The sequence below is a fragment of the Chryseobacterium manosquense genome (genome assembly GCF_014623485.1).
GTDB lineage: Bacteria > Bacteroidota > Bacteroidia > Flavobacteriales > Weeksellaceae > Kaistella > Kaistella haifensis.
Window position 1 is genome coordinate 2344276 of record NZ_CP060203.1, and the last position, 57671, is coordinate 2401946.

At 37.3% G+C, this 57671-nt stretch carries 50 protein-coding genes and 1 pseudogene (1 of these 51 running past the window's edge); 19 read left to right on the top strand and 32 right to left on the bottom strand.

The genetic code is table 11. From position 1 onward, the window contains the following. Positions 1–32: 32 nt before the first annotated feature. A complete protein-coding gene (locus tag H0S70_RS11245) occupies positions 33–1574 on the bottom strand; it encodes a glycine--tRNA ligase (RefSeq protein WP_188320865.1) in 1542 nt (513 codons plus the stop codon). 187 nt (positions 1575–1761) lie between these two features. Between H0S70_RS11245 and H0S70_RS11250 the strand changes: the two genes are divergently transcribed. Then, positions 1762–2769: a quinone-dependent dihydroorotate dehydrogenase gene (locus H0S70_RS11250; RefSeq protein WP_188320866.1), complete on the top strand. Its 1008-nt coding sequence runs from the start codon at positions 1762–1764 to the stop codon at positions 2767–2769. Positions 2770–2916: 147 nt separating this feature from the next. Here H0S70_RS11250 and H0S70_RS11255 read toward each other — a convergent pair whose 3' ends face one another. Continuing rightward, positions 2917–4161 (bottom strand): DUF445 domain-containing protein, encoded by a 1245-nt coding sequence (locus H0S70_RS11255; protein WP_188320867.1) that lies wholly within the window; start codon positions 4159–4161, stop codon positions 2917–2919. A gap of 77 nt (positions 4162–4238) precedes the next feature. Between H0S70_RS11255 and msrB the strand changes: the two genes are divergently transcribed. Continuing rightward, entirely contained in the window at positions 4239–4769 is a 531-nt protein-coding gene (gene msrB / locus H0S70_RS11260; RefSeq protein ID WP_188320868.1) for a peptide-methionine (R)-S-oxide reductase MsrB, read from the top strand. A 52-nt stretch (positions 4770–4821) separates the two neighbouring features. Here msrB and H0S70_RS11265 read toward each other — a convergent pair whose 3' ends face one another. Both H0S70_RS11265 and H0S70_RS11270 read right to left on the bottom strand, forming a co-directional pair. Next, complete coding sequence (locus H0S70_RS11265) at positions 4822–5295, bottom strand: hypothetical protein (RefSeq protein WP_188320869.1); 474 nt, start codon at positions 5293–5295, stop codon at positions 4822–4824. Positions 5296–5315: 20 nt separating this feature from the next. Further along, positions 5316–7988 (bottom strand): annotated as a pseudogene (locus tag H0S70_RS11270) (TonB-dependent receptor domain-containing protein). 587 nt (positions 7989–8575) lie between these two features. On the opposite strand from H0S70_RS11270, the gene H0S70_RS11275 reads away from it, so the two are divergent. Continuing rightward, entirely contained in the window at positions 8576–9340 is a 765-nt protein-coding gene (locus tag H0S70_RS11275) for a murein L,D-transpeptidase catalytic domain family protein (RefSeq protein ID WP_188320870.1), read from the top strand. 37 nt (positions 9341–9377) lie between these two features. Here H0S70_RS11275 and H0S70_RS11280 read toward each other — a convergent pair whose 3' ends face one another. Further along, positions 9378–10217 (bottom strand): GLPGLI family protein, encoded by an 840-nt coding sequence (locus H0S70_RS11280; RefSeq protein ID WP_188320871.1) that lies wholly within the window; start codon positions 10215–10217, stop codon positions 9378–9380. Between the two features lie 147 nt (positions 10218–10364). Between H0S70_RS11280 and H0S70_RS11285 the strand changes: the two genes are divergently transcribed. The 5 genes from H0S70_RS11285 to H0S70_RS11305 all read left to right on the top strand — a co-directional run bounded on the left by H0S70_RS11285 (position 10365) and on the right by H0S70_RS11305 (position 15153). Continuing rightward, positions 10365–10694 carry a HesB/IscA family protein gene (locus H0S70_RS11285; RefSeq protein WP_088263446.1) on the top strand — a complete coding sequence of 110 codons (330 nt, stop codon included), beginning with the start codon at positions 10365–10367 and terminating at the stop codon, positions 10692–10694. 182 nt (positions 10695–10876) lie between these two features. Continuing rightward, positions 10877–12322, top strand: a complete 1446-nt coding sequence (gene sufB / locus H0S70_RS11290; protein WP_188320872.1) for a Fe-S cluster assembly protein SufB — start codon at positions 10877–10879, stop codon at positions 12320–12322. Positions 12323–12378: 56 nt separating this feature from the next. Next, entirely contained in the window at positions 12379–13122 is a 744-nt protein-coding gene (sufC, locus tag H0S70_RS11295; RefSeq protein WP_031501242.1) for a Fe-S cluster assembly ATPase SufC, read from the top strand. 46 nt (positions 13123–13168) lie between these two features. Further along, complete coding sequence (sufD, locus tag H0S70_RS11300) at positions 13169–14476, top strand: Fe-S cluster assembly protein SufD (protein ID WP_188320873.1); 1308 nt, start codon at positions 13169–13171, stop codon at positions 14474–14476. Between the two features lie 170 nt (positions 14477–14646). Further along, positions 14647–15153, top strand: a complete 507-nt coding sequence (locus tag H0S70_RS11305; protein ID WP_188320874.1) for a hypothetical protein — start codon at positions 14647–14649, stop codon at positions 15151–15153. On the opposite strand, the gene scpA is transcribed toward H0S70_RS11305, so the two are convergent. Both scpA and prfA (H0S70_RS11315) read right to left on the bottom strand, forming a co-directional pair. After that, positions 15150–17267, bottom strand: a complete 2118-nt coding sequence (gene scpA, locus H0S70_RS11310; protein ID WP_188320875.1) for a methylmalonyl-CoA mutase — start codon at positions 17265–17267, stop codon at positions 15150–15152. The two genes, H0S70_RS11305 and scpA, sit on opposite strands and share 4 nt — an antisense overlap. A 187-nt stretch (positions 17268–17454) precedes the next feature. Further along, entirely contained in the window at positions 17455–18501 is a 1047-nt protein-coding gene (prfA, locus tag H0S70_RS11315; RefSeq protein WP_228453725.1) for a peptide chain release factor 1, read from the bottom strand. A 23-nt stretch (positions 18502–18524) separates the two neighbouring features. Between prfA (H0S70_RS11315) and H0S70_RS11320 the strand changes: the two genes are divergently transcribed. Together H0S70_RS11320 and H0S70_RS11325 are read left to right on the top strand one after the other, a co-directional pair. Next, positions 18525–18773, top strand: coding sequence for a PDZ domain-containing protein (locus H0S70_RS11320; protein ID WP_123249081.1), 249 nt, complete (start codon positions 18525–18527; stop codon positions 18771–18773). 4 nt (positions 18774–18777) lie between these two features. Next, complete coding sequence (locus H0S70_RS11325; RefSeq protein WP_228453726.1) at positions 18778–19233, top strand: hypothetical protein; 456 nt, start codon at positions 18778–18780, stop codon at positions 19231–19233. Positions 19234–19295: 62 nt separating this feature from the next. On the opposite strand, the gene H0S70_RS11330 is transcribed toward H0S70_RS11325, so the two are convergent. Further along, complete coding sequence (locus H0S70_RS11330; RefSeq protein WP_184909320.1) at positions 19296–20060, bottom strand: DeoR/GlpR family DNA-binding transcription regulator; 765 nt, start codon at positions 20058–20060, stop codon at positions 19296–19298. Between the two features lie 297 nt (positions 20061–20357). Here H0S70_RS11330 and H0S70_RS11335 point away from each other — a divergent pair, with 297 nt between their 5' ends. Genes H0S70_RS11335 through H0S70_RS11350 form a run of 4 tightly spaced genes read left to right on the top strand, consistent with a single transcriptional unit; the run spans position 20358 to position 25038 of the window. Beyond that, positions 20358–21926 carry a glycerol-3-phosphate dehydrogenase/oxidase gene (locus H0S70_RS11335; RefSeq protein ID WP_188320876.1) on the top strand — a complete coding sequence of 523 codons (1569 nt, stop codon included), beginning with the start codon at positions 20358–20360 and terminating at the stop codon, positions 21924–21926. Positions 21927–21960: 34 nt separating this feature from the next. Further along, positions 21961–23457 carry a glycerol kinase GlpK gene (glpK, locus tag H0S70_RS11340; RefSeq protein WP_188320877.1) on the top strand — a complete coding sequence of 499 codons (1497 nt, stop codon included), beginning with the start codon at positions 21961–21963 and terminating at the stop codon, positions 23455–23457. Between the two features lie 33 nt (positions 23458–23490). Next, complete coding sequence (locus H0S70_RS11345; protein WP_123249077.1) at positions 23491–24222, top strand: MIP/aquaporin family protein; 732 nt, start codon at positions 23491–23493, stop codon at positions 24220–24222. A gap of 30 nt (positions 24223–24252) precedes the next feature. Then, positions 24253–25038, top strand: coding sequence for a hypothetical protein (locus H0S70_RS11350; RefSeq protein WP_188320878.1), 786 nt, complete (start codon positions 24253–24255; stop codon positions 25036–25038). Positions 25039–25199: 161 nt separating this feature from the next. Here the strand turns inward: H0S70_RS11350 and H0S70_RS14305 are convergent, their stop codons facing one another. The 10 genes from H0S70_RS14305 to H0S70_RS11390 form a co-directional block, all read right to left on the bottom strand. Next, positions 25200–25595: a hypothetical protein gene (locus H0S70_RS14305; protein WP_228453727.1), complete on the bottom strand. Its 396-nt coding sequence runs from the start codon at positions 25593–25595 to the stop codon at positions 25200–25202. Between the two features lie 145 nt (positions 25596–25740). After that, on the bottom strand, positions 25741–26598 hold the full coding sequence (locus H0S70_RS14310; RefSeq protein WP_228453728.1) for an IS5 family transposase: 858 nt from the start codon (positions 26596–26598) through the stop codon (positions 25741–25743). A gap of 195 nt (positions 26599–26793) precedes the next feature. Further along, a complete protein-coding gene (locus tag H0S70_RS11360; RefSeq protein ID WP_123249574.1) occupies positions 26794–31230 on the bottom strand; it encodes a S8 family serine peptidase in 4437 nt (1478 codons plus the stop codon). Positions 31231–31369: 139 nt separating this feature from the next. Next, positions 31370–31693, bottom strand: coding sequence for a hypothetical protein (locus H0S70_RS11365; protein WP_123249573.1), 324 nt, complete (start codon positions 31691–31693; stop codon positions 31370–31372). Positions 31694–32139: 446 nt separating this feature from the next. Continuing rightward, positions 32140–32637 carry a hypothetical protein gene (locus tag H0S70_RS14315; RefSeq protein WP_228453729.1) on the bottom strand — a complete coding sequence of 166 codons (498 nt, stop codon included), beginning with the start codon at positions 32635–32637 and terminating at the stop codon, positions 32140–32142. 43 nt (positions 32638–32680) lie between these two features. Beyond that, complete coding sequence (locus H0S70_RS14320) at positions 32681–33538, bottom strand: IS5 family transposase (protein WP_228453730.1); 858 nt, start codon at positions 33536–33538, stop codon at positions 32681–32683. Positions 33539–33924: 386 nt separating this feature from the next. After that, positions 33925–35010: a peptide chain release factor 1 gene (gene prfA, locus H0S70_RS11375; protein ID WP_188320879.1), complete on the bottom strand. Its 1086-nt coding sequence runs from the start codon at positions 35008–35010 to the stop codon at positions 33925–33927. A 282-nt stretch (positions 35011–35292) separates the two neighbouring features. Beyond that, entirely contained in the window at positions 35293–35577 is a 285-nt protein-coding gene (locus H0S70_RS11380) for a hypothetical protein (RefSeq protein ID WP_188320880.1), read from the bottom strand. Between the two features lie 96 nt (positions 35578–35673). After that, positions 35674–37281, bottom strand: coding sequence for a fumarate hydratase (locus tag H0S70_RS11385; protein WP_188320881.1), 1608 nt, complete (start codon positions 37279–37281; stop codon positions 35674–35676). Positions 37282–37886: 605 nt separating this feature from the next. After that, positions 37887–38963, bottom strand: a complete 1077-nt coding sequence (locus H0S70_RS11390) for a helix-turn-helix transcriptional regulator (protein WP_123903976.1) — start codon at positions 38961–38963, stop codon at positions 37887–37889. 116 nt (positions 38964–39079) lie between these two features. Between H0S70_RS11390 and fumC the strand changes: the two genes are divergently transcribed. Further along, on the top strand, positions 39080–40462 hold the full coding sequence (fumC, locus tag H0S70_RS11395; RefSeq protein WP_188320882.1) for a class II fumarate hydratase: 1383 nt from the start codon (positions 39080–39082) through the stop codon (positions 40460–40462). Positions 40463–40597: 135 nt separating this feature from the next. Here the strand turns inward: fumC and H0S70_RS11400 are convergent, their stop codons facing one another. From H0S70_RS11400 to H0S70_RS11425, 6 genes are all read right to left on the bottom strand, one after another. Continuing rightward, on the bottom strand, positions 40598–42247 hold the full coding sequence (locus tag H0S70_RS11400; protein WP_188320883.1) for a DNA repair protein RecN: 1650 nt from the start codon (positions 42245–42247) through the stop codon (positions 40598–40600). A 120-nt stretch (positions 42248–42367) separates the two neighbouring features. Continuing rightward, positions 42368–43273: a type IX secretion system protein PorD gene (porD, locus tag H0S70_RS11405; RefSeq protein ID WP_123903979.1), complete on the bottom strand. Its 906-nt coding sequence runs from the start codon at positions 43271–43273 to the stop codon at positions 42368–42370. Between the two features lie 36 nt (positions 43274–43309). Then, positions 43310–44515 (bottom strand): bifunctional phosphopantothenoylcysteine decarboxylase/phosphopantothenate--cysteine ligase CoaBC, encoded by a 1206-nt coding sequence (gene coaBC / locus H0S70_RS11410; RefSeq protein ID WP_123903980.1) that lies wholly within the window; start codon positions 44513–44515, stop codon positions 43310–43312. 117 nt (positions 44516–44632) lie between these two features. Continuing rightward, the gene (locus H0S70_RS11415; RefSeq protein ID WP_123249156.1) at positions 44633–44962 is read right to left on the bottom strand and encodes a DNA-directed RNA polymerase subunit omega; all 330 of its coding nucleotides are present in this window, start codon (positions 44960–44962) and stop codon (positions 44633–44635) included. A gap of 42 nt (positions 44963–45004) precedes the next feature. Next, positions 45005–45979, bottom strand: coding sequence for an outer membrane protein assembly factor BamD (locus H0S70_RS11420; RefSeq protein ID WP_188320884.1), 975 nt, complete (start codon positions 45977–45979; stop codon positions 45005–45007). A gap of 144 nt (positions 45980–46123) precedes the next feature. Then, positions 46124–46750, bottom strand: a complete 627-nt coding sequence (locus tag H0S70_RS11425) for a TetR/AcrR family transcriptional regulator (RefSeq protein ID WP_188320885.1) — start codon at positions 46748–46750, stop codon at positions 46124–46126. 91 nt (positions 46751–46841) lie between these two features. On the opposite strand from H0S70_RS11425, the gene H0S70_RS11430 reads away from it, so the two are divergent. From H0S70_RS11430 to H0S70_RS11445, 4 genes are all read left to right on the top strand, one after another. Beyond that, complete coding sequence (locus H0S70_RS11430; protein WP_188320886.1) at positions 46842–47471, top strand: TatD family hydrolase; 630 nt, start codon at positions 46842–46844, stop codon at positions 47469–47471. Position 47472: 1 nt separating this feature from the next. Further along, positions 47473–48201, top strand: coding sequence for a tRNA threonylcarbamoyladenosine dehydratase (locus H0S70_RS11435; RefSeq protein WP_188320887.1), 729 nt, complete (start codon positions 47473–47475; stop codon positions 48199–48201). A 24-nt stretch (positions 48202–48225) separates the two neighbouring features. Next, a complete protein-coding gene (rnpA, locus tag H0S70_RS11440; RefSeq protein ID WP_188320888.1) occupies positions 48226–48603 on the top strand; it encodes a ribonuclease P protein component in 378 nt (125 codons plus the stop codon). A gap of 61 nt (positions 48604–48664) precedes the next feature. Then, positions 48665–49312, top strand: coding sequence for a DUF4126 domain-containing protein (locus H0S70_RS11445; RefSeq protein WP_123249161.1), 648 nt, complete (start codon positions 48665–48667; stop codon positions 49310–49312). Positions 49313–49318: 6 nt separating this feature from the next. Here the strand turns inward: H0S70_RS11445 and H0S70_RS11450 are convergent, their stop codons facing one another. The 8 genes from H0S70_RS11450 to H0S70_RS11485 form a co-directional block, all read right to left on the bottom strand. Continuing rightward, positions 49319–50986 (bottom strand): tetratricopeptide repeat protein, encoded by a 1668-nt coding sequence (locus H0S70_RS11450; protein ID WP_188320889.1) that lies wholly within the window; start codon positions 50984–50986, stop codon positions 49319–49321. Position 50987: 1 nt separating this feature from the next. Further along, entirely contained in the window at positions 50988–51536 is a 549-nt protein-coding gene (locus H0S70_RS11455; protein WP_188320890.1) for an LptE family protein, read from the bottom strand. A gap of 1 nt (position 51537) precedes the next feature. After that, positions 51538–52821: a sigma-54 interaction domain-containing protein gene (locus tag H0S70_RS11460; RefSeq protein ID WP_123903988.1), complete on the bottom strand. Its 1284-nt coding sequence runs from the start codon at positions 52819–52821 to the stop codon at positions 51538–51540. Positions 52822–52824: 3 nt separating this feature from the next. Then, entirely contained in the window at positions 52825–53313 is a 489-nt protein-coding gene (locus tag H0S70_RS11465; protein ID WP_188320891.1) for a hypothetical protein, read from the bottom strand. Positions 53314–53335: 22 nt separating this feature from the next. Continuing rightward, positions 53336–54772: a tRNA (N6-isopentenyl adenosine(37)-C2)-methylthiotransferase MiaB gene (miaB, locus tag H0S70_RS11470; RefSeq protein WP_123249165.1), complete on the bottom strand. Its 1437-nt coding sequence runs from the start codon at positions 54770–54772 to the stop codon at positions 53336–53338. A 172-nt stretch (positions 54773–54944) separates the two neighbouring features. Beyond that, on the bottom strand, positions 54945–55427 hold the full coding sequence (locus H0S70_RS11475) for an energy transducer TonB (protein ID WP_188320892.1): 483 nt from the start codon (positions 55425–55427) through the stop codon (positions 54945–54947). Between the two features lie 30 nt (positions 55428–55457). Further along, on the bottom strand, positions 55458–56657 hold the full coding sequence (lysA, locus tag H0S70_RS11480; protein ID WP_188320893.1) for a diaminopimelate decarboxylase: 1200 nt from the start codon (positions 56655–56657) through the stop codon (positions 55458–55460). Positions 56658–56873: 216 nt separating this feature from the next. Beyond that, positions 56874–57671: the 3' portion of a 3'-5' exonuclease gene (locus H0S70_RS11485; protein WP_188320894.1), read on the bottom strand. 429 nt of this gene lie beyond the right edge of the window; 798 of the gene's 1227 nt are visible here — the last part of the coding sequence; its start codon lies beyond the right edge, outside the window; its stop codon occupies positions 56874–56876.

A 57671-nucleotide genomic window follows, 5' to 3' on the forward strand; every position in this document is an offset into this window, starting at 1 on the left:
TTCGGAACTTCAGTTTGATATTTTTAGTACGATTAAATCTTGGAAAGCAAGTTTCTGAAATTCGTTTTCTCGTCGATGATTCTGCGCAAATCGGCTACCGGAACTCTTTCCTGTTTCATCGTGTCGCGGTCTCTTAAAGTAACGGTGTTATCCACCAAAGAATCGTGATCGATGGTGATACAGAAAGGCGTTCCAATCGCATCCTGACGTCTGTAACGTTTCCCGATGCTGTCTTTATCTTCATAAATCACGTTGAAGTCAAATTTCAGATCGTTGAAGATTTTCTCCCCGTATTCGCCTAAACCGTCTTTTTTCATCAACGGTAAAATCGCTGCTTTTACCGGAGCCAAAGCTGGCGGAAGAGAAAGAACTGTTCTTTCTGAACCGTCTTCCAGAACTTCCTCTTTCAGTGAATTGGAGAAAATAGCGAGGAAAAGTCGGTCCAAACCAACGGAAGTTTCCACCACATAAGGAATGTAATTTTCGTTTCTTTCGGCATCGAAATACTGTAATTTTCTGCCGGAGAATTTCTCATGAGCACTTAAATCGAAATCAGTTCTGGAGTGAATTCCTTCCAGTTCCTTGAATCCGAACGGGAATTTAAATTCGATATCTGCAGCTGCATTGGCGTAATGCGCCAGTTTTTCGTGATCGTGGAATTTATAATTTTCAGCACCTAAACCTAAAGCCAAATGCCAGTTCAACCGTTTTTGTTTCCATTCTTCATAAAAGCTAAGTTCTGTTCCAGGTGGAACGAAAAACTGCATTTCCATCTGTTCGAATTCCCGCATTCTGAAGATAAATTGTCTCGCAACAATCTCATTTCTAAAAGCTTTACCGATTTGAGCAATTCCGAATGGTAATTTATGACGCGAAGTTTTCTGAACATTCAGGAAATTCACAAAAATTCCTTGTGCAGTTTCCGGTCTAAGATATAAATCGGTTGCCGAATCTGCAGAAGCGCCGAGTTTCGTTCCAAACATTAAGTTGAACTGACGAACATCGGTCCAGTTTTTAGAACCGGTGTCAGGATCAGCGATTTCCAGCTCTTCGATTAAAGCTTTTACATCCGCCAAATCTTCATTTTCCAAAGATTTCGCCATTCTGGATAGGATGGTTTTCTGTTTTTCGCGATATTCTAAAACTCGTGGATTGGTGGTTTCAAATTCGTTTTTATCAAAGGCGTCACCAAATCTTTTCGCTGCTTTATCGATTTCTTTTTGTGCTTTTTCTTCCAGTTTCGCGCAGTAATCTTCCAGCAAAACATCGGCTCTGAAACGTTTTTTCGAATCTTTATTATCAATCAAAGGATCGTTGAAAGCGTCAACGTGGCCGGAAGCTTTCCAAATCGTTGGATGCATGAAAATCGCAGAATCAATTCCCACAATATTTTCATTCATCTGCACCATTGCTTTCCACCAATATTGCTTAATGTTGTTTTTCAGTTCCGCACCGTTCTGTCCGTAATCGTAAATTGCTGATAGTCCGTCGTATATCTCACTCGAAGGAAAAATAAAACCATATTCTTTTGCATGAGAAATAAGTTTCTTGAAAACATCTTCTTGTTTAGCCATTTTAGTTGAATTTGTGCAAAAATAGGGAAATTTATTCTAATTTTAAGGAGCCGGGAACCTGCTCTCCGCTATATCTTTTGCTGCGCTTCGCTCCGCAAAAGGATGCCGCTGCGATCAGGGCTAGTTACGAGCAGATTTCATTAGAAAGTTTAGTTGTAAATCATTAAATTTGCTAAACTTTTCTTGCATGTACAAATCCTTTATTCGCCCAATTCTATTCAAATTCGATCCCGAAGAAGTACATTATTTCACTTTTTCATTATTAAAGAATTTCCCTTTTTTTGCCAAAATTTTTCTTCCGAAACCTATTGAAGACAAAAAATTGGAACGTGAAGTTTTCGGTCTGAAATTTAAAAATCCCGTAGGTCTAGCCGCGGGATTTGATAAGGATGCAAAAATGTTCAGTGAACTTTCGGATCTGGGATTCGGTTTTATTGAAATTGGAACTTTAACACCAAAGCCACAAGACGGAAATCCCAAGAAAAGACTGTTCCGTCTGAAAGAGGATTCTGCAATCATCAACCGAATGGGTTTCAACAACGGTGGAATAGATGCGGCGGTGGAACGGCTGAAGAACAATAAAAACGTGCTGATTGGCGGAAATATTGGAAAAAATAAAATCACGGCCAACGAAGATGCGGTGAATGATTACATCATCTGTTTCGAAAAATTATTTCCTGTTGTCGATTATTTCGTGGTGAATGTAAGTTCGCCTAATACACCAAATCTCCGCGCTTTACAGGAAAAAGAGCCTTTAACGAAACTTTTAAGTGAACTGCAGAAACGCAATGCTGAAAAAGAAAAGCAAAAACCAATTCTTCTGAAAATCGCGCCGGATTTGACGGATGAACAGCTTTTAGATATCATCGATATTGTAAACGAGACCAAAATTGCCGGAGTTATCGCAACAAACACGACACTTTCCCGTGAAGGTTTGGTTTCGAGTAACAAAGACGAAACGGGTGGACTTTCCGGAAAACCATTAACAAAACGTTCCACGGAAGTCATCCGATTTCTCTCAGAAAAAAGTGGAAAAGCTTTCCCAATTATCGGTGTTGGCGGAATTCACTCAGCTGATGATGCGATCGAAAAATTTGATGCAGGCGCAAGTTTAATCCAACTTTACACCGGATTTATCTACGAAGGCCCACAATTGATTCATGATATTAATAAGAAGCTTTTGGAAAAATATTGATTATTGAACCACAAAAGCCACAAAAGAAATGTTTGAAAAAAGCATTACAGAAGGTAGCAAAATCTGTTTTTCAAATTTTGCTATCTTTTAAAATCTTAAATAAAAATGATTGAGAAAAAGCTTTTGTGCCTTTTGTGGTTTAAAAAGTTAAATGAAGAAATTCGCAATCGTATAGATTACCAATCCAACCAAACCGCCGACCAAAGTCCCGTTTACGCGGATAAACTGAAGATCTTTGCCAACTTCAAGCTCCAGTTTTTCGCTGAGCTCTTTTCCTTGCCAGTTTCCTACGGTAGAACTGATTAAATCCCCGAACTGATGAGTGTTTCGGAGAATATATTTGTAAGCCGTAACCCGAACCCAATGGTCGATTTTATACTGAAGTTTTTCATCGGATTTTAGATTTTCCGCAAGTTCTGAAAGGTTTTTTTGCAAATATTTCTTTAATGCTGAATCTTCATCTTCCAATTCCTTCGATAAAGATTTTTTGATGGATTCCCAAATGTCTTTTGAATATTGGTTGATTTTTTCCTCTTTTAGAAAATCATTTTTAATCCCGCGAAATTCTTCTGCCCATTTTTCTTCGGTTTGAATTTCATGAGAGAAAGCATAGAGTTTTTGAGTGATCTCAGTACGCAGAGAATGGTTTTGATCATTTTCAACTTCTTCGAAAAATGCCGAAAGGCCGTTGGTTATTTTTTCGGCGATCGTATCATCTACAAATTTCGGAATCAGGAAGAAACTTTCCTTTTTTACACGGTTTTTTACGATTTCCTGATTTTGCAGAACGTAATCTTTTATCTGTTTTGAAAGGCTTGTAATCATCCTTTGATGATCGTTTTTATCGAGAACATACTCGATTCCGTTGCCTAAAATATGATTGATTTTTATGTCATCGGACATTTCTTTTGCTTTGTTTCCAATAAAATTTACCACCGCAGAATCATCTAATTTGTTCAAAATATCTAAAACAATATTCGACATTTCTTTCACCAAATTCTGCTGGTTGCGTTCTTTTGAAAGCCATTCACCCACAAATTGAGAAATTTTAAGCTTTTGAATGTACGGACGAATATTCGAAGGCGAAAGAAAATTAGAAACCACGAAATTCCCGAGATTATCGCCAATTCGGTCTTTGCTGTTTTCAATAAGATTCGTGTGTGGAATTTTCAGTCCTAAAGGATAGTTAAAAAGGGCTGTCACTGCAAACCAATCCGCTAATGCACCCACCATCGCCGCCTCCGAAAAAGCGCGGATGTAACCAATCCAATGCGCGGGATTTCTTTTCTCTAAAATGGTGGTCGCCACAAAAATCACCGCCATCAAAACGAAAAGTCCTGTTGCAAATAATTTGTATTTTCTAAGCTGTATTTTTTTTTCTGCGTCGTTCATTAGGTTCAAATTTACTACTTTTGAAGAGCAAAATTCATTCTAAATACGATTTATCTTAAAAATCTGTTTTTAAAAAGATGAAAACAATCCTAATTATTCTGATGAGCATTTCCCTACAAATGTGTTCTCAGGTAAATAAACCCGAAAAAGAAAAACAAATGGAAAATATTACCACCAAAAACAATCCTTATTACTCAAGGACAGATCGTTCTAAATTAACCGTTAGCAACGAAGAATGGAAAAAAATCCTATCTCCGGATCTTTATGCAATTGCTCGCGAAGCTGCAACAGAAAGACCGTTCACGGGAAAATACAATCAGTTTGATGAGCTCGGCGAATATTACTGCGCGGTTTGTGGGAACCATCTTTTCCGGTCAGATTCGAAGTTTTCTTCCACTTGCGGATGGCCGAGTTTTTTTGAAGCTGATAAGGAAGGAACAGCGTATAAACGCGACTCGTCCCACGGAATGGAAAGGATAGAGGTGCTTTGTAAACGTTGCGATTCGCATTTAGGACACGTTTTTAATGACGGACCGCCGCCAACAGGAATCAGATATTGTATGAATTCTGTTAGTTTGGAGTTCGTAGGAGATTCAGAAAAGAAATAAAAAAATTGCGGAACATGAAATTCCGCAATTTATATCTAAATAAAACTTTCATTTAAGTTAAAGGTGCTCCAACTTGTAAATCGCAACGGTGATGCGGTTGGCCATGAGGCGGATTCAGCGCTGGTTTTGGTCCCAACGATGAAGTTGAAGAAACCGATGGTGCCGGTGCCGCTGAAGGTGCAATAGGATTTGTATTGAAATTATTACTTACAGGAGCCTGTTGCGGAATAACCTGCGGAGCTGCAGGCTGAACCGGAGCAGGGCTGTCGAGCGGCGCGCCTACCTGAATATCGCATCGGTGATAAGGTTCACCATGAGCAGGATTCAATGCTGGTCTGTTTCCGTCTGTGGAAGTGGTTACGGTTGCAGAATTCTGGGCCGTAGCATCAGTTGCAGCAGTATTTTCTCTCGCTGGAGCCGCAGTTGCTTCTGACGTGGCTTTTGTTTGAGATTCTGTTGCTTTTGTGTTTTTGCACGAAACTGTAAAAGCTGCGGCTGAAAAGAGCAATAGTGATATTTTTTTCATAGGAATTAATTTAAGTTTTTTCAAAATGAAACATCCAGACCAAGATACACATTTGCCGGCATAATCGGTGCATAAACCATTCCTCCGTCGAAATAATCACCAAAAGGATTCTTCGAATCAATAATCGGTTGGTCCTGAGTGTAGCTTGTCAGGTTTTCTCCGCCCAAATATACACGAATATTTTTATTGAAGTTTCTGGAAATCTGCGCATTCAAAGTTGCAAATGAATCGGAATATTCAGGAAGTCTGAATTCTGCCGGGTTTGCATTTAAATTGGGTAATTTCTGTTTTCCAACCAACTGTAGTGTCGTATCGAAACTCCAGAAAGCACCTTTGTCATTTTTATCCGTAGCATATGATGCATTAAAGAATCCACGGTTTTTTGCCATAAACGGGATCTCTCTTTTTCCTCCTGAAAAATCGGCCTGAACATCATAATATTTGTAGGCAAGGCGCAGTTCCAGATTTTTTGCGGGAACAAAATCCAATTGAGTTTGGAAACTGTTTGCATAAGAATTTCCGTCAAGATTATAGAATACAATTTTGTTCGGCGAAATGTCCAAATCTGCCAACACCTGATCTTGGAAATCGGTTCGGAAAAAATCAGCAACTAAGGTAGCTTTTCGGTTAAAAAGTTTGAATTCCTGCTGAAGACTTGCTCCGTAATTCCAGGCGATTTCCGGTTTTAAATCATAAATTTCTCCGCCGTTTCCTAAGATTTCAATCTGGCGGTTTGAAGCGAAATACTGCTGATTTTCAGCAAAAATATTGGCTGTTCTGAAGCCTTTTCCGGCAGAAAGTCTCAAGATTGTCTTCGGAGAAATGTCGTATTTAAAGTTAAGTCTTGGCGTAAACTGTGTTCCGGCAAGGTTGTGAAAATCGGTTCTTGCACCCGCAACCAAGGTGTACTTTAAACCTGTTAATGTATATTCAAAGAATAGTCCGGGCACCGTTTCGGTTCTTTTGAAGTTTTGAGTCAGATAATTTTCATCGAAATCATCATACAGAAAACTTGCTCCGGTTTTGTATTTATGATTTGTATTCCCGAAAATACTTTCGAAAATTAAGTTTGAGTAAAAGGTTTTCTGGTTACCGAGGTAATTTCTCTGTCCGAAAAAGCTGTCCTGCTGATGATAGGTGAACTGATTCATCCAGCCGATACTTTGATAAGGTTTTCCCTTAAAAACGTATCCTGTTTTATTCCAAATGTCGAATTTGGTAATATCAATTCCCACTCCGTAAAAGCTTTGCTGTGAACGGTCTGTATTTTTATCGAAATCTTTTTGCCCGCCGAATCTTTCATCTTTAACGAAACTTATTCCAAAATGCGTACCCATACCTGAGTGTTCCAAATCATTGTAATTCAGTAATTAAGCTGCATTAATCTGGTTTCCTGTCGGTTGGTCTAAGAAACCGTCGTCATTCGTGTCCATCTTTGCTAAAGTGGCATTTCCGTGGAGAAGTACCGACTGGTTCCATTTGTCAGAAATTTTACTGATGGAAGTGATATTGGATTCCAATCTCCCATTGATGTCTCAGAAAAAATTGATGGCAGTTTCGGGTTCTTCCTGCATTTTTAAAAGCTCGGTATTAATCTGTCCGGTGATGCTTTCATATCCGTTAGTCACAGTGCTGCCACCTTTTGTAAGCTGAATTCCGCCGATCCATCTTCCGGGAATTAAATTCATTCCGTAAGGTGACGCCAAACCGCGGATGGAAGGCAAAAGTTCTTTTGTCAATGAAGTATATTTTTGGTCTAACCCTAACATTTTCAGTTGTTTGGTTCCGGTAACCGCATTGCTGAATGCGACATCAACAGTTGCGTTGGTTTCGAAACTTTCGGAAAGATTACAGCAAGCGGCTTTCAATAATTCTTTAGAACTGATATTGAAGGTAAGGCCGGTTTCCTTTTTACTGAGCGCTGTAGCTTCCCCCATTTTAATGAGTTTTACTTCTTCAATACTCTTGTCGACATGATCAGCATGTTGGGTGAAATCCTTTTTTGGAGCGGGGCTTTCTTCCATGTGAACCAAATCACTTTTTACGCCCAAAGGCAAGGTGCGGTCGTAAAGACAACAGTCGGGAAGGTTTTTATATACCGAATCGCTCGCGGTATACTTTTCATTATCGTGACCTACATCGGCGATCATTTTCAAAATTGCATCGGCTGAAGTTTTTGCAGGATTAAAATTAAGTGTTACTGTTTGGGTTTCAGGATCCCAATTCGCTGAATCGGCGCCGGCAGTTTTAGCAGCTTTTTCAATTCTTGTCTTACACGAAACACAGTTTCCGCGCACAAAAAACTGATTTTCCCCTTTTGTAGGTTTGCTCGGTTCTGCATTTGTTACTGGTAGAAAAGAAGGTTCTCTTGGGTAAAGACAACATCCGGGAAGGTTTCTGTAAACTTCATCCGTAGCCGAATATTTTTCGTTATCGTGGCCTACGTCCGCGATTTTTTTTAGAATTTCATCAGGACTTACTTTTCCCGCATCATATTCTACTATGAGCTGCTGAGAATCTGAGTTCCAGTTTGCGTAGGTGGCACCGCTCTTTTTGGCGGTTGTTTCGATTCTTTCTTTACACATTCCGCACTCGCCTTTTACTTTAAAGGTAGATTTGGTGATGGTTTGTGCGAATAAAAAGTTGGTGAATAGGAGTGAGAAAGCCAGAAGACTTTTCAATAATGTTTTCATTTTTTAAAATATGTTAATTTAATAAAAGGGAGACGGAAGAACATACTTCAGGCTGTCAGTCAATAAATTAAGCTATTTTAGGCGGCTGCCAGATGTTATGAAAACTTGATGAAAAAAAAGAAATTTCGTAAATAAATTTCAGCTGATGGACGAAGAATGTTTTTTGCAAAGACTGATATTCTTCGGAATGATAGTAATTAAGGACAAAATTTATAGAACACGTATGACAGTTTGAGCAATCATTACCACAATTGTTCTTTCCAGATTTTTCTGAAGGACTATCAGAATGGCAGGACTTTTTTTCTTCGCTTTTGCAGCAGTCATCTTTCTTTGATTTTTTTTCACAGCATTCCACCGTTGGATCCTGCGCGAAAAGTGTCTGCGTTGGAAGTATGAAAACTCCCAAGCCCAAAATAATCAGAAAGATTTTTAATGTCCTTAACATCTGAACGCAAAATTACAAAATAATTTTGAACTGTATATGAGTTAAAGTTTCATAAAAAACAGTTAAAAAAAATTGATTTAACCACTTGATATTTAATTATTTGTAGTTTTGCAGTCCTAAAATCAATTTAACATAATGTTTTATGAGGAAAGTTCTTTTAACACTGTTTTTGGTATTTATTGTCGCAACCTCTTTTTATAAAAGGGATGTAGCGACAGTTTCAGACACCAAAACTTCACTTAAAGCTCACACCAAAATTTTATCAGCCGGAAAAATGGCCAATTCCATAAAAATAAAGGGCGAAGAAATTTTTTCCTCCCTTAGTTTTGAAGGAATAAATGTTTTAAATCCTGATGTTTTTTCAAAAGCTTATTTAGGGTTCAATAAGCTTAAAAAAGCCGGTAAACTTCCAGAAACTTCAAATTTAATCAGTATCGTCGATTTTTCACTTTCATCAACACAAAAGCGCCTTTGGGTAATTGATTTGGAGAAGAAAGTTGTAGTTTTCAATTCCTTGGTTGCGCACGGAAAAAATACGGGTGAAGAATTTGCACAGAAATTTTCGAACACCGAAAGTTCTTACCAAAGCAGCCTTGGTTTTTACATTACCGAAAGTACGTACAACGGCAGCAACGGATATTCGCTCAAGCTTTTAGGGATGGATCCGGGTTATAATGATGCGGCTCTGCAAAGAGCGATCGTGATGCATGGAGCAGATTACGTGAGTGAAGATTTCATTAGATCTCAGAAGAGAATCGGCAGAAGCTGGGGCTGCCCGGCGGTTCCCAGAGCTTTGGCAGAACCAATCATCAATACCATAAAAGGTAAAAACGTATTGTTTATTTATTATCCTGATGAGCAATACCTTTCAAAATCGGAATGGCTGAAAAGCGGGGAAACGATCTAAATCAAAATCCCGAATCTCAATAGATCGGGATTTTTTTTTAATTCAATTCAATCGGGTTGTTATTTTTCTTCAACTCCTCCGCCATTCTTGTTTCCATCTGCCTGCGCTGATTTGGATCAGGAGTCCGCATTGAACCTCTGCTCTGTGGAGCGCTGATTCCGCCACCACCTCTTGTCCCCATAGCGGCCTGCATAAATGATAAGGGATCTTTGCGGAAGAGTGCTTCTTGTTTTACAAAATCTTTTCTCTTTACTTTAACGACATTTCCAGATTGATTAAAGTTCTGTATTTCGGCAATTTTCTTTGTCTCTTTCAGGTCGAAAGAATAGTCGCCTTTAGAATCCTCCACTTTTACAATCAGTCCCGGAAGTCCCGAGAATTTATAAGGTCCATCCTGAAAAGGAACATCAGTGGTAAACCACGCTGCCCATTTTCTGCCGGCGAAATCCGTTTCAGCCTTTTGGGTTTTATATTCGCCAATCTTTGCGGTCTCCGGAAGAATTTTCCATTCCATTGGCCGGTCTTCTTCATAAGAATACTGGTCACGTGCAATTCTGGAATTAAAAGTGTTTTTTCCGGTTTTAAAATCTTTTTCTACTGTATAGTCAATATTTGAGCGCAGGTTCTGTATTTGCGACCGGTCGAAACTAGCGCCATTTGTCTGTCTCATTCTTGTAAACAACGAATCACGCTGCAATCTTTTTTCCCCGTAGAAAATAGATTTTTCGGGTGTTGCATCGAGATAAGCGGTTTCGGTTTTAATGTCGTTTCGGTTGGTGGAATCCGTTTTCATCGTTACCTGATAGATAAAACGGTTTGCCTGCGCAAAAAAGATTTGGGTAGATAATCCCAAAAATATCAGTGCAATTTTTTTCATGAGTAAATATTTCGATTTGGATAGGGTTACGGTTAAAATGTTAAATTTTTTCTTCTATAATTCAGATAGACAAATATACCGTCACAAATTTGATTTTCATTATATTATTAGTAATTTTGCAATCTAAAATCATTCTAAATAAAAACAATGATAAAAGTAAGCGATCATGCGAAAGAAAAGGCCATCCAGCTGATGACAGAAGATGGTTTTAAGCCTTTCGAAGATTTCATAAGAGTCGGCGTGAAAAGCGGTGGATGCTCAGGTTTAGAGTACGTTTTGAAATTCGATAATGAGAAATCGGATGCCGATCAAATTTTCGAAGACAACGGAATTAAAATAATTGTAGATAAAAAATCTATTCTTTATTTAGCTGGAACCACTTTGGAATATTCGGGAGGATTGAACGGAAAAGGTTTTGTTTTTAATAATCCCAATGCAAGCAGAACCTGCGGTTGTGGGGAATCTTTTTCCCTTTAGTTAAAAGATTAAATGTTTTTTTGTAAAATATTATAAAAAATGTTATTAATCTTGAAATTTAATTAATGATTGCTAAATATTTTCCATAAAGTTGTCGAAATTTGTTGATAATCAATCGTAAATCGATAATAAAAAAAGAAACTATTTTTATTAATCATCTAATTTTTTAATCATTTAATTAAATGAAATATACAGAAGACGACTTACGGGTCGATTTAGAAAACCAAAAATACGAATTCGGCTTCGAAACAGATATTGAGTATGAAGATTTTCCTACAGGTCTGAACGAAGAAATCGTAAAGATGATTTCGGCCAAAAAAAATGAGCCGGAATGGATGACCGAGTGGAGACTCGAAGCTTTTCGAATTTGGCAGAAAATGGAAGAGCCAAATTGGGCCAATGTGAAATATGAAAAACCTGATTTTCAAGCTATTAAATATTACGCAGCTCCAAAGAAAAAACCGGAATTGGCAAGTTTAGATGAAGTAGATCCGGAACTTTTAAAAACATTCGAAAAATTAGGAATCAACATCGAAGAGCAGAAAAGACTTTCCGGTGTTGCGGTAGATATCGTGATGGATTCCGTTTCGGTGAAAACGACCTTTCAGGATACTTTGATGGAGAAAGGAATTATTTTCTGTGCGATCTCCGAAGCTATTCAAAATCACCCAGACTTGGTGAAAAAATACATCGGAAAAGTAGTTCCTAGAGGCGATAATTTCTATGCAGCACTCAATTCTGCAGTGTTTTCCGACGGAAGTTTTTGCTACATTCCGAAAGGAGTAAAATGTCCGATGGAACTTTCAACTTATTTCAGAATCAACCAATCTGGAAGTGGACAATTTGAAAGAACACTTTTGATTGCCGATGAAGGCAGTTATGTATCTTATTTGGAAGGTTGTACCGCGCCATCAAGAGACGAAAACCAATTGCACGCAGCAGTTGTGGAATTGATCGCTTTGGATGATGCTGAAATCAAATATTCAACCGTTCAAAACTGGTATCCCGGAAACGAAGAAGGAAAAGGTGGCGTTTTCAATTTCGTAACCAAAAGAGGAATTTGTGAGAAAAATGCAAAAATCTCTTGGACCCAAGTGGAAACCGGTTCTGCAGTTACTTGGAAATATCCGTCATGCATTTTGAAAGGCGACAATTCGATCGGAGAGTTTTATTCCATCGCGGTGACCAACAATCACCAATATGCCGATACAGGAACGAAAATGATCCACATCGGAAGAAATACGAAATCAACCATTATTTCTAAAGGAATTTCTGCAGGAAAATCCAATAATTCTTACCGCGGTTTGGTGAAAGTTATGCCTTCCGCGAAAGGAGCAAGAAATTTCTCACAATGTGATTCGCTTTTGATGGGTAATGAATGTGGAGCACACACTTTCCCTTATATCGAAATCAAAGATCCTACAGCGCAATTGGAACACGAAGCTACGACTTCCAAAATCGGTGAAGATCAAATATTTTACTGTAACCAAAGAGGAATCAGTACCGAAAAAGCCATCGCATTGATTGTAAATGGTTTCGGGAAAGAAGTTTTGAACAAATTACCAATGGAATTTGCAATCGAAGCACAAAAATTACTGGAAATTTCTCTCGAAGGATCAGTTGGCTAAAACAGTTTAATCGAAGTATTATTTTCATTAAACAAAACTCAAGAAACGAAAACATTATGCTAAATATCAATAATTTACACGCGAAAATTGAAGACGGTGTAGAAATCTTAAAAGGAATCAACTTACAAATTAATCCGGGTGAAGTTCACGCGATTATGGGACCCAACGGAGCAGGAAAATCTACCCTTTCATCGGTTATTGCTGGGAAAGAAGATTACGAAGTAACAGAAGGAGAAATCCTTTTCGAAGGGGAAAATATTAGCGAAGATGCACCGGAAGAACGCGCTCACAAAGGAATTTTCCTTTCTTTTCAATATCCGGTAGAAATTCCGGGAGTTTCGGTAACCAACTTTATTAAAGCTGCATTAAACGAAACCAGAAAGGCAAACGGTTTGGAAGAAATGCCTGCTAAAGAAATGTTGGCTTTAATCCGTGAAAACTCTGAAAAATTGGGTATTAAAAGAGATTTCCTTTCAAGATCTTTGAACGAAGGATTCTCCGGAGGTGAGAAAAAAAGAAACGAAATTTTCCAAATGATGATGCTGAATCCGAAATTGGCGATTCTTGATGAAACAGATTCCGGTTTGGATATCGACGCACTCAGAATTGTTGCCGATGGAGTAAATTCTTTCAGAAACGAAGGCAATGCAGTTTTGCTTATCACTCACTACCAAAGACTTTTAGATTATATTCAGCCCGATTTTGTGCATGTTTTGGCAGACGGAAAAATCATTAAAACCGGCGACAAAAACTTAGCGCTCGAACTCGAAGAAAAAGGCTACGACTGGCTTTTAAATTAATTATTTCGATTTTTTTACAACGCCTTTGCGTTAAAACAAGTACAAAATGGCTTTATTAGAAAATATAAAAAATAATCACCCGGCTTTTTTAGAAACCCTTAAACACCGTTTCCTTGATAATCAGCGCCATGCAGCGTTGAATAAATTCTTAGAACTGGGAATTCCTACCAAAAAAGACGAAGAATACAGATACACCAATTTGCGCGAAATTACGGAGAAAGACTATAATTTTTTCCCTACAGAAACGCATACCATCAGTAAAGAGCAAATTGCCGAGCTTCACCTTGGGGAAGAAAATTTCGACTGGATTGTCTTTATTAATGGGCAATTGCACAAAGAGCTCTCCAAAATTTCAATTGAAAATGTAGAGTTTCTGTCTTTCAATTTTGCTCTTAATGATGAAAAACACCGCGAGGTTTTCGATAATTATTTCAATACCATTGCAGCGAAGGATTTGGCTTTCACCAATTTGAATGAAGCATTCTGCAAGCACGGTTTTTTCTTGAAAGTTCCGAAAAACATGGTGATCGAGAAACCAATTCATGTATTCTATATTTCTCAAAATCAGCAAGACAACACCTTTTATAACACCCGAAATTTGCTCATCGCAGAAGAGGGCTCCAAAGTTGAAATCATCGAAAGTCACCACAATTTCGACGATACTTACGTTTTCACCAACTCGGTAACCGAAATTTTCACTTACCAAAACGCAAAAGCAGATTGGCATAAAGTGCAAAATGACAGCGATACTTCATATTTGATGGATCACACTTTCGCAAAACAGGAACGCGATAGTTTAACCACCGTAAACACCTTTAGTTTCGGCGGAAAACTCGTGAGAAATAACCTTAGTTTCATTCATAACGGCGAAAATATCAACTCGTTTATGAACGGAATTACGATTATCGGTGGCGAGCAAACTGTGGATCACCACACCGCGGTTCACCACAAAACCCCGAATTGCGAAAGTTACCAGAACTACAAAGGAATTTTCAAGGACAAATCGCACGGCGTTTTCAACGGGAAAGTTTTCGTAGATAAAATTGCTCAAAAAACCAATGCTTATCAACAAAATAACAATGTTTTGCTTAGCGAAGGTGCGTCAATCGATACCAAACCGCAGCTCGAAATTTTCGCTGATGATGTGAAATGTTCGCACGGCTGTACCGTAGGTCAGCTTAATGAGGATGCGCTTTTCTACCTTCGAGCGCGCGGAATTTCCAAGAAAGAGGCACAGGCACTACTGCTCTACGCTTTTGCTAATGACGCAATGGAAAACATCGATATCGAACCACTTAAAGTGAAAATTTCTAAACTACTCGCCGAAAAACTCGAAGTGGAATTAGAATTTTAGAAAAATAGAAAACGTGTTTAGGCACGTTTTTTTTATTATTTTTGGGCGGACAATTCGCGCTATCCGCTACTACTCCTCAGTCGGCGGCTCCGCTTCGCTCCGCCGCCTCCTTGTGGGGTAACCGCTACTATCGCGGCCGCAGATTCGTCATCTAAATAACAACCCGAACCATGAATTTAGAAAACATCAACGATCACCTCGAAGCTTATAAAAACCACGATCAAATCATCGACGCAGCAGAATTTATCATCAGTACTTTTGGTCTGGAACATGAGAATTTCGCAGGATTTGGTTTTCGACCGGAATTGGAACCCGACAGAATGTTGCTCACCGCAGAAGGCGAAATTGGTGACCGACAAATGGTGATGATTCCTAAAAACCTTTTCGATTTTGACCTCAATTTAGTCGTGAATATGTTGGCGCATGAGATGTTGCACGTTCGCCAAAAAGCGCCTGAAAATGTAGTGGAAGATAAAAATGAAAGAGAATTCCAGGCTTATTACGAAATGCTTTTCCACAAAGTTTTCCCGAATGTTCCCGACGTTTCGGATTTTCACAAGAAATTTTTCGGAGGGAAAGCTCTTGAATACTACAAAAGAATGGGAGAGGGTTCCGAATTGCAAACTAAATACGCCGAACAAAAATTGGAGGTGGAGGGTTTAATTAATGCTCTTTAATCCAGCATTTTTTCCAGAATTTCACACGCCGATTTCGGTAAATTGGTTCCCGGTCCGAAAATGTGATCGGCTCCGTTTTGGTATAGGAAATCGTAATCCTGTTGTGGAATTACACCGCCCACAACGATGGTAATATCGTCTGCACCCAATTTTTTCAATTCTTCAACAACTTGAGGAACCAAAGTTTTATGACCCGCCGCAAGCGAAGAAACGCCCAGAATGTGAATATCATTTTCTACCGCCTGTTTGGCGACTTCTTCCGGAGTTTGGAAAAGCGGAGCAACATCCACATCAAATCCCATGTCGGCAAATGCAGTGGCTACTACTTTTGCGCCGCGATCGTGTCCGTCCTGACCCATTTTTGCCACCATAATTCTTGGTCGGCGACCTTCCTCATCCTCAAATTTTTGGGTTAAAGCAACTGCTTTTTCAAAGTATTCATTTTTGCTTGCGTTCATGGCGTAAACTCCTTGTATGGTTCTGATATTAGCTTTGTAGCGTCCGAAACTTTCTTCCATCGCATCGCTCATTTCTCCCAAAGTCACTCTTCTTCTCGCTGCTTCGATACAGATTTCCAGTAGGTTTCCTATTCCTGTTTTGGCAGATTCTTTTAGTTTTTCAATGATTTCAGCCACTTTTTCGGTATTTCTTTCCGCTTTTATCTGGTTGAGTCTTTCGATTTGTTTTCGGCGAACTTCGGAATTATCGATATCTAAAATGTCGAGTTCCATCTGTTTTTGGGTAGATTTAAATGAATTAACGCCAATAATAAACTCCTCACCACTATCTATTTTTGCTTGTTTTTTAGCAGCAGCTTCCTCGATTCTCATTTTCGGAATTCCTGCTTCGATGGCTTTGGTCATTCCGCCTTCTTTTTCCACTTCGTCGATGTATTTCATTGCTTCATCAATCATTTGCTGCGTTAAACTTTCCACCAAATGGCTTCCACCCATTGGATCTACCACATCGCAGATTCCGCTTTCTTGTTGAAGGATAATCTGGGTATTTCTCGCGATTTTCGCAGAGTAATCTGTTGGCAAAGCAATCGCTTCGTCTAGTGCATTGGTGTGTAAAGATTGTGTTCCGCCCAAAGCAGCAGAAAGCGCTTCGATTGCCGTTCTCGTAATATTATTGAAAGGTTCCTGCTCGGTTAAACTCCAACCGGATGTTTGTGAATGGGTTCTTAAAGCTAAAGATTTTTGGTTTTGAGGATTGAATTGGGTTAATAAATTAGCCCAGATAAAGCGAGCCGCCCTCATCTTAGCGATTTCCATAAAATGATTCATCCCGATTGCCCAGAAAAACGATAATCTCGGAGCGAAATCGTCAATTTTCATGCCTGCTTTGATGCCTGTTCTAATGTATTCTAAACCGTCGGCTAAGGTGTATGCCATTTCCAAAACCGGTGTCGCACCAGCTTCTTGCATGTGATAACCTGAAATTGAAATGGAATTAAACTTTGGGATATTTTTAGAAGTGTATTCAAAAATATCGGCGATGATTTTCATCGATGGGGTTGGTGGATAAATGTAGGTATTTCGCACCATAAATTCCTTCAAAATATCATTCTGAATGGTGCCGGAAAGTAATTCTTGAGAAACGCCCTGCTCTTCCGCAGCAACAATATAAAATGCTAAAACGGGCAAAACCGCACCGTTCATCGTCATCGAAACCGAAATTTCATCCAAAGGAATTTCATTGAATAATATCTTCATGTCTTCCACAGAATCAATAGCCACGCCGGCCTTTCCAACGTCGCCCACCACTCTCGGATGATCTGAATCGTAACCGCGGTGCGTTGCCAAATCAAATGCAACGGATAATCCTTTCTGTCCGGCAGCAAGATTTCTTCTGTAAAAAGCATTGGATTCTTCTGCGGTTGAAAATCCTGCGTATTGCCGAATGGTCCAAGGTTTTTGAACATACATCGTTGAATATGGTCCGCGCAAATATGGAGCAATTCCCGCCGAATATTTCTTATCAGTTAAAGATTTCGAGTCGGCTTCGGTGTAAGCAGATTTCATTTCCAAACCGTCTTTTTCAAAAAAGTAAGGAACTTGATCTTTGGAATCAACTGAAAAATCGGGGTTTTGAATTTGTATTTTTTTGCGCATTACCGTGGGCTTTGTAAAAAAGTAAAGTTACGCATTTTCGCGAAAATTTCTTAATGAAAAGTTCATTTAGAAAAAGGTCTTATTATAATGATGACATGAAAGCTTTGTATTTATTCAAATTGATTTTTAGACATTAAAAAACTCCCATTTTGCAATGAGAGTTTTACTATTATTTTTTAGTTGAGGTTTAATAATTATCCTCTTCGCCTTTCATTTTCTCGGCATTTTCTGCCATGATTACCGCGTCGATCATTTCTTGCATATCCCCGTTCATGTAGGCATCCAAATTATAAATCGATTTGTTCACTCGGTGATCGGTAACCCTTCCTTGCGGATAATTGTAGGTTTTAATTTTTGCGGAACGGTCGCCAGTTGAAACCATGGTTTTTCTCTGTGCAGCGATATCTCCCTGAACTTTTTGCAATTCAATATCGTACAACTTCGTTCTAAGCATTTCCATCGCCAATTCCCGGTTAGCCAACTGCGATCTTGCCTGCTGACAAACCACCACCAGACCGGAAGGCTTGTGCGTCAACTGCACTTTTGTTTCTACTTTGTTTACGTTTTGTCCACCTGCACCTCCGGAACGCGAGGTCTGCATTTCGATGTCGGCAGGATTTAACTCAAAATCAACTTCTTCCGCTTCAGGCAGAACCGCAACGGTGATCGCTGAGGTGTGAACCCTTCCTTGGGATTCGGTTTCGGGAACACGCTGAACACGGTGAACTCCGGATTCGAATTTCATAATTCCGTAAACGCCTTCTCCTTCCACTTTCATCACCAATTCTTTATAACCTTTTGAAGCTTCGCTGGAATCGGTTATTTCATGCTTCCAGCCTTTTGTCTTGAAATACATTGCGTAAGCTCTGTAGACATCTTCCACAAAAATAGCTGCTTCGTCACCACCGGTTCCAGCGCGCAATTCGATGATGACGTTTTTATCATCTGCTGGGTCTTTTGGAATTAAAAGAACTTTCAGCTGTTCCTCGAAACCCGGAATTTTCTGAATGGCTTCATTTTTTTCCATTTTGGCCATTTCTACGAATTCTTTATCTGAGCCATCTGCGATGATTTCATCAGATTCTTCGATGGTTTTCAAAGCTTGTTTATACTGATCGAAAACCGCAACGATTTTTCCCAAATCGCTGTATTCTTTATTCAGCGAGGAGTATTTTTTCTGGTCGGAAATTATATCGGGCTGAATAATGAGGTCAGCAACTTCATTATACGGCACAAAGTGATTTTCAATACAAATTTGTGCTAAAACCCGAATATTCTATTGTTGGTGTAAGAGAAAACTCACCTGCTTTTTTAGTTGACATCAAAAAAGGAGATAAATTGATAGAAATTAATGGAAAAAGAACCTCAGATATGAGTTTGCAACAAATTAATGAGTTGTTTTCATCAGAAGAAAATAGAAAAATAAAAGTTACTCTAATTAGAAATTCTATGACTTTATCTAAAGAATTTGTTCTAAAAGATCCTATTCCTTACCAAGAAAATTAAATAAATGCCAGAAAAACTAAATCCCATAAGAACGAGACCTCGATTCAAAATTTTCACTGATTTAGAAGCAGAAACTTGTGCCAAACAGCTAAAATCTCAACTAAAAATTGAGAACCAGATTTTCCAAGGAAACATCAATAAAGAGGTTGCGAATATCTGGGTAAAAACGCAACACAATGAATTCTGGAAACCTTATCTCTCACTAAGAATTGAAAAAGAAGAATACCAAACTGTAATAAGAGGAATCTTGGGCCCTAGTTCTGCGGTATGGACTTTTTTTATGTTTCTATATTTTATTTTCAGTATTACTTTTATGGTTTTTATTACAATTTGGTTTGTCACCAAACAAATAAAAAGTACAGATTTTCCTTGGGCAATTCATGTTGCAATATTATCTATAATACTTTTACTTATTTCTTTTTTTTGCTACAAAAATTGGACAAATAAAGGCAAAATCTGAAATGGAACAACTAAGAGATTTTGCAGAAAAAACAATTGAAGATTTATAAAAAATTGGATTTATTAATCTGTAACAATAATATTAACTCCAAATTTTTTCAAAACACTTTCAAAACTTTCTTCAACTTTTTGATTGGTAATAAGACAATCTACATCTTTCAGACTGCAAATTCTACCTAAACCCTTTTTCCCAAATTTGGAATCATCCGAAAGCAAAAATGTTTTGGTAGTATTTTTAATCATTATTTGATTTAGATACGCTTCTTCAATATTAGAAGTAGAAACACCAAAATCTTCATCAATCCCGTCAACTCCTAAGAACAATTTATTTGCAGAAAATTGCAACATCATTTCTTGTGCATTTGGTCCCACTGTAGATTGCGAAGAATATCTTACACTTCCGCCCAATTGTATAATCGTAACATTATGAAACTCGCATAATCTTGCAGCAATTAACAAAGATGAAGTAATAACAGTGATATTTTTTTCTTTAGAAATATAGTTCACCATATTATAGATGGTAGTTCCAGAGCCTAAAATCACCACATCATTATCTTCTATAAACTCCACAGCTTTCTCAGCAATTCGTTTCTTTTCTTCAATCTTAATGTTTTGTTTTTGACTTACAGGCAAATCTACCACATAAGGATTATTGAGGCTAGCTCCACCGTGATGTCTATATATTAAATTTTTCTCTTCCAGATAATTAAAATCCTTTCGAATGGTAACTTCTGATACACCAAGTAGCTTAGATATTTCGGATACTGTAATATATTTCTCATGTTTTATTACAGCTAGAATTTCCTGATGTCTTTGTGTGATATTCATAGCTAAAATAATATTCATTCAAATATAGCAAACTTAACAAAGCAAAACAAATTAAATAGTTTCTCAATCGAAACATTACATATTATTATGACTTTTATCAACTTTCGTTTCGTTTCAAAGATTAAAATAAAACAAATCAACCATTTAAAAGTCTACAAGTCAAGCATTTAAATAAAATTTTTATAATTTTAACAAAAACAAACCAAAAGAATTTTCAAATAAAATCAAAATATAACGAAAATCATATTGTTTCGTATTATTTCTTTTTTATAGATTTGTAAAAGAAAATTTAATAAAATGTTACGAACAGAAATTTTAAAGAACTTCGAAGACCAAAACCAAACAACATGGGACTTCGTAATAATAGGAGGAGGAGCCACAGGCTTAGGAACAGCAATTGAAGCTGCGACAAGAGGATATAAAACTTTGCTTTTAGAACAAAGTGATTTTGCAAAATCTACATCTAGTAAAAGTACAAAACTTGTACACGGAGGTGTAAGATATTTAGCTCAAGGATATGTAGACCTAGTAAGAGAAGCATGTAAAGAAAGAGGATTATTACTTCAAAACGCACCGCATCTTACCAAAAATCTTTCTTTCGTAATCCCAATTTACACTTGGTGGGACAAACTATTATACACAGTTGGTTTAAAATTTTACGATCTTTTAGCTGGTAAACTCAGCTTAGGAAAATCTGTTCCGATTAGCAAATCAGAAACGATAAAAAGATTACCAACCATCAAAAAAGAAGGATTAAAAGGAGGAATTCTTTATCACGACGGACAATTCGACGATTCTAGACTTGCCCTAAACATGGCTCAAACCGCTATTGAAAACGGTGCTACAGTTTTAAATTATGCTAAAGTTATTAAACTTAAAAAAGACGCCAACGGAAAATTGAACGGGGTAATCTTTCAAGACACCGAAACAGGCAAAGAATTTGAAACAAAAACGAAAGCAATCGTAAACGCAACTGGAGTTTTTGCAGACGATATTAATAAAATGGATCACGGAACTGACGACAAAACCATTAGCCCAAGTCAAGGTGTGCATATTGTGATTGATAAAAAATTCTGTCCAACAGATTCTGCAATCATGATTCCAAAAACATCAGACGGAAGAGTTCTTTTTGCAGTTCCTTGGCACAATAAAATTATTTTAGGAACTACAGACACTCCTATAAAACAAGAATCTCTAGAGCCAAAACCAACAGAGCAAGAGATTAATTTCATTTTAGAAACAGCAAGAGGATATATGAATCCTGCACCAACAAGAAAAGACATTTTGAGCGTTTTCGCAGGTTTAAGACCTTTAGCGGCAACCAAAGAAGGCGCTAAAACCAAAGAAGTATCTAGAAGCCACAAAATAATCACTTCAAAATCTGGATTGGTAAGTATTATTGGTGGAAAATGGACAACTTACCGTAAAATGGGCGAAGATGTAGTAGAAAAAGCCGAAGAAATTATGAAAGTTCCTCATAAAAAAAGCAATACAGAACATCTTAAAATTCATGGATACAGAAAAGACATAGATTACAAAGATCCAATGTATTACTATGGTACAGACAAAGAAAAAATATTAGAATTATCAAAAGAAATTGAAAACGGAAATGAGATAATTAGCAAAGAACAAAACATTATTAAAGCGCAAATTGTTTGGGCTGTAAAAAAAGAAATGGCAATTAACATTGAAGATTTTTTATCTAGAAGAACAAGATTATTACTTCTAAACCAAAAAGAGGCTGTAAGGATTGCTCCAATTGTTGCCGAAGTAATGGCTAAAGAACTTGGAAAGGATGAAGTTTGGCAAAAAAACCAAATAGAAAGTTTCAAAAATATTGCAGAAATATACCATACACATATTTAGAAATATTGTAACACTTCTAAAATAAATAAACATCATGCAAGACAAATTAATCCTAGCTTTAGACCAAGGAACCACATCTTCTAGAGCTATCGTTTTCGACCACAGCGGTCAAATTGTAGAAGTATCTCAAAAACCTTTCGAACAAATCTTTCCTCAACCAGGATGGGTAGAACACGACCCTAACGAAATTTGGTCTTCTCAAATCTCCGTTGCCGCAGAAGTAATCGCCAAAACTGGTGTTTCTGGAAAAGAAATTGCAGCTATTGGAATTACCAACCAAAGAGAAACTACCGTAGTTTGGAACAGAGAAACCAGCGAACCTATATACAACGCAATCGTTTGGCAAGATAGACGTACTGCAAAATATTGCGACCAATTAAAAAGTGAAGGTAAAGCTCAATTAATTAAAGAAAAAACAGGTTTAATTTTAGATGCTTATTTTTCTGGCACAAAACTGAAATGGATTTTAGACAACGTAGAAGGAGCTAGAATATTAGCTGAAGAAGGAAAACTTTGCTTCGGAACAATAGATACTTGGCTTGTCTGGAAACTTACCAGAGGAAAAATGTTTATTACAGACGTTTCTAACGCAAGTAGAACCATGCTTTTCAATATTCATAAAATGGAATGGGACGAAGAATTATTACAACTTTTAGACATCCCAAGAGCTATTTTACCAGAAGTAAAACAAAGTAGCGAAATCTACGGAGAAACCTCTACTACTCTATTTTCAACAAAAATTCCGATTTCTGGTATCGCAGGAGACCAACAAGCAGCATTATTTGGGCAAATGTGTACAAAACCAGGAATGGTAAAAAACACTTACGGAACAGGTTGTTTCTTATTAATGAACACAGGAAACAAAGCAGTTTACTCAGAAAACAATTTACTTACAACTGTAGCTTGGAAAATTAACGGAGAAACTACTTACGCATTAGAAGGAAGTGTTTTTGTAGGAGGAGCAGCAGTTCAATGGTTAAGAGACGGAGCAAGAGTAGTAAAAACAGCTCCAGGAGTTAACTCTTTAGCAGATACCGTAAAAGATAACGGAGGCGTATATTTTGTACCAGCTCTTACAGGACTTGGAGCTCCATATTGGGATCAATATGCCAGAGGTGCAATTTTCGGTATCACCAGAGGAACTACAGATGCACACATCGCAAGAGCAACATTAGAAGGTATTGCTTTCCAAGTATATGATGTAGTGAAAGCTATGGAAGCAGATGCAAAAGAAGAAAGTGTAGAATTAAGAGTTGATGGTGGAGCTTCTGCAAGTAATCTTTTAATGCAAATTCAATCAGATTTATTCGGATTTAAAATTATTAGACCTCAAATATTAGAAACTACAGCATTGGGAGCAGCTTATCTTGCTGGTTTAGCAGTAGGTTTCTGGAAAAACATAGAAGAAATTCAAAATCAATGGATTGTAGATAAAGAATTCTATCCAAAAAGAGATAAAGAACAAGTAGAAAAAGAATTGCACTATTGGCATAAAGCAGTGGAAAGAACAAGAAATTGGATTGAAGAATAATCAATAAAATAACTAATTTAATACCCTATATTTATGACACCATTTATAGCCGAAATCATCGGCACAGCAATTCTTATTCTTTTAGGAAACGGCGTTGTAGCAAACGTAGTACTTAAAGATACAAAAGGAAACAATTCTGGTTGGATTGTAATTACCACAGCTTGGGCATTTGCAGTTTTTGCAGGCGTTACCATCGCAGGCCCAATTAGCGGAGCACACCTTAACCCAGCAGTAACCATAGGCTTAGCAACAGCAGGTTTATTTCCTTGGGAAAGCGTTCCTACTTATTTAGCCGGTGAAATGATTGGAGCAATGATAGGAGCATTTTTGGTATGGCTTTTCTACAAAGACCATTTCAAAATTACAGAAGATGAAGGAGGAAAACTAGCTTGTTTCAGTACAGGTCCTGCCATCAGAAATACTTTTTCTAATTTTATTTCAGAACTTATAGGAACCTTTGTATTGGTATTTGCCGTATTTTATATTACAGGTCCATCTTTTTCAACAGAAGTAACAGGAGACGCAAAAATAGGATTAGGCTCTATAGGAGCATTACCTGTTTCTATTATCGTTTGGGTAATTGGTTTAGCATTAGGTGGAACTACTGGATACGCAATAAACCCTGCAAGAGATTTAGGCCCAAGAATTATGCACTCTATTCTTCCTGTAAAAGGCAGCAGCGATTGGGGATATGCATGGATTCCTGTTATTGCACCATTAACAGGCGCAGTATTAGCAGCACTACTTTACCTTGCATTGCAATAGTTTTATTCAACTTTATTAAATCAAAAATGAATGAAAAAATTTATAAAAATTGGATTACTCGTACTTCCATTTATATCTTACGCTCAGACAGATAGTTTAAAACAAAGCCCTTTAGAATTTACGGCTGGCATACAAACCAATCACCTTTGGAGAGGTTTAATCATCTCAGACAAACCAATGGTTTCTGCAGAGGCAAGTTTATCTCTTAACAAAGAAAAATCTTTGAAACTTGGTGTATGGGGTGGAACTTCTATCTCTAATGAAGCAGACGGAACCCACTATAAAGAGATTGACTATTTCTTAAAATATGAAAAGAATAATTTGTCTATCGGCGTTTGGGATTTATACAACTCTAGAAGAGAAGCATATCTAGGTGCAAACGATATTTATGAATACGCTAAAAGTAGAACCAAACACATTATAGACCTTAGAACATCTTATCAACTCCCCGAAAAATTTCCATTAAAAATTGAAGCCGACGTTTTTTTGTATGGTAGTGCAGATGCTCTTTATAATGACAATGGAGACTATGATAAAAACAAATACTCTACTTACGTAGAACTTTCTTATCCATTCATTAAAAATTCAACTGTTAATTTAAATGGTTTCGTTGGAAGCGCATTTGTCTTCAACGGAAAAGAAGGAAACTACTCTCTATACGGAAACGGAGAAAACAATTTCCAAGTAGTAAATGTAGGGGTTACCGCTAGCAAAAACATCACGGTATTTAATAAAAAACTACCTGTTTCTATGACTACTATGTGGAATCCTACAAGCAAATTTGCAAGAATTCAAATAGCTACTACTCTATTTTAGAGATATTTCAACATACCCATTATTCATTCTTCCTGATTTGTATTAAATCAGGAAGATTTTTTTACAAAGAATCTCTTTTGCTTTGCAAATAGTCTTTTCTAATATCTTGTTGCTTTATAATTTCTTCTAAAAAAGGTTTTATTTCATTATTTAGTCGTTCCTTAACAAAACCCACTATTTAATTTATTTTTAAAAACAGGATTAGGAAACAGCATAATTTGTATCTTATAAAATAAGAAAAAGATTTTCTCTTTGAGAATCTCCATCATTTTCTTCATGTTCCACGCCGTTGCAGATAGTAATGCGTTGATTTGCGGTCCTGTTTCTCCTAAGAAATAGTTCTGAGCCAGTCTGAAATCGGTTTTTAAATGTCCGATGATGGGCTCTATTGCCGCCCTGGTTCTAAATTTTTTGCGCTTTGTCTGCTTTTGATAAGCAGTGTCTTTTTTTCTTGGAGTGCTTGGAATGGAGATTTTCACCCCTTTTATTTCCGATTTCCCTTTTCCGCCACGATCGTAAACGAGTTCTTTTGGGAGCTTCTGACCATTGTTTTCCATTTGTTCTAAAAGTGGTTCAATGGTATGTCCATCGTAAGGTGTCTGTAAAAATGCCTTAATCCCAAGAATGATTTTCTTGCCTTTGTTGGAAGTGGTTACCAGACCGACCTTGTTCCCAAATTGTTCATTGCTTTATTATTGTTTTTTAATGGTATTCACGAATGCTTCGCATTTCATACTGGCTATGCGCTTTTCCTTTGGCAATACATCGGGTAAAAGGCTTGTGAATGCTGTAAATTTTATCGGCATCGTTTCTTTTTTGTGTGACAACCTTGGTGTACAATGTCATTAAATCTTTATAAAATTCTTGCTGTTCTTCATTGAAATTCCGTTGCAACTCACGAATCAGTCTCATGGCGATGGTTTTGAGCTGTCTTTGAGATTTCCTTGCCAGTTTTGCACGTTTGGGATGTTTGCCGTTGTAGGTGTTGCGCACCAGCTGCTTGCTGACTTTTGTGTAGCGTTGTCTTTGTTTTATGCCTTCATTTCCGGCTATTTTGTTGCAATAATCGATCACTTTTTTGCACAATTTTGCATCGGTAGGAAAAGAGGTATTATTCTCCTGAACGGTAGTATCGGACAAAACAAAATTTGAGGTGTTCGTCTTGGCATCGTGCATTCTTACGCTGTAGGCAAAGATTTTTTCGATACCTTTTTCGCCAATTCTTTTTCGGAAATGAACAAAATTACTCGGGTCACAAGGAAATTCGTGTTCAAAGAAAACCCTGCCACAAAAATGCTGCATATAAGGATTCATGATCCAGGCTTTTTCCAACGTCTCATCGCCCAAATTATACAAATGTTTCAGTAGCAAACAACCCACCATAAACCGAATCGGATGGCTCGGATTGCCCGTCTTGGAATATAGCGGGGAAAATTCTTTCTCAAAATAATCCCAATCTATCTTCTCGGAAAGTAGAACAAGTTCGTGTTTGTCATCAATAAAATCCACCAACATCGGGCGGAATAATTCTGGCTGCTTTTTTGGATTTTTCCCCAACATATTTGCAAGGTTTTAATGCTCCAAGATACGAAATCCTGCAAAGAAAAACAAGAAAAATTACAATTAATTTACTGATTGTCAGTCTGTTGATGCTATTTTAAGGAGCGACTAAGTATTGATGTAGTTTTTAAAAATACATAAAAAAGCAGCTGCTTCAAAGAAACAGCTGCTATAAAAGCGACTGAAATTTTAATACTATTTAACGATTAATTTCACAGAAACGCGCTTTCCATTTTGATCAACAGTATTCAATATATAAACTCCTTTTCCAAAACGGGTAAGATCAAGATCGAGTTTTCTTTCTTTGGATTTTTTGTCCAAGATCAATTTTCCACCCATATCGTAAACTTTAGCGTCTAACGCTGTAACACTTGCACCTCCATCAATAATAAATAATCCGGAAGACGGGTTTGGATATACTACAAGGCCCGCTTTATCAACTTTAATATCATCGGCTGCAAGTGTGGTTAAATCCACTATAACGGTTTGTGGCACAGATGTTTTTCCATCGGAATATACCGCATAAACATCATATTTCACTTGCCCCTGCGCTCCATTAATATTATCAGTTGCAACTGTAGTGCTGATATCACGAATTTCTTGTACAGTAACGTCGTTTTTCTTCACATCATATCCAAGAAGTTCAGGATACTTGGTGGCTGCGAAGGTTACTGGCTGGCTATTCTGGCTATTTTGAACAAATTTTTCGTCGGCCGACAGTGTAATTCCTTCTTTCACCTTTTTCATTTCAGCTTTCGTTTCATTCAACTGTTCCACAACTTTTTTTGCGTTTTTAGAAGCCCCACCAGTTGCCGGAAGAGAATTATCATAGCCTAGTGTAATATCATCCACCGCCAAATACCAAGCGTCTGCCTCCTTTTTGGTTTTATGGTAGAAGGCTAGGAAGAAATCTGAACTCGTCTTCGATTTGATATTAACCGTTACATCTTCAAAATTCTCATTTTCAAATCTCTGATCCAATACTTTATGTCCCGCCTTTACCTCGTCCAGCGTTGGGGCGCTGCCAGAAGCCGGTGCTGGCACCACGTAAACTTCTACGTCTTCAGGAAACGGAGCATAAGCACTGAATTTCAATATCTCTGAACCCTTTTTCAATTTATCTGTTATCATCCAGTTATCTGCATCAATGCCTCCTCCTCCGGAGTAAGAATAAGACACCATCCCGTAGGTTCCTGTTTTCGAGTAAATAAAGGATAGGCCCCCACTTACAGTATTTGCTCTGACCACCCAGTTTTTACCGTCTTTATTTTCATCGTAGAAAGTATAGCCCGGCGTGAACGCTCCTGCATTTTCAAAGCTTTCAAAGTAATTATTCAACATTTCCGGTCTTACCCAGGTTAGTTTTACATCTTTTGTAGATGAATCAAATACGTGCGACAGGTTTCTCACCGGGCTATTATAAGAATCTACGGTGATATAGTCTTTTTTCTCCACGGTGTCTTCGTTCATTAAGGATTTTGCAGTAAGACTCACTGTATAAACACCTTTTTTATTGAACACTACGGTTGGGTTTTTAGACGTAGAAGATGAGCCCGTAGCATAAGTAAATCCTGTGGAAGGAGTAATATTCCAAACGTATGACGTAGGTGCAGGATTTCCCGCGGAGCTGTTGCTGAAGGCTACTTGCTCTCCTTCAAACAGATAAGTTTTGTTGGCAGAAAAACCAGCCGTGGTCGCCGTATTTTTTACCGTTATATAGGATGTTTTGGTTAACTCATCGCTTCCAAATGAATTAGTTGCCTTTAGTGTAACAGCATAAACCCCTTCGGCGTTGAATTTTATCGTTGGCGATGCTGTATTTGCATTACCAGTGATATATTCGAAAGTGGCAGGTGCAACCGTCCAGCTATAGCTTGTTGCCAACGAAGGCGATACTACAGTTTCATTATTCAAAATGATATTTTCGAATGACGTTGGATTTGTTTTGCTTGCAGTAAAGGCGGCGGTAGGCCTATCTTCAGCTCTTTTAACCACTACATCATCTACAAAAACAGCATAAGACTGTACATTTGGATCTACTTTCTGCTGGAATCCGAAGTGGTAAACCCCGTCTTCCGTAGGCGTAACCTCATAAATGTATTGTTTATAGGTTGATTGTGCCTGAATAACCGGACTTACCGCCGTAAGCATTGCGGCGCTTTTCGCTTCTTTACCGAAGAAAACCTGAAGCGGTTCCGCCACATCCCTCAACTTACTTGTGTGGAAAGAAATCAAGTATTTAGTATTAGCTTTCAATCTCAATGGATTAGAGAACAACCAGTCGTTGCTGCCTTTGGCTAGATTGGCAAAATTTATTGCAAAACTGCTTCCATTTTTAGCAAATGAAGCTCCATTGTACTTATACCATGTTCTTCCGTTTCCATCGATATCTTCCGAAGTCCATCCATTCAGAACAAAATCATCTTCAAAACCGAAAGTGTGCATTGTGCCTTGAGGAACTAAATCTACTACTGTGGTATATGCGGACGTATTTGCGTAATTATTCACCTCCACTTCATCATTTGCAAACTCTGCTTTTACCTGAATTTCATAGGCGATGAACGGCTTTGAAAGATCCAGCTCTATCGTTAAAGTTTGTTTTTCGCCAGCAGCCAAATTAGCGACTGGTGAAGTGATGGTTGCCAAAACCTCACCACTTGCTTTATTTTTTAGAGTTGTAACAATGTTTGCCTCCTGTACAGGCAATGCGCCAATATTAGCGTACGAAATTTGAACCGGCGTTTTAGTAGAATACTCAGTACTTTCTGCTAACACTTTCACTTCGCTTACTGCCAAATCCTTCTGGACATCTTTTTTAATTCCGGATGCTACTAAAGAAAAATCTTGCGAAGCTGCATCTACTAATTTCACAGTGTTTAGTGTGCCTAACTCGTTTTTCTTTAATATCCCTTTATGAGAAACCACCAGTTTATAAGTTGCTCCCGGCGTAGGATTATTAATGACGATTTGCTCCACATTGTCTCTTACGTTATCACCCGTTGTTGCTGGTGCAGCAGGATTGGCGGGATCCAGAACCCAAGGCCTGTACTCATTGGTTCCATCGGTAATCTTTATATCTAAATCATTTACCAACATTTTAGCAGGGTCATCCAAAACACTTGGATTAGATAATACTGCAGGTCTTGGATCCGTCCAAGCAATCGTCACCTTTAATGGTTCATTTCCGGAAGCCACTAAATCTATTTCTTTCAAGCTTCCGTTTTCCAATGTTTCTTCTCTTACTAATGAATATTTGTTTCTTACAGAGATAACTTCTGCAGCTTTTTTAGAATCTAATAAACCCCAACCATGTTTATAATCTGGCCCCGGGGCATCTCCCGCTTCTTTTGCCGTATGAATTACCAAAGCTCTTGTGGTTGCACTCTTCATAAACGAAGCATTTAGTCTGTTGAAGTGCTGTTGTAACAAAGCGATATTACCTGTAACATTTGGAGATGCCATAGACGTGCCGCTAATCGAAAAATAATCTGCATTTCCGGTGGAATTGGTGGAATATAGATCAACACCAATACCTGTAATATCCGGTTTTATACGTCCGTCATCTGTGGGCCCAAATGCACTGAAAGAGGCAATTTTCACATCTTGCGGATTTCTGTAGCCGTAGGGAAGCTTTTCTGCAGCTGCTACAATTAAGGTGTTTTTAGAAGTTGCTCCTTGGTTTACTGTATCAAATCCATCTACACCACCGTTTACCTGTCTTACTTTAGTAGAGGTTTTCCATACGTATTTACCGTTCTCTAAAATCCTTACATAATGCAGACCTCCTGGTGCGGGGCCATCTCCTCTTGGGTTTCCGGCTGCTTTTACAGGTAGATAATAAGGATTCTGGGTAAGTAGAAAATCCCAATCCCCGTCGGTAGTCCGGTATTGTCCGAAGCCAATAAATTCAGTTTCGGAATCATCTCCCATCCAATGCCAACCTGTATTCCCAGAACTAGAACCGTAAGAAAACCCTCCGGTAAATCCATAGGAGTGGTTAGACATTAACATAGCGTTGTTTGCCGCTGCTGCCGCCATTTCCGTTAAATCAGAAGTCCAGTCATAAGCCTTTAAGTTAGCTTTGTAAGCCATTCCTTTTGCTTTTTTGTCCACACCGGCTGCTATAAGGGTTCCCGCAACGTGTGTAGCATGGTCACTTGTGCTTAAGGGAGAATCCATCTGTTTGGCGCGGCCTCCAAATTCCTGGTGGGCTACGCGCACTCCGCCGCCATCCCACTCAAAGACATTTACTCCTTCCCCATCCAATTTATAGGGTCCCGAAAGATCATTAAGTACATCGGCTCCAGTACCGGCGGCCGCACCGGCATTTGTGGTTTCATAATAAAGCGGCATTCCTTTTTCATCAAACCCAACCAGCTGAAACATTTTCCCATTATATTCATCAGAATATTTAATGTTCATTTGTTTAGCTTTTGCCATCAGCTGTTGTGGTGATGGTGTTTCTTTTTCCTTAATTTTCTGAAAATTAACCGTTTCCGCGGTATTACTAAGGCTCCTTATTTTCCTTGCCTCGGTTTCAGTTTGCGCATACATCACTACAGAAAGAAGAGAGCTTGCAAGCAGCAATCCTCTTTTTTTTACCTTGATGATACCCAGAGTAGAGTTTGTCATAAAATTTAATTTTTAATGGTTAATAAAAATTCTTTTAAATTATTTAATGATTAGTTGCCTTCATGTATTTCACTTAAATAAAATAAGAAGGCAGAAAAATAGAATGGTAATTGCTACAAAGTAATTATTGAGCTGAAAATTATTTCCGCTCTTCTACAGACACTTTCTGAGATTGACCCTGAATATCTTTTGTTGTGTAATAGATAGGCATCCCCGTATGCTCATCGAAGCTGTGGAGCTCATAGATCACCCCGTTCTCTTCTTTTCTGAAGGGAATATTCCTTTTTTTGGCTTCAGTCATCAGCTGTTCCTTGGTAGGCTGGCGAGATTTGAAGTAATCCAAGACTTTATCAGATTTATTATCAGGCTCTGATTGGGATGCCTCTTCTTTCTTGGGAGGCTGCTGGCAGGCAGCAGTGAGAACTAGTAGTAAAAATAAAAAAATAGATTTTTTCAATGTCATAAAAACGGTTATTATTATTACAGTCTTAAAAAATTATTTAACTTTCCGTAAATATAATAATAAATAAACCTATTAACCAAATTTTTCTTATACAAAACAGAAAATTACCACTATATTCGCAATAAATATTATTACAACTTATTAATTTAAAACAGCGGTACACAGTAAAAACTTAAAGATTGACACCAATTTAACAAATTTTTTACAAAAATAATAGTCAATATTGGATAATTAATAAAAGCAATTAAGTGGAATTTTCTTTGTTTTTGCCAAAGGTTTTTAAGAGAAAACACGCTAAAATTCAGTAGAAAACGCAAAAAAAACAGTGTCAATTTTCCCTTTTATTCAAGTAAACTGTACTGATTCCTATCAATATTTGAGTAAAAACCAATACTGTCCTAAATAAAAAAACAGATATATTTTATGCACATATAGATAGTCACTCCTTAACAAGCCGCCATTTTCAGTTTTTCGTTAAGAATATTCCGATTAAAGAGCAGGCGGATAAGGTTTAAAAAATAGAAAAAGATTTTCTCTTTGAGAATCTCCATCATTTTCTTCATGTTCCACGCCGTTGCAGATAGTAATGCGTTGATTTGCGGTCCTGTTTCTCCTAAGAAATAGTTCTGAGCCAGCCTAAAATCGGTTTTTAAATGTCCGATGATAGGTTCTATTGCCGCTCTGGTTCTAAATTTTTTGCGCTTTGTCTGCTTTTGATAAGCAGTGTCTTTTTTTCTTGGAGTGCTTGGGATGGAGATTTTCACGCCCTTTATTTCTGATTTTCCTCTGCCACCTCTATCGTAAACGAGTTCTTTTGGGAGCTTTTGACCACCGGTTTCCATCTGTTCCAAAAGTGGTTCTATGGTGTGACCATCGTAAGGAGTTTGCAAAAATGCTTTAATCCCGAGAATGATTTTCTTGCCTTTGTTGGCGGTGGTTATCAAACCTACCTTATTCCCAAATTGTTCATTGCTTTATTATTGTTTTTTAATGGTATTCACGAATGCTTCGCATTTCATACTGGCTATGCGCTTTTCCTTTGGCAATACATCGGGTAAAAGGCTTGTGAATGCTGTAAATTTTATCGGCATCGTTTCTTTTTTGTGTGACAACCTTGGTGTACAATGTCATTAAATCTTTATAAAATTCTTGCTGTTCTTCATTGAAATTCCGTTGCAACTCACGAATCAGCCTCATGGCGACGGTTTTGAGCTGTCTTTGAGATTTTTTTGCCGCTTTTGCTCGCTTGGGATGTTTTCCGTTGTAAGTATTGCGGACCATTTGTTTACTGACTTTCGTGTAGCGTTGTCTCTGTTTTATCCCTTCTTTTTCGGCTATTTTGTTGCAATAATCGATCACTTTTTTGCACAATTTTGCATCGGTAGGAAAAGAGGTATTATTCTCCTGAACGGTAGTATCGGACAAAACAAAATTTGAGGTGTTCGTCTTGGCATCGTGCATTCTTACGCTGTAGGCAAAGATTTTTTCGATGCCTTTTTCTCCAATTCTTTTTCTGAAATGAACAAAATTACTCGGGTCACAAGGAAACTCGTGTTCAAAGAAAACTCTTCCACAAAAATACTGCATGTAAGGGTTCATGATCCAGGCTTTTTCCAACGTCTCATCGCCCAAATTATACAAATGTTTCAGTAGCAAACAACCCACCATAAACCGAATCGGATGGCTCGGATTGCCCACTTTGGAATACAAGGGCGAAAATTCTTTCTCAAAATAATTCCAATCTATTTTTTCTGAAAGTAGAACAAGTTCATGCTCGTGGTCAATAAAATCCACCAACATTGGGCGGAATAATTCTGGCTTCTTTTCTGGATTTTTCCCCAACATATTTGCAAGGTTTTAAAGCTCTAAGATACAAATTCTTGCAATAAAAAACAAGCTATTTTGAACCCAAAATACTAATAATCAGTAAATTATAGGTGGTTTAAGGAGAGACTCTTTAATGGCATGACCGGTTTTATCAATAGCACTTCTGCTGGATCATCCAGAGAGTTCACAGTAGCATCGGTTGTTACAGGTACAGAATCATTATCCACGATTACTGCGGTAGCCGTGGAATCTACATTGTTAGTTTCAACCGTCTCCGCTTTTTTACAAGATGCCAGGCATACGGCAGCAACTGCCCCAATAAAAAAAATTGATTTTTTCTTAAAAATAAAGTTAAGTGATTAAAATGTTCGTGACAAATGTAGTATTTTATAGGAATCAAATGTTTAATAATTATCCTCTTCGCCTTTCATTTTCTCGGCATTTTCTGCCATGATTACCGCGTCGATCATTTCTTGCATATCCCCGTTCATGTAGGCATCCAAATTATAAATCGATTTGTTCACTCGGTGATCGGTAACCCTTCCTTGCGGATAATTGTAGGTTTTAATTTTTGCGGAACGGTCGCCAGTTGAAACCATGGTTTTTCTTTGTGCTGCGATGTCTCCCTGAACTTTTTGTAATTCAATATCGTACAACTTCGTTCTAAGCATTTCCATCGCCAACTCTCGGTTTGCCAACTGAGAACGTGCTTGTTGACAAACTACTACCAGACCGGAAGGTTTGTGTGTAAGCTGTACCTTGGTTTCTACCTTGTTTACGTTTTGTCCACCCGCTCCTCCGGAACGCGAGGTCTGCATTTCGATATCGGCAGGATTCAGTTCAAAATCCACTTCTTCCGCTTCAGGCAGAACCGCAACGGTGATCGCTGAGGTGTGAACCCTTCCTTGGGATTCGGTTTCGGGAACACGCTGAACACGGTGAACTCCGGATTCGAATTTCATAATTCCGTAAACGCCTTCACCTTCTACCTTCATAATGAGTTCCTTGTACCCCTTGGAAGCTTCGTTGGAATCGGTAATTTCGTGTCTCCATCCTTTTGTTTTAAAATACATGGAGTAAGCTCTGTATACATCCTCGACAAAAATTGCAGCTTCATCGCCGCCGGTACCTGCGCGCAATTCGATGATGACGTTTTTATCATCTGCTGGGTCTTTTGGAATTAAAAGAACTTTCAGATGTTCCTCGAAACCCGGAATTTTCTGAATGGCTTCATTTTTTTCCATTTTGGCCATTTCTACGAATTCTTTATCTGAGCCATCTGCGATGATTTCATCAGATTCTTCGATGGTTTTCAAAGCTTGTTTGTACTGATCGAAAACCGCAACGATTTTTCCGAGGTCGCTGTATTCTTTGTTCAGCGAGGAGTATTTTTTCTGGTCGGAAATTACGTCGGGTTGAATAATCAAATCTGCTACTTCATTGTAGCGCTGCTTTATGGCTTCTAATTTTGGAATCAGTGACTTTGACATTTGTAGAAATTTGTGGGTGCAAAGATAGGAAAAAAGCAGAAAACAATATTTCTTCCCTGAGAACAACGGTACTTAATTATAGCCCGGATTGAAACGGCATCCTTTTGCGGAGCGCAGCGGAGCAAAAGATAGAGTGGAAAGCCGGTGTTTATATGGAAAGGAAAACGTAAAGAGTTGCTCCAAAAAAAATCAGCCTCTAAAAAATTAGAGACTGACTGTATATATGATTTTGCTTTGTGACTGCTTTTCCCGGAAATTAAAGTGGGAGAGCAGTGACATCAACTAGTGATGACCGTGGCTGTCGTGGCTGTGCAAGAATGGACCGTGTCCTTTTGGATTGCTGTAAACCAATTCTACCCCTTCTTGTTCTGTCAGGTTTTTTCTTCTAATATCTTCAGGATCGAAAGGTTCGGTTTTGCCGAAATATTCCATCAAACCGGAAGTTAACCAAATTGGGATTACATATCCGAAGAACATGAAAATACACCAAAATCCTACAAGGAACATACATACGAAATATACGGTCCAAAGGAACTGATAGAACGGGAAAAATGCTGATAACATCATTGTTGTAATAGATTTTAGGCAAAAGTAGGATATTTTTTGTTTTCAGACAAAAGATTTCTACTGATTTTTGCGTTGAAATATTGTTTTTAAAGATTATTAATGAGAAATTGATGCAAAGAAATCGTTTCCTTTATCATCTGAAATAATGAATGCCGGGAAATTTTCAATCTCGATTTTTCTTACTGCTTCCATTCCGAGTTCTTCAAAATCCACGATTTCTACTGATTTAATATTCTCTTTTGCTAAAATCGCCGCCGGTCCACCGATAGAACCAAGATAAAAACCACCGTGTTTAGCACAAGCATCGGTTACTTCTTTGCTCCTGTTGCCTTTTGCAAGCATAATCATACTTCCGCCATGGCTTTGGAATTCGTCTACATAAACATCCATTCTACCTGCCGTTGTAGGACCGAAACTTCCTGAAGCCATTCCTTCCGGCGTTTTCGCAGGACCCGCGTAGTAAATCGGGTGGTTTTTGAAATATTCAGGCATTGGTTTTCCGCTGTCGAGAAGTTCTTTAATTTTTGCGTGTGCGATATCCCGTGCAACGATTAAAGTTCCGTTCAGACTTAAGCGGGTTTTAATCGGATATTTAGAAAGTTCGGCTAAAATTTCCGGCATTGGCTTATTCAGGTCGATTGAAACTGCTTCTTCCAAATGCGGCGGAGTTTCCGGAAGATATTGTTTCGGATTGGTTTCCAATTGTTCTAGGAAAATCCCGTCACGGGTGATCTTTCCCTTGATATTTCGGTCGGCTGAACAAGAAACTCCCATTCCGACAGGGCAAGAAGCCGCGTGACGTGGCAAACGGATAACTCGAACATCGTGCGTTAAATATTTCCCACCAAACTGCGCTCCGATGGAACTTTCCTGGCAAATTTGCTGAACTCGTTTTTCCCACTCCAAATCGCGGAATGCTTGTCCGCCCATGTTTCCTTCAGTTGGAAGATGGTCATAATAACCCGCGCTGGCTTTTTTCACAGCTGCTAAGTTGGCTTCAGCCGATGTTCCCCCGATTACTAATGCTAAGTGATATGGTGGGCAAGCCGCAGTTCCCAAATCCATGATTCTCTCGCGAACAAATGCTTCCAAAGCCGCATCGTTCAATAGAGATTTTGTTTTTTGGTAAAGGAAAGTTTTGTTGGCAGAACCACCACCTTTTGCCAAGAAAAGAAATTTATATTCTTCCCCTTTTGTGGCATAAATATCAATTTGAGCTGGAAGATTCGATCCGGAGTTTTTCTCTTCAAACATCGTCAAAGGAACGACTTGGGAATATCTTAAATTCCTGTTTTGGTAAGTATTGTAAATCCCTCGGGAAATCCATTCGGCATCCACAGCACCGGTGTACACGTTTTCCCCTTTTTGGGCAACACAAATTGCAGTTCCGGTATCCTGACAACTCGGCAACGCGCCTTCAACAGCTACTGCAGCATTTTGCAACAAATTATAGGCAACAAAACGATCGTTGTCCGTTGCTTCAGGATCATCGATAATATTTCTGAGTTTCTGCAAATGCGAAGATCGAAGCATAAAAGAAACATCAGCCAAAGCATGTTCAGCGAGAAGTTCCAGCGCTCTTGGATCCACGGTAAGAATTTCTCTACCGCCGAGGTATTCTATTTTTAAATATTCAGAACTGAGTTTTTTGTATTGGGTATCGTCTTTTAGAATAGGAAAAGGTTCCTGGTATTGAAATTCCATTTTTTATTAAACTTTTTTGAGAGTGTAAAAATAATGAATTTCAAGAGGATAATAAAACGTTAGCAATATTTTATCTTTTGTGATGCACATTTAAAACTTGTTCTTATCAATTTTTGTAAAGTTCCTTCAATCGAAGAACAAAACTCTTATTTCTTAACTGAAAAAATAATCTGTTATTACCATTTCTCTTTTTAATAAGATAGACCTCTTTCAAAACATGCCAAGATTTATCACTTATCATTAGCCGAAGTTCCGGCTAATCAAATAGGAGTCAAGTTCGAGGTATATCTAATAAAAATTCATTATAAATCTATTATTTCTCTAATAATCTATTGGACTTATATTGGAGTTATATTGGACTTATAATGGAGTTACTCCGAACCAAACCCCTAGTTGAGATGAAGATGATATGAATAAAAGGATCCTCTATTAACTAAATAGATTTGGCTAATCTTGTTGGTGAATTCTGATAAATGTTTTTGAAAATTGTATTAGGATAAGAAAAAAATCCTTGGGACATCATAGAAAAAAAGCGCAGAAAAATAATTTCCTGCACCTTTTCTCATCATTTGTGATTGGTGACGCAAATATAAAACCTTTGTTTGTCAAATTTTGTCAACCACCTCACCCGGAAGAAATGTATTATTGGAAATAATGGGTGAATCTGATTCATAAGATGCCAATATTTCGTGGTGTTTTTCGATGACTAGTTCTTTTAATATACTTGGTTTCAGTACTTTAGCGTTGCTCATCCATTGAAAAATCCAGCCAACCAATTCGCGGTTGATTCCGCAACGAAGCTTCATCAGATAATCCCCGTTTTCCTGCTGAGTAATGCTTTGTGAATGATGCCAAAAGTGATGGGTAATGAATTCTCCCGTGAATTCCGAAAATTCTATTTCGATATCATAGATTTCATGATCCATATTTGCGGTGATCCCGAAGCGGTTCTGCATCTCGTTTTCCAGCGTTGCCAACAGTTTTTTGTTGTCGAACATATTGTTGGTGAGGTGGTATTTTTTAATTTGGTTCAGCGCAATAATCATCATTTTGCCTTTTTCTTTCATAAAACCCGAAAGATGAATCACCCCACGATGATAAAGGACTTGCAAAGGCAAAAACACCAACGGATATTGTATGGATTTTGGAATCGAAGTATAATCGTAATCCACCTCCAGAATTTCCATTTCTCTTTTATTTTGAATGCTCCAGATGGTGTCATTCAAGGTTTTTTGAAAATCATCCAAAGTCAGAAGTTCATAGAAATAGGTATTGGAAATCTGTTGTTCGGCGAAAATGGAGAAGTCTTCGAAATTGCTTTTGCTGTAATTTTTGTAAAAAAGATTCTCGATGCGGTCAAACGTAGCTTCGCGGGATTTCACCAAAGGTAGCGGCATCAAATTTTTAAAAAGCAAATAGCTGTGAAGGTCGAATTCACTGAGTTTTGTGGTGCTTTCATCATATTCGATTTTCCATGTTTTCTTGTTTTTTTCGCCTTCCGTGATGATGAGTTTTTCATCGGGCATCATCATGTGTTCAAGATCGTCTAAATATCGGTACAAGGTTCTCTCAGAAATGGAAAGTTCGTTGGCTTTGATCCATTTTTTCATAATATCGATATTTACCGGACCGCGCTTCAAACGACTGTAAACTCTCAATAGGTTTTCTGATTTCTTTGGCATAAAATTCTTTTCTCACTCAAATTTAATTAATATTTTACAATCAATGAAATCTTATTTTGCTTTTTCTTTCTCATCAAAAATGAAAATCGTAACTTTAGTTGATCAATTTAATTACAATGAAATTTAGAACAGAACACGATACAATGGGCGATGTACAGGTGCCCGCAGAGAAATTTTGGGGAGCGCAAACCGAGCGTTCAAGAAATAATTTCAAAATAGGTCCGGAAGCTTCTATGCCGCATGAAATCATCGAAGCTTTTGCCATTTTGAAAAAAGCAGCTGCTTTTGCGAATTGCGAATTGGGAGTGCTTTCCGAAGAAAAAAGGGATATGATTGCCAACGTTTGCGATGAAATTTTAGAAGGAAAACTCAATGATCAATTTCCGCTGGTGATTTGGCAAACCGGTTCTGGAACGCAGAGTAATATGAATGTGAACGAAGTAATTTCCAACAAAGCTCATGTGAATAATGGCGGCGTTTTAGGTGAGAAATCAATAATTCACCCGAATGATGATGTGAATAAATCCCAAAGTTCCAACGATACTTTTCCAACGGCAATGCACATTGCTGCTTATAAAAAAGTGGTTGAACATACGTTGCCGGCTGTTAAAAAACTCAGAGATACGCTTCACGCTAAATCTGAAGAATTTAAAAATATCGTGAAAATCGGAAGAACTCATTTGATGGATGCTACACCATTAACGCTGGGTCAAGAATTTTCCGGTTATGTGGCTCAACTCGATTACGCGATGAAGGCCATTACCAATACGCTCGATCATTTACAGGAAATTGCACTTGGCGGAACTGCTGTTGGGACCGGACTCAATACTCCGAAAGATTATGATGTTACCGTAGCAAAATACATTTCAGAATTCACAGATTTACCTTTTGTAACGGCTCCTAATAAGTTTGAAGCGCTCGCTGCACACGATGCAATTGTGGAATCTCACGGAGCATTGAAGCAGCTTGCAGTGTCATTATACAAAATCGCGCAGGATATTCGTTTGCTGGCTTCCGGACCGAGATGTGGTATCGGTGAGATCTTGATTCCTGAAAACGAACCCGGCTCTTCGATCATGCCCGGAAAAGTAAATCCGACACAAAATGAAGCAATGACGATGGTTTGCGCACAAGTTTTGGGAAATGATACCACGATTTCTTTCGCAGGAACTCAGGGAAATTATGAATTAAATGTTTTCAAACCAGTGATGGCGTACAATTTCTTGCAATCTGCTCAACTTTTGGGCGATGCTTGTATTTCTTTTAATGATCATTGTGCGGTAGGAATTGAACCCAATTTGTCAAGAATTAAAGAGTTAGTAGATCAATCATTGATGTTGGTTACTGCCCTAAATCCGCATATTGGTTACGAAAATGCGGCAAAAATTGCCAAAGCTGCACATAAAAACGGAACTACTTTGAAGCAAGAAGCGGTGAATCTCGGTTTGCTCACCGCGGAACAGTTTGATGAATGGGTGAAACCTGAAGACATGGTGTAAAAAACTGAAAATTATTCGGAAATATTAAGAAAAATAAATCACCGCGGTGTTAATAAAAATAATCGTGGCAACAGGAAAAATACCGCAGTGATTTTAAATTTTGTTGAGGTAAAATATTCTTTTTTGGAAGAAAAGTTATTTCATTAATTCTTTCGCCTGAGAAATTGCCGCGTCTGTGATCTTGCTTCCAGAAAGCAATTGCGCAATTTCTTGAAGTTTTTGGTCATCGCTTAGCGGCAAAATCGTCGATTGTGTTTTTCCGGAAACATCATCTTTCATTACTTTGTAATTGTTGTTGCCTTTTGCTGCGACTTGCGCAAGGTGAGTAATGACGATTAATTGCATATTTTCGGACATTTCGCGCATTACATTTCCCATTTCTTCAGCGACTTTTCCGGAAACTCCCGTATCGATTTCATCTAAAATCAAGGTTGGAAGTTCAGCGTTTTCTGCCATAATTTTTTTCACAGAAAGCATTACACGAGATCTTTCACCGCCGGAAATTGCCGACTGAATTGGCTTTAGTGGAAACCCGGAATTGGCCTGAAACATCAGCTGAATTTGTTCTTTCCCGAATGGATTGAAATTCTGGCTGTCTTTCAGTTCGACTTCGATTTTTGCTTTTTCTAAACCGAGCTGTTTCAGTAACGCTTCAATTTTTTTCACAAAATCCGGAGCAGATTTTTTTCGGTTGGCAGATAATTCTTTCGCTAACTTTTCTAAATGTTCAGAAGAAGCGTAAATTTTCTTTTCAACTTCGGAAATTCGGAATTCTAAGTCCACGAAAGTACCTTGCTCATTGGAAATTTCATCGCGAATCGCTTTCAGTTCATCGATAGAATTCGCATTGTGTTTCAGCAATAAAAGGTTAACCGTATTTAATTTTTGGTTCAATTCCGCAAGAATTTCAGGGCTGGTTTCCATTTTCTCAGCCTCATCCTGTAATTCAAAAAGGATGTCCTTAAATTCCACAAAATTTTCTTGAAATCTTTCGTTCAGCAATGTGAATTCGTGAGAAAGATCGGCAACTTTCGAAAGTTTTCCTTTCACATCGTTCAAAGAATCCAAAATCCCGATTTCTTCCGCATCGAGCTTGCTGAAGATTTGCGAGAGATTTTCGGTGATGGTTTCAGCGTTTTCGTGGCGTTTCACTTGGCTTTGAAGGTCTTCCAAATCGATGAGATCCAAATTAGCCTCCAACAATTCATTTAACAAAAATGATTTGTAATCGCTTTCTTTATTGCCTTCGGAAAGTTGTTTTTTTAAGTTATCGAACTCATTTACCAATTTTTTATGCTCAGTAAATTCTTTTTGGTAAACGGAAATCAAGGTTTTATTCTTAGAAAGTCCGTCGATAATTCGGAATTGGTAATCTTCATCAAACAAATTGGAGGTTTCAAACTGCGAATGAATATCGATTAGTTTGGAAGAAAGCAGTTTCAGTGTTTCCAAAGTTACCGGAACATCGTTAATGAACGCACGGGACTTTCCGTTCGGTAACAGTTCGCGCCGGATCACGGTTTGGTTTTCGAAATCGAGGTCGTTTTCATCAAAAAAATTTCTGAAATTTTCGTTGATTAAAAATTCGGCTTCAACAATGCTTTTCGCTTCGGAATTTTGAAGGGATTTCGTGTCGGCTCTTTCTCCCAAAATCAGACGTAAAGCTCCGAGAATAATTGATTTCCCAGCACCTGTTTCACCTGTAATTACCTGTAAACCTTTGTTTAAAGTAATTTCGAGGGAATCGATTAACGCGAAATTTTGAATGAAAATTCTTGAAAGCATGTTGATAAAAGCCGTTTACGAAATTATATTTACGAACTTGAAGCTGTAAATTTAAGGATTTTAAAGGGTATTAAAAAAAGAAGGACCGAAATAGCAGAACGAAATTTCGGAATGGTGGGTTTATTTCCACTTATTCCATTTGCTGTCGATTTCTCTCGGAGCCATTGTTACGAAAAGAGCTTTCAATTCGGTCATGTTCACGGTCGCATTGTTTCCGTTGCTGAAAATATCAAAAATTTCCTGTTTTTTGGTGTCGATGAAAAGATTCACCGGATAATTCATCTGGAAATTGTTTTCATAAGTTTTCAGTTGCAATAGCGCGTCAGCGATGATTTTCTTCGCTGATGATTGATCTTGCTTTCCGAGATTGTCCAAACCGGCGCGGTGATAGGTGTAGAAAAGGTTTCTGAGCGTGTTTTGCTCTGGTTTTAGGATATTGTCGATCAATGCAGCTCTGGTTTTATTACCTTCGATGAGCGACCAACCCGCAAAATTTTGGTTTTGCGAATTATTGGATATTTTCTGCGCTTTTTCAAACCATTCTTGACCGCCACGAACTCTGTAACTATCCCCGTCGTAACCTAAAATTGTGTAAACATAAAAACTGACTGCGTCGATGAGGTTTTTACCTGAAAATTGTCTCTCGTTGAAAACCAGATTCTCGTTCTCAGTATATTCAAAACCGAAATTGGTATCGTTGATGTTCAGTAAAGGAGATTCATAAGTAGTGTTAAAAACCGGTCGAACGGCTTGTACGATGATGTTTCCACGGAAATTGTTGCTTCCTGTTCTTTCCGTAATTACGATGGCGAAATTGCATTTAATTTTCTCGAAATTCTGCAGTTTTTTTCCGGTCCAACTGGTGTTGTTAATGAAATCCCGAAGGTTTTTCTCTAAAGTTCTGTAAACTTGATTGTTACTTCCTCCCAATTGCTGCGCGTTTACTTGCACGGTCGCCAAAAGTTCTTGGGAAAAACTTAGATTAAAGGAAAAAATGAGAATGAATATCGTAAAAAGTTTCTTCATGTTTTGGTAAAATTAAAGAACGGAAATTTAGGAATATTATTTCAAAATCTGTTCTTCTATACAATTTAATATATCGGTTGCTACTTCATCTTTTGATTTCAAGGTGAATTCTTTCATTTCTGTTTTGGTGAAAATCTTGATTTTGTTGGTATCGTTTTTGAAACCTGCGCCCTCTTCACGAAGCGAATTGAGAACGATCATATCGAGATTTTTTTTCTGAAGTTTTCCTTTCGCATTTTCTTCTTCATTTTGAGTTTCCAGTGCAAAACCTACTAAAAATTGTTTATCTTTTTTATCGCCCATCGTTTTCAAAATATCCGGATTTTTCACCAATTCAATCGTCAATGAATCATCGTTTTTCTTAATTTTTTCTTTGGCAATTTCCTTCGGAGCATAATCAGCAACGGCCGCACTTGCAATCGCAATATCTACATTTTCATAATAATTGAAAACTTGCTCGTACATTTCTTTTGCGGAAGTAACTCGGTGAATTTCAATGTTTTGATGATGAATTTGCTGAGAACTCGGCCCGGAAATCAGAATCACTTTCGCACCTCGATTTGCAGCTTCTTGGGCAATGGAAAATCCCATTTTCCCCGATGAATGATTTCCGATAAAACGCACAGGATCAATTGCTTCATAAGTGGGTCCAGCGGTGATAAGTACGGTTTTTCCGGTTAAATTTTTTGTTTTTTGACTGGAATTAAAAAAAGATTCAATGGTGTTTGCAATGGTTTCTGGTTCCGCCATTCTTCCTTGTCCAATCAATCCACTGGCTAATTCGCCACTTTCTGCGGGAATAATAATATGCCCGAAATCTTCAGCCAATTCCAAGTTTTGTTTTGTAGAAGGGTGCTGATACATATCCAAATCCATCGCAGGAGCAATAAAAACCGGACATTTCGCCGACATATAAGTCGCAATAACCAAATTGTCGCAAATCCCATGAACCATTTTACCCAAAGTATTCGCTGTACACGGAGCGATAAGCATTAAATCTGCCCAAAGCGCGAACTCAACATGATTATTCCAAGTTCCATCTTTGGAATAAAAATCGGAGTAAACGGGCTTTTTGGAAAGGGTAGAAAGGGTGAGTTTTGATACGAAATTTTCCGCTGAAGGAGTCATCAAAACCTGAACTTCAGCGCCTTTTTTGATAAGGTCGCGGATGAGGTAATTGATTTTGTAAGCGGCAATTCCGCCGGATATACCAATGAGAATTTTTTTACCTTCTAGGATCATTAGTTTGAGATTTAGCTTGCACGAATTTAGTTAAAAATTTAAAAAGGTAGAAGAATAAAAAAATCGCAAAAGTAAAAACTTCTGCGATTCTTATTTTCTGGAGGAGAAAAACTTGGGTTAATTTTGGTTTTTCTCGTCAGTGTATCTAAAATAAATTTCTCCGTCAAGCCACTCCTGAATTGCGATAGAAGTAGGTTTTGGTAGTTTTTCGTAGTGTTTAGAGATTTCAATTTGCTCTCTGTTTTCGAAAACTTCTTCCAAAGTAGAGTTGTGAACCGCAAATTCGTCTAATTTATTATGAAGTTCAGAGCGAATTTCAGCATTGATTTGTTCTGCTCTTTTTCCCATAATTACGATGGCTTCGTAGATAGAACCAACTTTTTCTTCGATTTTATCTTTGTCGTAAGTTATTGTACTTAGTTCGGCTTTAGAATCTTTTGCGCTCATTTTCAGTGGTGTTATTATATTTAAAGTGTGCAAATATACAGTTTATTTTTGGATTTGGAAAGTTGCAGCAGGTGCGGGTGTAGAAAGTGCGGCGCTGTCTCTTTTAATCTTTTCAGCTTTCTTTTCAGCTTCTTTTTGGTCTTTTTCCTGATGTTGTTTTAGTTCTTCAGCTCTAATCTTTTCTTGAAGTTCTTTTTTTCGGGTTTCTACTTTCTTTTCAACTTCAGCGAAATTTTCTTTTTCCTTCAAAAGTTTAGCTCTCAAGTCAATTGCTAGTTTTGCATTTGCAGTATTTGGCATATCTCTTTCAACTTGTTTTGTGAAAGCCAAAGCATTTTCGATTCTCTCTTTTTTCAAGTCATAAACCGAATTTACAGCGAGTTCATACTTCGATTTTAAGATATATTCGTAGATTTTATCAATCAATTTTGTACTCGGAAAATCGTTAAGAACATTCTCGAAAGCCACGTTTGCTGCTTTATAATCAGCCATTTTGTAGTATTGTCTTGCGTTTTCGTAAGCTTTAAATTCTAATTTATAGCTCAATTCGTCAATCAATTCATTGATGTTTTTCGATTTCTCGGAATTTGGATAATTGTTCAAGAAACTTTGAAGTTCATTGATGGCCAATTCAGTGCTAGTTTGGTCCAAATTATAATCCATGGAACCTTCGTAATAGCACAAAGCAGACATGTATGAGGCGTCTTCCGCACGTTTGTCTTGAGGGAAAGTTACTGCAAAATTCTTAAACTGATGACCTGCAAGTTTGTAATTTTTGTCGTAATAATTTGCGTAAGCTGAGTTGTACACCACGTTTGGAGCGTCATCGGTACCCGCAACAAGATTCGAAAGTCTTTCGTACAGCGCCAATGCATCTGCCCATTTTTTGTTTTCAAATTTTTCGTTGGCAACTTTTAGGATATAATCTTTATCTGCGCTTTTCATTGCGAGTTCTTGCTGTCTGTTACAAGCCGACAATGTGAAAATTGCGAGGAGTACTATCAAATATTTTTTCATAAATCTTTTATGGCAGAAATAGTTAAGAGGGTTTCTGCGGTTCAGTTTGCAAAAATATAATTTTTTTGCCAATAGTTTTTTTTTTATGATAATTTAACTTATAATTTAACGCAATTGCCTTTTTTAAGACGATTTAGCTCCGATTTAGCTCGCAGAATAACCAACTAATGAGAAAATAGTGACCAGTAAATTCGCCAGAATTTTCTTTTCCGCATCTTGCAAATACGTTTCCTCTTTTCCGGTAACATACAATTCGTAGAAGTTTTTGTTTCGAATGACAAAAAGTGACGAACCCACAATCAGTGTCAAAATATCTTCAGGTTTCGGTGTATTTTGGAAAACTCCCGACGCAACCCCTTTTTTAATCACATCATCGATTTTCGAAGTAAAAGTGGTGTAAAACTCCAAAAGATCGGTTTTCAAATGTTCTGTATGGCGAAGTTCTTGTGTTACAAATCCGTGGAAGTAATTGAATTTAAATAATTGATTTACAACATATTTTATGAGTTCTTTTAATTGCATTTCAGGTTTTCCATCTTTGACGATTTCTGCAAATTCCGCGAAACTTTCCCTGGTTTTTTGAACCCGATATCGATAAAGATAAGACATCATTTTTTCCTTCGAACCGAAATAATAGGAAATCATCGCAACATTGATGTTCGCCTGCGAAGAAATATCACGAATCGAAGTACCTTCAAAACCTTTTTTTGCAATCAATTTTTCCGCGACATCTAAAATATGAATTTGTTTTTCCGAGAATTCCTTCTTCATGGTGAGTTAATTTGAGTAAAGTTAAGGATTTTTTTTGCTCATTTAAAACAAATGTTTAAATTTTTTTACCCGAATTTTCTTACATTTGATTATGGAGTTTTTTGATTTTCACCATCATGATTTTAATAAAAAAAATGGAATTTATAATTTAAAGTTAAATGAAATTCCACCGGCAAATTATTTTTCAGCCGGAATTCATCCCCAAGATATTTCGGATAGGTTTGAGGAAGATTTTTTGTGGTTAAAAACGATTGTAAAGTTGGAAAACTGCGTAGCAATAGGAGAATGCGGTTTGGATGGTTTGGTAGAAATTGATGAAAACCTACAGCATGAAATCTTTCAAAAACAAATCGAACTCGCCAATGAAATTCGAAAACCTATCATCATTCATTGCGTTAAAAGATTTTCCCAACTTATTCAATTCAAAAAAAAATCGAAAGTTCCGATGATTGTTCACGGTTTCAATAAAAGAAAAACCATCGGCGATGAAATGCTGAAAAATGAGTTTTGTTTAAGTTTTGGAAAGTCGGCGCTGTATAACGTAAATTTGCAGGATTTTCTGAAAGAAATTCCGATCGATCAACTTTTTCTGGAAACAGACTCTGCAGATTTTGAAATTAAAGATTTATACTACAAAATTGCAGAATTGAAAAGTTGTAGAATTGAAGATTTCCAACAAAAAATTAAAAAAAACCTCAAAAATTTACAAATTTCTATATAAAATGGAGAAAAATTGGCTAGAAAGAACCGAACTGCTCATTAAAGAAAATGGGATTGAAAAACTTCAAAACGCAAATGTTTTGGTTGTGGGTTTAGGTGGAGTTGGTTCGTTCGCAGCTGAATTTCTCGCAAGAGCCGGAATTGGAAAAATTACTATTGTAGACGGCGATGTAGTGGATATTACTAATGTGAATAGGCAACTTCCGGCGCTTCATTCCACTGTTGGAAAACCGAAAGTTGAAATTGTTGGCGATAGAATGATGGACATCAATCCGAAGTTGGAATTGACGAAAACTAATGAATTTCTAGTTGCTGAACGGATTGAGGAGATTGTTGATTCACAGTCATTTAGCTATATTTTGGACTGTATTGATAGCGTTACTCCGAAAATCACTTTAATTAGAATCGCAAAACGTAAAAAAATAAAAATAGTAAGCTGTATGGGAGCGGGCGGAAAAACTGATCCATCTAAGGTGATGGTGCGCGATATCAGTAAAACCTATAATTGCTATCTTGCGAAAAATGTAAGAAAACGTCTAAAAAAAGAAAAAATTAATAAAGGAATTCGCTGTGTATTTTCAAATGAAATTCAGGATGAAGATAGTCTGAAAATGACAGATGGAACTAATTTTAAACGTTCTTTTTATGGAACCATCAGTTTTATGCCTGCGATTTTTGGGTTATATGCTGCAGCTGAGGTTATTAATTATTTAACAAAAGAATCTAAATAAAACCAATTTATCAAATTATTTACTTTGAATCAAAAATATCCTACCAAGGAAAAACTTAAACAAAAAAGAGAAATTGATTTGCTTTTCGGAAAAGGTAAATGGTTGACTTGTGGGAATTTGCGAGTGATTTCAATTGATTTAGATAAAAAACCGCAAGAGGGTTTAATTGTTGAAAATCAGAAGGTTGGAGTGTCTGTTTCAAAGCGTTATTTTAAAAAAGCTGTTCATAGAAACCGAATCAAACGGCAACTTCGGGAAGTTTATCGATTGAATAAATCTGTTTTTACTACTGTTTTTGGAGCACATTCTTTATCCATGATTTTTTGGGTAAGTTCGGAAATGCCAAAAGATTTTAAATCTTTGGAACAAAATTTTATAAGTCTCTGTAAATCAAAAAAATAATTTTATCGTATTAGCATAGTTTTTGTAAATTTGATTCAATAATACAATAAAATTAAATGAAATGCTCGAAAATATTCCCTTTTTACCTTACGCAATAAGTGCATTTATAGGAATTGGACTTGCTGCGGCAACCGGTTTCAGAGTCTTTCTTCCGATGTTTGCGGTGAGTTTGGCTTCTTATATGGGTTGGATTCCCATGAATGAAAATTTCGAATGGCTCGCTGGTTTACCGACGCTTATTACCACGGGGATTGCAACGGTTGTCGAGATTTTGGCTTATTATATTCCTTATGTTGATCATCTGCTGGATACTTTATCGGTTCCGTTGGCAACAGTCGCCGGATCTGTTATGTTTGCAAGCCAGTTTGCAGACATTGGCACGTTTCCGCAGTGGGCATTAGCATTGATAGCTGGAGGAGGAACCGCAGCTGCGATCAGTTCGGGATTTGCGGGAACACGGGCGGCTTCTACTGCTACAACGGGTGGTTTGGGGAATTCGGTCGTCGCAACTACAGAAACTGCGGGAGCCGGAATTATGTCGATTTTGGCAATGACAGCACCTTTTATTGCTTTCCTTGTGGCAGTTGTTTTAATAATTGTCGTAATTGTTATGGGAAGAAAATTATGGCGTAAATTCCGAAGTTTTAATTCTTCTGGTCATGCTAAAATTATCGATGTGGAAGCGGTCGAAACGAAGAATTTAGAGTAGAAAAAATTATTTATTTTGACGTAATTCTTTGATTTGATCGATTTTTTCAGCGAAATATGTTTCTTTATCCGGATGTTTTTCGATCAAAATTTCAAACGCTTTAATTGCTTTGGAATACAATCTTTGTTCAAGGTATAAATTCGCCAAAGTCTCGGTCATCAAGTGCGAAATATTGTCGTTTTTTTCTTTCACTACAAAATCGGAATCTTCTTTTAATTTAGAAATTTTTGGTTCTTTCACAATAAATTCCTCAATCAGTTTTTCTTTAGAATTTGTAGGAATTTCCGTTGTTTCTTCTTTGTTTTGGCCAATTTTTAGCCAATTTTGCCAAGTATTGATGAAATTTGGAATATTGCTTTCCGGAGCTTCTGAAGTTTCAATGGTTTGTTCTTCTGATATTTTTTCCGTTACTTCTATTTTTTGTTTATCTTGAATTGGAGAAACATTTTCAGAAAAAAATGAAACATTGAAGACAGGTCTCGCCTCGCTTTTTTCAACCGAATTTGTTGATGTTTCTTCAATGATTTTAGTTTCAGGGATTTCAACTATTTCCAGTTTTTCTTCTGATTTCTTATCAATTAAAGAATCAGGAGTGTTGCTGTTAAAACTCATGGGTTTCCATGGTTTTTTCTCTATAACGATATCGGCTTTGGAGTTTTCTGGTTCAAGTTGAGCAGATTTAATTGTTTTTTTGGCGTTTTCAACAACTTCAATTTTTTTGGAAATTTCTGGTTCTACTTCATTTTTTTTATCAATAATTTTTTCTTCTGAAATTTCATTTTTAATTTCGGTTGGTATAAAATCTTGAGTTTCAGCAAAATTTACTTCCGCGTTTGAATGTGGAGTTTCTTCAGTTTTTACCTTTTCTTTTTTCGAATTTTTCATTTTTGCTTCGACTTCGGCAATAAGTCGTTGCATTTCTTCTTCGTGTCTGCTCAAAGTCGGTTTAGGAACTTGATATACAACAGGCTCAGAGTTTTTGCTAACGATTTTTACTTCTGGTAAAAATTCTTCCATTCCGTGAAAACTAACTTCCGCAATGTTTTCTTCTTGCTTTTCAGTAGCTATATTTTTGGCTTTTTCAAGAACGATTTTTTCTTGAATAGTTTCTTCTTTTGGTAGAATTTCCACTTCGATTTTCGGGATTTCCGTTTCTGTTTTTTCTTCTTTTTGAATTGCCTGCGTTACAATTATTCCAGATTCTCGTGTAGATTCGATGTCGATTTTCACAGATTCATTTTCAAGGAAATTTTCTTCTCCATCAAATAAAATTCTGTTCAGAACTCCATCAACATACACTGGTTTTGGAGCTTCAATTGGTGTGGGAAGGATAGTTTTACTCTTTTCTAATGCAACAGGAACCTCAGTTAGTTGTTCCTTAATTTCTTGAATTAGAGGTTCTTCCCTGCTAATAGTTTCGGTAATTGTAGCTTTTTCTGCGATTTCTTTTTTATTGATAAATTGATAAAGGATTTTTTTATCCGTAGTGTAAGCTGCGGTAGTGGAGAGTTCTTTTGGGTAATTTTCTGGTTGATGCTTGGAAATTCCGTACAGGTATAATGCTCTGATATTCTGTATGTAAGTTTGTTTTTTTATTTCATAATTTAAGATTTCTAAATCTTCTTTCTGAAACAATTCCGGATTTTTTATTAATTCTAAAACTCTTGGATTCATCTTACCAATTGGCTACAATATCGTTAAAAATTTTATTGATGATTCTTTCGTTGACAATCTTTACCTGAGAAGCCTCAATGGTATTGATGTCCAAATCACTACTGAAAGCGGCTTCATCGGAATAAGTTCTATCGAAGCTTTTATCCGGCTCGATTTTGTTTTCATAATGAACTTTTACGGTGATGGTAAGCTTGTTTTGCGCAGCTTGAATGGTTCCTCCCGGAGCGTTTACCGCACTGGAAATGGTCGTTGGTGTGATCGAATAATCGGTGATTTCACCTTCTATCAAAATATCCGGATTCTCGGATGTACCTTTCAGTGTAGTTCTTTGCAGAAATCTGTTTTGTATGTCTGTCGAAAATTGTTGGGCAAGATTCGCATTCATTAGCGCTGCATTATTCGGGAATTCTTTAATTTGAATTGTTTTTGTTTCGGGACTTAGTGATGAGCCTGTGAACGAGTAACAACTTTGGAGAAAGAACAAAATGCAAAGAAAAAAGACCTTTGTCAAACCGAAATTTCGAATTTTAAATTTTGAATTTTGAATCATTTTAGTCTTCTAAATTATACTGTTTTATCTTTCTATAAAGCGTTCTTTGCGAAATTCCGAGCTCATCTGCAGCTTTATTTCTTCGGCCTTTATGCTTTTCGAGGGCTTTTACAATCAGTTCTCTTTCATTGTTTTGCAAGGAGAGCGAATCGGGTTTTGTTTCTTCGATCTCAATGTCTTCTACTTCGTCAAAATTTTCGTTGCCATCAGAAATAATCGTGGAATTCGGAAATTGATTGGCGTTCGGACTCTCAAAATACAGTAACGAATTCGCGTTCTGAACTTGTGTTTCCGGTGTGAAAACGCGGTTGATGAGATTTTTCTCCTGATTGCTGAAGTCGCTATTTCCACGGTTTTTTATGAGTTCCGAAGTTAAGGATTTTAAATCATTTAAGTCGTTGCGCATATCAAACAGAATTTTATACATGATTTCCCGCTCCGAATTGAAATCCGAGTTGGAAACGCCATTTCCTGCTTTTTGAACCAACGCCGGTAAGTTCGCTTGCATCGGGATATATTCAGCAAGTTTAACAGAATTAATAGTTCTATTTTTTTCAACTACCGTCATCTGTTCCACTAAATTTCTTAATTGACGAACATTTCCAGGGAAAGGATAATTTTCCAGATAATTTACTGCATCATCCGTTAACACCAATTCCGGCATTCTGTATTTCTCAGCAAAATCTATCGCAAACTTTCTGAATAACAATTGGATGTCTCCCTTTCTTTCTCGCAAAGCCGGCATATCAATCTGAACGGTATTTAGACGATAATATAAATCCTCACGAAAACGTCCATCTTGAATGGCTTTCATCATATTGACATTGGTCGCCGCGACGATTCTCACGTTGGTTTTTTGAACTTGGGAAGAACCAACTTTCATAAACTCGCCGCTTTCCAAAACTCTCAAAAGACGAACCTGTGTCTGCAAAGGCAATTCACCAACTTCATCCAAGAAAATTGTTCCGCCATCTGCGACTTCAAAATAGCCTTTTCTTGTAGAAGTTGCGCCGGTGAAAGCGCCTTTTTCGTGACCGAAAAGTTCGGAATCTATCGTTCCTTCTGGGATTGCGCCACAGTTTACGACGATGTAAGGCTGATGTTTTCTTCGTGATTCTGAGTGGATGATTTTCGGAATAAATTCTTTCCCAACACCACTTTCCCCAATTACGAGAACCGAAATATCTGTAGGAGCCACCTGAATAGATTTTTCCAAAGCACGATTAAGTGCCGGAAAATTTCCGATAATTCCGAAGCGTGTTTTTATAGATTGTAAGTCTGCCATTGTTTAGATTTGATTAAAAGTAAAATCTTTTAAATTTAGAAAATCAATTCTATTATTTATTAAAAATTCGCCCTTATATTCAAGGTTGTTATTTGTAATAATTTCAAAATAATTTCCTTTTCCAATAAGATACTGTGGTTTATAAAAATCATTAATACCTATATTTTGTAATTCGCTGAAATAATGATTAATATCTAAGTTGATAGAATGAATGGTTTCAAAATTGATTCTTTGATTATTAATCAAGATACAATTCTGGTCAATTATTAGATCACCGATAACTATTGAATTTAGCTTTTCATAATCCATATATCGATATGCAATTATTCCTAAGAGTGTGAAAAGAAAAAATAGCATTACAAAATCTATATATTGATTTTCTATAAATTTTAATACTAAGAAAAGAAATAAGAATAAAGCAATTAATGCCCATTGAGAATTTGTTATTAATCCCAAATAATTTTTCTTTCTTTCTATAATTTCAAATCTCATTCAATTAGCTAGTCAACATTAATTACGAAATTGTTTCCCCCAAAAGCGTTCCCTGCGTATTCCCGTGAACAAAAACAGACACAATGTCGCCTAATTTTTGTCCTTCCAGTTTATCGAAAACGCAAACTGCGTTTTGGGAATTTCTGCCTTTCCATTGGTTTTCGTTCTTTTTAGAAATCCCTTCGATCAAGATTTCGTGGACTTTTCCTACATAACTCGCCATTCTTTTTCGGGAAAGTTCGCCTTGTAACGCAATAACTTCCGCTAAACGTCTTTGTTTTACATCCGCAGGAACATCATCCTCCATTTTCTTGTGAGCTGGAGTTCCCGGTCTTTCAGAATAAGCGAACATATAACCATAATCGTATTCCACTTCTTTCATTAATGATAAAGTAAGTTGATGATCTTCTTCTGTTTCGCCACAAAATCCAATAATCATGTCTTGCGAAAAAGAAATGTCGGGAACAATTTCTTTTCCTTTTTTGATTAAATCCAGGTATTCCTGTCGCGTGTGTTGGCGATTCATTTTTTCTAAAATTCGGTCGCTTCCACTTTGTACAGGAAGGTGAACGTATTTGCAAATATTTTCGTGTTTTGCAATAACTTTGAAAACTTCCTCGGTCATTTCGTGCGGATTGGAAGTTGAAAATCTAATTCTCATTTTTGGAACTGCAACCGCAACCATATCAAGGAGTTGTGAAAAATTAATCGCGGTTAATTTTTGCATTTCGGTAGCGTTTTTGAAGTCCTTTTTTGCTCCACCGCCGTACCAAAGATAGGAATCCACATTTTGACCTAAAAGTGTGATTTCTTTATAACCATTTTCCCATAATTCTTTGCACTCCTGAATGATAGAATGAGGATCGCGGCTTCTTTCGCGCCCTCTGGTAAAAGGAACTACGCAAAAAGTACACATATTGTCGCAACCTCTAGTGATGGTTACAAACGCCGTAACTCCATTTCCGCCGAGACGAACCGGATTGATGTCTGCATAAGTTTCTTCTTTCGAGAGAATAACATTTATTGCATCTCTTCCACCTTCGGTTTCCTTTAAAAGATTGGGTAAATCTCTGTACGCATCGGGTCCTACTACCAAATCAACCAATTGTTCTTCTTCCAAAAACTTGGTTTTCAAGCGCTCAGCCATGCATCCCAAAACTCCAACTGTAAGATTAGGTTTTTCTTTTTTTAAATTTTTAAATTGAGACAGGCGCATTCTCACGGTTTGTTCCGCTTTCTCACGAATTGAACAAGTGTTGAGCAGAATTAGATCTGCTTCTTCTTGTTTCAAAGTTGTATTATAGCCTTGTTCGTTAAGGATTGAAGCTACAATTTCTGAGTCGGAAAAATTCATTTGGCAGCCGTAACTTTCCAAAAACAGTTTCTTCGTGTTTTGGGGTTTTTCAGCAATTGCAAAAGCTTCGCCTTGTTTGTTTTCGTCGATATATTTTTCTTGCACTTTCTTAGAAATTAGATATTAAAAGAACGTTTTTCTGCGCACTTTTAATGTAGATTTTAATTTGCAAAGATAAAGAATTTTTGTGACAGAATGTCAGAAGTTTTTTAATCTAGAGAAGGACAATGATCGCTTTTCGAAAAAAAACTTTGCAGCTGCCTACAAAGGTTTTCATTTAGAGATCAAAACTATCCGTTCTGAAATTTATTTTCAGCCTCAACTTCGATTCCACGGGAACTCCGTTGCAAGTTGCGGGTTTAAATTTTGGATTCATCCTTCTCAATGCTATTTCCACATCTCGGTAAAGCAAATTGCTGTTCAAAACTTCTGGTAAAAGCTTAAAACTTTGCAAATTACCGGATTTATTGATGTTTAAATGCAATTCAAAAGTCCCATTGACCGAATAAAGTCCGGAATTCAAATCATTCTGAATATTTTTCGAAAGTGCTTGTTTGAAAGAGTTTTCACCTCCGGGAAACTGAGCGTACTCCGGATTTTCACACTTCAAACGATAAAATTCCAATGGAGCATTCAGGTCCAACGCGATGGTTTGTTTCACCACATCTCTTACATTTTCCGTGATATCGTTATCTTCTACCACATATTGCGCATGGGTAAACGTGAATGCAAAAAAGAACAGGAATACTAAATTTTTCATAACATTTTTAATTGAATATAACTTACATTTTTAAAGAACTTCGACTTGGTTTCTCAGTAAATCCTCGAATTCATCGCGTTTTCTGATGAGATGCGCTTTCCCATCGAGAAACAAAACTTCAGCCGGTTTCAATCTCGAATTGAAATTGGAGCTCATCTCAAAACCATAAGCTCCCGCATTTCGGAACACCAAAATATCGCCTTCGCGAACTTCGTTCAGTTTTCTGTCCCAGGCGAAAGTGTCGGTTTCACAAATATTTCCGACCACGGTATAAATTCTTTCTGCACCTTTTGGGTTCGAAAGATTTTCGATGATGTGGTAAGAATCGTAGAACATAGGACGGATCAAATGGTTGAAACCTGAATTTATTCCCGCAAAAACCGTTGCTGTAGTTTGCTTGATGACGTTGGTTTTTACAATAAGATGCCCGCTCTTGCTCACGAGATATTTCCCGGGTTCAAACCAAAGTTCGAATTTTTTTCCTGAGCTTTTCGAGAATTCAGCCACGGCTTTCTCTACTTTTTTACCCAACTCTTTCACGTCGGTTTCCATATCGCCGTCTTGATAAGGAACTTTGAAGCCGCTTCCCATATCCAGATATTTCAAATTCGGGAAATGTTCCGCCAGTTCGAACATGATTTCCAAACCTTGAAGGAAAACATCAGGATCTTTTATTTCGCTTCCGGTGTGCATGTGTAATCCTTCTACATTAAGATCGGTAGTTTTCATTACCCTTTCGATATGGCGAAGCTGGTGTATAGAAATTCCGAATTTCGAGTCGATGTGACCTGTGGAAATTTTGTAGTTTCCACCTGCGAAAATATGCGGGTTAATTCTAATAAAAATTGGGTAAGATCCACCGTATTTGTTGCCAAACTGTTCAAGAATTGAAATATTATCAATATTAATATGAACTTTTAAAGACATGGCTTCTTCGATTTCAGCTAAATCAACACAATTCGGAGTGAAAAGAATTTTATTCGCATCGAAACCGGCCTTCAAACCCAATTTCACTTCATTAATCGAAACACAATCTAGATTTCCGCCAAGATTTTTTACATATTTTAAAATGTTGATGTTCGAAAGCGCTTTGCAAGCATAGAAAAATCTAGTGCTTTTGTGAAACGATGTGGTAAGTTTTTCATACTGAATTTTGATAGATTCAGCGTCGTAAACATAAGTTGGAGTACCGTATTGTTCGGCAATTTTCAGTAAATCTTTATTGGTCATTTTTAATTAATTTAAAATCAAAAAAGCAAGCCCAGAAAGAGCTTGCTTGATTATTTAGCGATCAACAAAACAGCTCTCAGTGAACAATATTTGCCTTAGTGGAAAGCTTTTTCCCCTTAGTTGCAAATTTCTTTATTGATTTCTTAGCAGTCATGCGATCTGTTGTTTTGTAAATTTTTTTCAAAATTAAATTTTTTTATTTAATTCTGCACTATTTTATTTTGTAGGAAGAGGAATTATTTCAATGTCTTCTCTAAGAATCGCCAGTTGAAGGTCGTTTTTTAAATCGCTGCTGGTTGATTCTACTGGGATTTTCAATGCATCAATTTTCTTCAATGTGCTGATTTGTGTGTGCAAATCGTAGAATCCGTAAGCTTTTAAATGGCCTTTTTCAAAAATAAGGAAAGATTTTTCGCCCAGCGTTCGTCCTGCGGAAATCCACATTTCATTTCTGTTTTTTAAACTTATTTTTTGTTCTAAAACGGCTGGATCTGCGTATTGTTCTTGTTTTTTGAGGAAGCTTACCGCTTTCAAACCTTGGGTGAATGATTTGAATTTTAGTAAAGGTTTTGCCTCTTTTTGCAAGGAAACTTTCTCAACAAAATACTTGTTGTTTTTATGGAAAAGTCCAAACGGAAGTGTTTCTCTTTTATGCAAACCTTTCGTTTTCATCATCAGTTTGGCGAGAATATCATTACCTGTTAATTCGTAATAAATTTGTTCAACTTCTTCTTGGATTTTTACCAGTTTTTTTGACTTAGTATTAAAAAGAATCTTTGCAAATTTACTCAAATCATCGCTAAAATCTGAGTGAATGATTTTTCCTTCCGCGTTTTGGAAATAAATAATTCCTCTTTCTGATGGTAAATCTTGGGTGAGATTTCTTACTTTATTGAGGTACGTTTTAGCATTTAATTCTTCATGATGTTGTTGAATGATTTCGGAATCTTTATCCTTGATCATCAGTAACTTGAATAAATCTAAAGTCGCTTTGGCATCGCCTGAAGCTCTGTG

Bases quoted from the DNA above. Each gene is read 5' to 3' on its own strand.
- sufC (WP_031501242.1), top strand. From the start codon at position 12,379: ATGCTAAATATCAATAATTTACACGCGAAAATTGAAGACGGTGTAGAA.
- H0S70_RS11250 (WP_188320866.1), top strand. From the start codon at position 1,762: ATGTACAAATCCTTTATTCGCCCAATTCTATTCAAATTCGATCCCGAA.
- H0S70_RS11455 (WP_188320890.1), bottom strand. From the start codon at position 51,536: ATGATTCAAAATTCAAAATTTAAAATTCGAAATTTCGGTTTGACAAAG.
- H0S70_RS11345 (WP_123249077.1), top strand. From the start codon at position 23,491: ATGACACCATTTATAGCCGAAATCATCGGCACAGCAATTCTTATTCTT.
- fumC (WP_188320882.1), top strand. From the start codon at position 39,080: ATGAAATTTAGAACAGAACACGATACAATGGGCGATGTACAGGTGCCC.
- H0S70_RS11275 (WP_188320870.1), top strand. From the start codon at position 8,576: ATGAGGAAAGTTCTTTTAACACTGTTTTTGGTATTTATTGTCGCAACC.
- H0S70_RS11325 (WP_228453726.1), top strand. From the start codon at position 18,778: ATGCCAGAAAAACTAAATCCCATAAGAACGAGACCTCGATTCAAAATT.
- porD (WP_123903979.1), bottom strand. From the start codon at position 43,273: ATGAAGAAACTTTTTACGATATTCATTCTCATTTTTTCCTTTAATCTA.
- H0S70_RS11430 (WP_188320886.1), top strand. From the start codon at position 46,842: ATGGAGTTTTTTGATTTTCACCATCATGATTTTAATAAAAAAAATGGA.
- H0S70_RS11255 (WP_188320867.1), bottom strand. From the start codon at position 4,161: ATGAACGACGCAGAAAAAAAAATACAGCTTAGAAAATACAAATTATTT.
- H0S70_RS11475 (WP_188320892.1), bottom strand. From the start codon at position 55,427: ATGAAAAATTTAGTATTCCTGTTCTTTTTTGCATTCACGTTTACCCAT.
- H0S70_RS11360 (WP_123249574.1), bottom strand. From the start codon at position 31,230: ATGACAAACTCTACTCTGGGTATCATCAAGGTAAAAAAAAGAGGATTG.
- coaBC (WP_123903980.1), bottom strand. From the start codon at position 44,515: ATGATCCTAGAAGGTAAAAAAATTCTCATTGGTATATCCGGCGGAATT.
- H0S70_RS14320 (WP_228453730.1), bottom strand. From the start codon at position 33,538: ATGTTGGGGAAAAATCCAGAAAAGAAGCCAGAATTATTCCGCCCAATG.
- H0S70_RS11445 (WP_123249161.1), top strand. From the start codon at position 48,665: ATGCTCGAAAATATTCCCTTTTTACCTTACGCAATAAGTGCATTTATA.
- H0S70_RS11415 (WP_123249156.1), bottom strand. From the start codon at position 44,962: ATGAGCGCAAAAGATTCTAAAGCCGAACTAAGTACAATAACTTACGAC.
- H0S70_RS11245 (WP_188320865.1), bottom strand. From the start codon at position 1,574: ATGGCTAAACAAGAAGATGTTTTCAAGAAACTTATTTCTCATGCAAAA.
- H0S70_RS11400 (WP_188320883.1), bottom strand. From the start codon at position 42,247: ATGCTTTCAAGAATTTTCATTCAAAATTTCGCGTTAATCGATTCCCTC.
- H0S70_RS11280 (WP_188320871.1), bottom strand. From the start codon at position 10,217: ATGAAAAAAATTGCACTGATATTTTTGGGATTATCTACCCAAATCTTT.
- H0S70_RS11465 (WP_188320891.1), bottom strand. From the start codon at position 53,313: ATGAGATTTGAAATTATAGAAAGAAAGAAAAATTATTTGGGATTAATA.
- msrB (WP_188320868.1), top strand. From the start codon at position 4,239: ATGAAAACAATCCTAATTATTCTGATGAGCATTTCCCTACAAATGTGT.
- H0S70_RS11390 (WP_123903976.1), bottom strand. From the start codon at position 38,963: ATGCCAAAGAAATCAGAAAACCTATTGAGAGTTTACAGTCGTTTGAAG.
- H0S70_RS11330 (WP_184909320.1), bottom strand. From the start codon at position 20,060: ATGAATATCACACAAAGACATCAGGAAATTCTAGCTGTAATAAAACAT.
- H0S70_RS11380 (WP_188320880.1), bottom strand. From the start codon at position 35,577: ATGATGTTATCAGCATTTTTCCCGTTCTATCAGTTCCTTTGGACCGTA.
- H0S70_RS11460 (WP_123903988.1), bottom strand. From the start codon at position 52,821: ATGGCAGACTTACAATCTATAAAAACACGCTTCGGAATTATCGGAAAT.
- sufB (WP_188320872.1), top strand. From the start codon at position 10,877: ATGAAATATACAGAAGACGACTTACGGGTCGATTTAGAAAACCAAAAA.
- H0S70_RS11335 (WP_188320876.1), top strand. From the start codon at position 20,358: ATGTTACGAACAGAAATTTTAAAGAACTTCGAAGACCAAAACCAAACA.
- H0S70_RS11420 (WP_188320884.1), bottom strand. From the start codon at position 45,979: ATGAAAAAATATTTGATAGTACTCCTCGCAATTTTCACATTGTCGGCT.
- H0S70_RS11450 (WP_188320889.1), bottom strand. From the start codon at position 50,986: ATGAATCCAAGAGTTTTAGAATTAATAAAAAATCCGGAATTGTTTCAG.
- H0S70_RS11350 (WP_188320878.1), top strand. From the start codon at position 24,253: ATGAAAAAATTTATAAAAATTGGATTACTCGTACTTCCATTTATATCT.
- glpK (WP_188320877.1), top strand. From the start codon at position 21,961: ATGCAAGACAAATTAATCCTAGCTTTAGACCAAGGAACCACATCTTCT.
- sufD (WP_188320873.1), top strand. From the start codon at position 13,169: ATGGCTTTATTAGAAAATATAAAAAATAATCACCCGGCTTTTTTAGAA.
- H0S70_RS14305 (WP_228453727.1), bottom strand. From the start codon at position 25,595: ATGGAAAACAATGGTCAGAAGCTCCCAAAAGAACTCGTTTACGATCGT.
- H0S70_RS11385 (WP_188320881.1), bottom strand. From the start codon at position 37,281: ATGGAATTTCAATACCAGGAACCTTTTCCTATTCTAAAAGACGATACC.
- prfA (WP_188320879.1), bottom strand. From the start codon at position 35,010: ATGTCAAAGTCACTGATTCCAAAATTAGAAGCCATAAAGCAGCGCTAC.
- H0S70_RS14310 (WP_228453728.1), bottom strand. From the start codon at position 26,598: ATGTTGGGGAAAAATCCAAAAAAGCAGCCAGAATTATTCCGCCCGATG.
- H0S70_RS11265 (WP_188320869.1), bottom strand. From the start codon at position 5,295: ATGAAAAAAATATCACTATTGCTCTTTTCAGCCGCAGCTTTTACAGTT.
- lysA (WP_188320893.1), bottom strand. From the start codon at position 56,657: ATGACCAATAAAGATTTACTGAAAATTGCCGAACAATACGGTACTCCA.
- H0S70_RS11435 (WP_188320887.1), top strand. From the start codon at position 47,473: ATGGAGAAAAATTGGCTAGAAAGAACCGAACTGCTCATTAAAGAAAAT.
- H0S70_RS11365 (WP_123249573.1), bottom strand. From the start codon at position 31,693: ATGACATTGAAAAAATCTATTTTTTTATTTTTACTACTAGTTCTCACT.
- H0S70_RS11305 (WP_188320874.1), top strand. From the start codon at position 14,647: ATGAATTTAGAAAACATCAACGATCACCTCGAAGCTTATAAAAACCAC.
- H0S70_RS11425 (WP_188320885.1), bottom strand. From the start codon at position 46,750: ATGAAGAAGGAATTCTCGGAAAAACAAATTCATATTTTAGATGTCGCG.
- scpA (WP_188320875.1), bottom strand. From the start codon at position 17,267: ATGCGCAAAAAAATACAAATTCAAAACCCCGATTTTTCAGTTGATTCC.
- H0S70_RS11285 (WP_088263446.1), top strand. From the start codon at position 10,365: ATGATAAAAGTAAGCGATCATGCGAAAGAAAAGGCCATCCAGCTGATG.